The sequence below is a fragment of the Streptomyces sp. 7R007 genome (genome assembly GCF_054850255.1).
Map to the genome: position 1 here is coordinate 1 of NZ_JBTWMV010000014.1, position 56,243 is coordinate 56,243.

54 protein-coding genes (1 of these 54 running past the window's edge) are annotated in these 56,243 nt (G+C 72.5%); 20 read left to right on the top strand and 34 right to left on the bottom strand.

Annotated features, from left to right (window positions below; all coding sequences use genetic code 11):
* From ACYF6T_RS19655 to ACYF6T_RS19675, 5 genes are all read right to left on the bottom strand, one after another.
* Window positions 1-542: dioxygenase (locus tag ACYF6T_RS19655; protein ID WP_461698081.1), on the bottom strand; the 542-nt coding region annotated here is incomplete at its 3' end.
* Window positions 539-1,585 carry a maleylacetate reductase gene (locus tag ACYF6T_RS19660; protein ID WP_461698082.1) on the bottom strand — a complete coding sequence of 349 codons (1,047 nt, stop codon included), beginning with the start codon at window positions 1,583-1,585 and terminating at the stop codon, window positions 539-541. The genes ACYF6T_RS19660 and ACYF6T_RS19655, both read right to left, overlap by 4 nt.
* A gap of 2 nt (window positions 1,586-1,587) precedes the next feature.
* Entirely contained in the window at window positions 1,588-3,378 is a 1,791-nt protein-coding gene (locus tag ACYF6T_RS19665; protein WP_461698083.1) for an FAD-dependent oxidoreductase, read from the bottom strand.
* A gap of 124 nt (window positions 3,379-3,502) precedes the next feature.
* Window positions 3,503-4,459: a helix-turn-helix domain-containing protein gene (locus ACYF6T_RS19670; RefSeq protein WP_461698084.1), complete on the bottom strand. Its 957-nt coding sequence runs from the start codon at window positions 4,457-4,459 to the stop codon at window positions 3,503-3,505.
* A gap of 86 nt (window positions 4,460-4,545) precedes the next feature.
* Window positions 4,546-4,926 carry an acyl-CoA-like ligand-binding transcription factor gene (locus ACYF6T_RS19675; RefSeq protein ID WP_461698085.1) on the bottom strand — a complete coding sequence of 127 codons (381 nt, stop codon included), beginning with the start codon at window positions 4,924-4,926 and terminating at the stop codon, window positions 4,546-4,548.
* 152 nt (window positions 4,927-5,078) lie between these two features.
* Between ACYF6T_RS19675 and ACYF6T_RS19680 the strand changes: the two genes are divergently transcribed.
* Entirely contained in the window at window positions 5,079-5,312 is a 234-nt protein-coding gene (locus tag ACYF6T_RS19680; protein ID WP_461698086.1) for a DUF5302 domain-containing protein, read from the top strand.
* 133 nt (window positions 5,313-5,445) lie between these two features.
* Window positions 5,446-6,012, top strand: coding sequence for a dihydrofolate reductase family protein (locus tag ACYF6T_RS19685; protein WP_461698087.1), 567 nt, complete (start codon window positions 5,446-5,448; stop codon window positions 6,010-6,012).
* A 47-nt stretch (window positions 6,013-6,059) separates the two neighbouring features.
* Here the strand turns inward: ACYF6T_RS19685 and ACYF6T_RS19690 are convergent, their stop codons facing one another.
* The 3 genes from ACYF6T_RS19690 to ACYF6T_RS19700 all read right to left on the bottom strand — a co-directional run bounded on the left by ACYF6T_RS19690 (window position 6,060) and on the right by ACYF6T_RS19700 (window position 8,161).
* Window positions 6,060-6,800: a class I SAM-dependent DNA methyltransferase gene (locus ACYF6T_RS19690; protein WP_461698088.1), complete on the bottom strand. Its 741-nt coding sequence runs from the start codon at window positions 6,798-6,800 to the stop codon at window positions 6,060-6,062.
* A gap of 124 nt (window positions 6,801-6,924) precedes the next feature.
* Window positions 6,925-7,245, bottom strand: a complete 321-nt coding sequence (locus ACYF6T_RS19695) for a GatB/YqeY domain-containing protein (protein ID WP_461698265.1) — start codon at window positions 7,243-7,245, stop codon at window positions 6,925-6,927.
* A gap of 52 nt (window positions 7,246-7,297) precedes the next feature.
* On the bottom strand, window positions 7,298-8,161 hold the full coding sequence (locus ACYF6T_RS19700; protein WP_461698089.1) for a helix-turn-helix transcriptional regulator: 864 nt from the start codon (window positions 8,159-8,161) through the stop codon (window positions 7,298-7,300).
* Window positions 8,162-8,258: 97 nt separating this feature from the next.
* Here ACYF6T_RS19700 and ACYF6T_RS19705 point away from each other — a divergent pair, with 97 nt between their 5' ends.
* Window positions 8,259-9,014, top strand: a complete 756-nt coding sequence (locus ACYF6T_RS19705; RefSeq protein WP_461698090.1) for an SDR family oxidoreductase — start codon at window positions 8,259-8,261, stop codon at window positions 9,012-9,014.
* 46 nt (window positions 9,015-9,060) lie between these two features.
* On the top strand, window positions 9,061-9,267 hold the full coding sequence (locus tag ACYF6T_RS19710; protein ID WP_461698091.1) for a tautomerase family protein: 207 nt from the start codon (window positions 9,061-9,063) through the stop codon (window positions 9,265-9,267).
* Here the strand turns inward: ACYF6T_RS19710 and ACYF6T_RS19715 are convergent.
* The 5 genes from ACYF6T_RS19715 to mdlC form a co-directional block, all read right to left on the bottom strand.
* Entirely contained in the window at window positions 9,239-10,084 is an 846-nt protein-coding gene (locus ACYF6T_RS19715) for an aminoglycoside adenylyltransferase family protein (protein WP_461698092.1), read from the bottom strand. The two genes, ACYF6T_RS19710 and ACYF6T_RS19715, sit on opposite strands and share 29 nt — an antisense overlap.
* Before the next feature lie 206 nt (window positions 10,085-10,290).
* Complete coding sequence (locus tag ACYF6T_RS19720; RefSeq protein WP_461698093.1) at window positions 10,291-11,715, bottom strand: cytochrome P450; 1,425 nt, start codon at window positions 11,713-11,715, stop codon at window positions 10,291-10,293.
* Window positions 11,716-11,930: 215 nt separating this feature from the next.
* Window positions 11,931-13,214, bottom strand: a complete 1,284-nt coding sequence (locus ACYF6T_RS19725; protein WP_461698094.1) for an MFS transporter — start codon at window positions 13,212-13,214, stop codon at window positions 11,931-11,933.
* A gap of 63 nt (window positions 13,215-13,277) precedes the next feature.
* Window positions 13,278-14,732 (bottom strand): benzaldehyde dehydrogenase, encoded by a 1,455-nt coding sequence (locus ACYF6T_RS19730; protein WP_461698095.1) that lies wholly within the window; start codon window positions 14,730-14,732, stop codon window positions 13,278-13,280.
* A gap of 113 nt (window positions 14,733-14,845) precedes the next feature.
* Window positions 14,846-16,426: a benzoylformate decarboxylase gene (gene mdlC, locus ACYF6T_RS19735; protein ID WP_461698096.1), complete on the bottom strand. Its 1,581-nt coding sequence runs from the start codon at window positions 16,424-16,426 to the stop codon at window positions 14,846-14,848.
* Window positions 16,427-16,543: 117 nt separating this feature from the next.
* On the opposite strand from mdlC, the gene ACYF6T_RS19740 reads away from it, so the two are divergent.
* From ACYF6T_RS19740 to ACYF6T_RS19750, 3 genes are all read left to right on the top strand, one after another.
* Window positions 16,544-17,476 carry a LysR family transcriptional regulator gene (locus ACYF6T_RS19740; RefSeq protein WP_461698097.1) on the top strand — a complete coding sequence of 311 codons (933 nt, stop codon included), beginning with the start codon at window positions 16,544-16,546 and terminating at the stop codon, window positions 17,474-17,476.
* Window positions 17,477-17,948: 472 nt separating this feature from the next.
* Window positions 17,949-19,229, top strand: coding sequence for an MFS transporter (locus tag ACYF6T_RS19745; protein ID WP_461698098.1), 1,281 nt, complete (start codon window positions 17,949-17,951; stop codon window positions 19,227-19,229).
* Between the two features lie 83 nt (window positions 19,230-19,312).
* Window positions 19,313-21,229 (top strand): glycosyltransferase, encoded by a 1,917-nt coding sequence (locus tag ACYF6T_RS19750; RefSeq protein WP_461698099.1) that lies wholly within the window; start codon window positions 19,313-19,315, stop codon window positions 21,227-21,229.
* Between the two features lie 35 nt (window positions 21,230-21,264).
* On the opposite strand, the gene ACYF6T_RS19755 is transcribed toward ACYF6T_RS19750, so the two are convergent.
* From ACYF6T_RS19755 to ACYF6T_RS19790, 8 genes are read right to left on the bottom strand one after another with little or no spacing between them, the layout of a single operon-like run.
* Window positions 21,265-22,236, bottom strand: coding sequence for an isopenicillin N synthase family dioxygenase (locus ACYF6T_RS19755; protein ID WP_461698100.1), 972 nt, complete (start codon window positions 22,234-22,236; stop codon window positions 21,265-21,267).
* Entirely contained in the window at window positions 22,226-23,473 is a 1,248-nt protein-coding gene (locus ACYF6T_RS19760; RefSeq protein ID WP_461698101.1) for a glycosyltransferase family 2 protein, read from the bottom strand. Before ACYF6T_RS19760 ends, ACYF6T_RS19755 begins: the two co-directional genes overlap by 11 nt.
* 31 nt (window positions 23,474-23,504) lie before the next feature.
* Entirely contained in the window at window positions 23,505-24,611 is a 1,107-nt protein-coding gene (locus ACYF6T_RS19765) for a VOC family protein (protein WP_461698102.1), read from the bottom strand.
* The gene (locus ACYF6T_RS19770) at window positions 24,608-25,531 is read right to left on the bottom strand and encodes an SDR family oxidoreductase (protein ID WP_461698103.1); all 924 of its coding nucleotides are present in this window, start codon (window positions 25,529-25,531) and stop codon (window positions 24,608-24,610) included. The genes ACYF6T_RS19765 and ACYF6T_RS19770 overlap by 4 nt, the downstream gene beginning before the upstream one ends.
* A complete protein-coding gene (locus ACYF6T_RS19775) occupies window positions 25,528-26,592 on the bottom strand; it encodes an ROK family protein (protein ID WP_461698104.1) in 1,065 nt (354 codons plus the stop codon). The genes ACYF6T_RS19770 and ACYF6T_RS19775 overlap by 4 nt, the downstream gene beginning before the upstream one ends.
* Window positions 26,589-27,707, bottom strand: a complete 1,119-nt coding sequence (locus tag ACYF6T_RS19780) for a sugar phosphate nucleotidyltransferase (RefSeq protein ID WP_461698105.1) — start codon at window positions 27,705-27,707, stop codon at window positions 26,589-26,591. Before ACYF6T_RS19780 ends, ACYF6T_RS19775 begins: the two co-directional genes overlap by 4 nt.
* 1 nt (window position 27,708) lies before the next feature.
* The gene (locus ACYF6T_RS19785) at window positions 27,709-28,947 is read right to left on the bottom strand and encodes a sedoheptulose 7-phosphate cyclase (RefSeq protein ID WP_461698106.1); all 1,239 of its coding nucleotides are present in this window, start codon (window positions 28,945-28,947) and stop codon (window positions 27,709-27,711) included.
* 4 nt (window positions 28,948-28,951) lie between these two features.
* Window positions 28,952-29,299 carry a hypothetical protein gene (locus ACYF6T_RS19790; RefSeq protein ID WP_461698107.1) on the bottom strand — a complete coding sequence of 116 codons (348 nt, stop codon included), beginning with the start codon at window positions 29,297-29,299 and terminating at the stop codon, window positions 28,952-28,954.
* 161 nt (window positions 29,300-29,460) lie between these two features.
* On the opposite strand from ACYF6T_RS19790, the gene ACYF6T_RS19795 reads away from it, so the two are divergent.
* A complete protein-coding gene (locus ACYF6T_RS19795; protein ID WP_461698108.1) occupies window positions 29,461-30,117 on the top strand; it encodes an NUDIX domain-containing protein in 657 nt (218 codons plus the stop codon).
* 51 nt (window positions 30,118-30,168) lie between these two features.
* Here ACYF6T_RS19795 and ACYF6T_RS19800 read toward each other — a convergent pair whose 3' ends face one another.
* Both ACYF6T_RS19800 and ACYF6T_RS19805 read right to left on the bottom strand, forming a co-directional pair.
* On the bottom strand, window positions 30,169-31,356 hold the full coding sequence (locus ACYF6T_RS19800; RefSeq protein ID WP_461698109.1) for a phytanoyl-CoA dioxygenase family protein: 1,188 nt from the start codon (window positions 31,354-31,356) through the stop codon (window positions 30,169-30,171).
* Between the two features lie 93 nt (window positions 31,357-31,449).
* A complete protein-coding gene (locus ACYF6T_RS19805) occupies window positions 31,450-31,983 on the bottom strand; it encodes a flavin reductase family protein (RefSeq protein ID WP_461698110.1) in 534 nt (177 codons plus the stop codon).
* A 447-nt stretch (window positions 31,984-32,430) separates the two neighbouring features.
* Between ACYF6T_RS19805 and ACYF6T_RS19810 the strand changes: the two genes are divergently transcribed.
* Window positions 32,431-34,170 carry an AfsR/SARP family transcriptional regulator gene (locus ACYF6T_RS19810; RefSeq protein WP_461698111.1) on the top strand — a complete coding sequence of 580 codons (1,740 nt, stop codon included), beginning with the start codon at window positions 32,431-32,433 and terminating at the stop codon, window positions 34,168-34,170.
* Window positions 34,171-34,191: 21 nt separating this feature from the next.
* Window positions 34,192-35,418 (top strand): MFS transporter, encoded by a 1,227-nt coding sequence (locus ACYF6T_RS19815; protein ID WP_461698112.1) that lies wholly within the window; start codon window positions 34,192-34,194, stop codon window positions 35,416-35,418.
* 107 nt (window positions 35,419-35,525) lie between these two features.
* Here the strand turns inward: ACYF6T_RS19815 and ACYF6T_RS19820 are convergent, their stop codons facing one another.
* Genes ACYF6T_RS19820 through ACYF6T_RS19840 form a run of 5 tightly spaced genes read right to left on the bottom strand, consistent with a single transcriptional unit; the run spans window position 35,526 to window position 41,956 of the window.
* Complete coding sequence (locus ACYF6T_RS19820; protein WP_461698113.1) at window positions 35,526-36,425, bottom strand: hypothetical protein; 900 nt, start codon at window positions 36,423-36,425, stop codon at window positions 35,526-35,528.
* Complete coding sequence (locus tag ACYF6T_RS19825) at window positions 36,422-38,038, bottom strand: amino acid adenylation domain-containing protein (protein WP_461698114.1); 1,617 nt, start codon at window positions 38,036-38,038, stop codon at window positions 36,422-36,424. Before ACYF6T_RS19825 ends, ACYF6T_RS19820 begins: the two co-directional genes overlap by 4 nt.
* 55 nt (window positions 38,039-38,093) lie before the next feature.
* Window positions 38,094-39,521: a condensation domain-containing protein gene (locus ACYF6T_RS19830; RefSeq protein WP_461698115.1), complete on the bottom strand. Its 1,428-nt coding sequence runs from the start codon at window positions 39,519-39,521 to the stop codon at window positions 38,094-38,096.
* Between the two features lie 16 nt (window positions 39,522-39,537).
* Window positions 39,538-40,638 (bottom strand): glycosyltransferase family 2 protein, encoded by a 1,101-nt coding sequence (locus ACYF6T_RS19835; protein WP_461698116.1) that lies wholly within the window; start codon window positions 40,636-40,638, stop codon window positions 39,538-39,540.
* A gap of 1 nt (window position 40,639) precedes the next feature.
* The gene (locus tag ACYF6T_RS19840; RefSeq protein ID WP_461698117.1) at window positions 40,640-41,956 is read right to left on the bottom strand and encodes a DegT/DnrJ/EryC1/StrS family aminotransferase; all 1,317 of its coding nucleotides are present in this window, start codon (window positions 41,954-41,956) and stop codon (window positions 40,640-40,642) included.
* Between the two features lie 202 nt (window positions 41,957-42,158).
* Between ACYF6T_RS19840 and surE the strand changes: the two genes are divergently transcribed.
* The gene (gene surE, locus ACYF6T_RS19845) at window positions 42,159-42,968 is read left to right on the top strand and encodes a 5'/3'-nucleotidase SurE (protein WP_461698118.1); all 810 of its coding nucleotides are present in this window, start codon (window positions 42,159-42,161) and stop codon (window positions 42,966-42,968) included.
* A 26-nt stretch (window positions 42,969-42,994) separates the two neighbouring features.
* Window positions 42,995-43,642: a ribonuclease FAU-1 family protein gene (locus ACYF6T_RS19850; protein WP_461698119.1), complete on the top strand. Its 648-nt coding sequence runs from the start codon at window positions 42,995-42,997 to the stop codon at window positions 43,640-43,642.
* A gap of 57 nt (window positions 43,643-43,699) precedes the next feature.
* On the opposite strand, the gene ACYF6T_RS19855 is transcribed toward ACYF6T_RS19850, so the two are convergent.
* From ACYF6T_RS19855 to ACYF6T_RS19875, 5 genes are all read right to left on the bottom strand, one after another.
* Entirely contained in the window at window positions 43,700-44,617 is a 918-nt protein-coding gene (locus ACYF6T_RS19855) for a LysR family transcriptional regulator (RefSeq protein WP_461698120.1), read from the bottom strand.
* Window positions 44,618-44,761: 144 nt separating this feature from the next.
* Window positions 44,762-45,019 (bottom strand): acyl carrier protein, encoded by a 258-nt coding sequence (locus tag ACYF6T_RS19860; RefSeq protein WP_461698121.1) that lies wholly within the window; start codon window positions 45,017-45,019, stop codon window positions 44,762-44,764.
* Window positions 44,995-46,170, bottom strand: a complete 1,176-nt coding sequence (locus ACYF6T_RS19865) for a 3-dehydroquinate synthase family protein (RefSeq protein WP_461698122.1) — start codon at window positions 46,168-46,170, stop codon at window positions 44,995-44,997. Before ACYF6T_RS19865 ends, ACYF6T_RS19860 begins: the two co-directional genes overlap by 25 nt.
* Window positions 46,171-46,305: 135 nt before the next feature.
* Window positions 46,306-47,661, bottom strand: coding sequence for an AMP-binding protein (locus tag ACYF6T_RS19870; protein ID WP_461698123.1), 1,356 nt, complete (start codon window positions 47,659-47,661; stop codon window positions 46,306-46,308).
* On the bottom strand, window positions 47,658-48,629 hold the full coding sequence (locus ACYF6T_RS19875) for a hypothetical protein (protein WP_461698124.1): 972 nt from the start codon (window positions 48,627-48,629) through the stop codon (window positions 47,658-47,660). The genes ACYF6T_RS19870 and ACYF6T_RS19875 overlap by 4 nt, the downstream gene beginning before the upstream one ends.
* Before the next feature lie 242 nt (window positions 48,630-48,871).
* Here ACYF6T_RS19875 and ACYF6T_RS19880 point away from each other — a divergent pair, with 242 nt between their 5' ends.
* The 8 genes from ACYF6T_RS19880 (at window position 48,872) to ACYF6T_RS19915 (ending at window position 56,110) form a co-directional block, all read left to right on the top strand.
* Window positions 48,872-49,828, top strand: coding sequence for a hypothetical protein (locus ACYF6T_RS19880; RefSeq protein ID WP_461698125.1), 957 nt, complete (start codon window positions 48,872-48,874; stop codon window positions 49,826-49,828).
* Window positions 49,829-49,887: 59 nt separating this feature from the next.
* Window positions 49,888-50,151, top strand: coding sequence for an acyl carrier protein (locus ACYF6T_RS19885; RefSeq protein WP_461698126.1), 264 nt, complete (start codon window positions 49,888-49,890; stop codon window positions 50,149-50,151).
* 9 nt (window positions 50,152-50,160) lie between these two features.
* Entirely contained in the window at window positions 50,161-51,651 is a 1,491-nt protein-coding gene (locus tag ACYF6T_RS19890) for a class I adenylate-forming enzyme family protein (protein WP_461698127.1), read from the top strand.
* Entirely contained in the window at window positions 51,644-52,960 is a 1,317-nt protein-coding gene (locus tag ACYF6T_RS19895) for a type III PLP-dependent enzyme domain-containing protein (RefSeq protein ID WP_461698128.1), read from the top strand. The genes ACYF6T_RS19890 and ACYF6T_RS19895 overlap by 8 nt, the downstream gene beginning before the upstream one ends.
* Window positions 52,905-53,156 carry a phosphopantetheine-binding protein gene (locus tag ACYF6T_RS19900; RefSeq protein WP_461698129.1) on the top strand — a complete coding sequence of 84 codons (252 nt, stop codon included), beginning with the start codon at window positions 52,905-52,907 and terminating at the stop codon, window positions 53,154-53,156. The genes ACYF6T_RS19895 and ACYF6T_RS19900 overlap by 56 nt, the downstream gene beginning before the upstream one ends.
* Window positions 53,153-54,343 carry an acyl-CoA dehydrogenase family protein gene (locus ACYF6T_RS19905; RefSeq protein WP_461698130.1) on the top strand — a complete coding sequence of 397 codons (1,191 nt, stop codon included), beginning with the start codon at window positions 53,153-53,155 and terminating at the stop codon, window positions 54,341-54,343. The genes ACYF6T_RS19900 and ACYF6T_RS19905 overlap by 4 nt, the downstream gene beginning before the upstream one ends.
* Window positions 54,336-55,463, top strand: coding sequence for an acyl-CoA dehydrogenase family protein (locus ACYF6T_RS19910; RefSeq protein WP_461698131.1), 1,128 nt, complete (start codon window positions 54,336-54,338; stop codon window positions 55,461-55,463). The genes ACYF6T_RS19905 and ACYF6T_RS19910 overlap by 8 nt, the downstream gene beginning before the upstream one ends.
* Window positions 55,464-55,618: 155 nt before the next feature.
* Window positions 55,619-56,110 (top strand): 4'-phosphopantetheinyl transferase family protein, encoded by a 492-nt coding sequence (locus tag ACYF6T_RS19915; RefSeq protein ID WP_461698132.1) that lies wholly within the window; start codon window positions 55,619-55,621, stop codon window positions 56,108-56,110.
* Here the strand turns inward: ACYF6T_RS19915 and ACYF6T_RS19920 are convergent.
* A protein-coding gene (locus ACYF6T_RS19920; RefSeq protein ID WP_461698133.1) for a VOC family protein crosses the window boundary here: on the bottom strand, window positions 56,029-56,243 show its end. 217 nt of this gene lie beyond the right edge of the window; only the last 215 of its 432 coding nucleotides appear in the window; its start codon lies beyond the right edge, outside the window; its stop codon occupies window positions 56,029-56,031. The genes ACYF6T_RS19915 and ACYF6T_RS19920 overlap by 82 nt on opposite strands.

Genomic DNA, 56,243 nt, shown 5'->3' on the forward strand with positions numbered 1-56,243 from the left:
AACAGGTGGGCCCGGGCGGCCACCCGGTCGTCGTCGTACTGCACGTCGTAGAAGCCGTCCTCGTCGGCCTCCCAGACCTCGATCTTCGCCCCGCCGATCGGCGTGCCGACGATGTCGCGGACGGTTCCCTCGACCCAGCAGGGCTCGCCGGCGGCTCCGAAGGACATGTCCTCGCCCGCCTCGATCCTGGGAGACCCCTCGACGAAGAAGGGACCGAAGACGGTGGCCTCGGTGGCGTCACCGTAGGCCTCGTTGTTGATGGCGATGGTCTGCATGGACGCGCCCAGCGTGTCGGAGAGCAGGATGAACTCCTGGCGCTTGTCGTCGGTGAGGTGGCCGACGGCGGTGAGGAACTCGATGCCCTTGCTCCATTCCTCCTCCGTGAGGCGGACCTCGCGCAGGAAGGCGTGCAGGTGCTTGACGATCGCCTGCATCAGTTCCTTCAGCCGGGGGTTGTCGCAGGCGTCGAAGGAGCGTTGCACCCGTGCGATCAGGTCTTCCTCGCGGGCCGCCTGCTCCGGAGACACGTCGTGGAGGGTCATGCGGGCTCACTTCCTTCCCAGGCCGCGCGCAGCAGCGCGGTGAGGTTCTCCTCGGTGACGGGGGTGGGGTTGTCGGCGGGGATCGCGGCGAGGAGGGATGCCACCGCACGGGCGATGCCGTCCTCGGGCATGCCGTAGTCGCGCAGGGCGCGCGGGGCGTGGAGCGTGGCGCGCAGGGCGGCGAGTCCCGCGACCGCCGTGGGGGCGCCGAAGGCCTCGGCGATGCGCCGCTCGGCCTCCGGCACGGACGGCGCGTTGAAGGCCAGGACGTACGGGAGGACCACCGCGTGGGTCTGGGCGTGCGGCAGGTTGAACATGCCGCCCAGCACATGGCAGACCTTGTGGTGCATGCCCGAGCCGGCCGAGGCGAAGGCGACCGCGGCCAAGTAGGCACCGTAGAGGGTCTGTTCGCGTCCTTCCAGCCCGGTCGGGTCGGCGGCCACGGCGGGCAGGCCCCGGGCCAGACCGCGGATGCCCTCCCCCGCCAGCGCCCGGTCGATCGGGTCGGCGCGGGGAGCCCACATGGAGTCGACGCAGTGGGCGAGGGCGTTGAGGCCGCTGGCCACGGACAGTTTCACCGGCAGGCTCAGCAGCAGTGAGGCGTCGTAGACGATCGAGCGTGGCAGGACGCGTGCGTCGACGCCGGTCGTCTTCACCGCCCCCTCGGTCAGGCCCCAGACGTTGGTCGCCTCCGAGCCGGCGTACGTGGTGGGGACGGCCACGATTGGCAGGCCGGTGGTCAGCGCGACCGCCTTGGCGAGGCCGGTCGTCGAGCCGCCGCCGACGCACACCAGCGCGTCCACGCGGCCCTGCGTGGCGGCCTTGCGGGCGCGTTCGGCCACGTCGACCGGGACGTGCATGACGACCTCGTCGTGCCGGACCGCGACCGGCAGGTCCGTGCCGACGCGGTCGGCGAGGGCGGGGGTGGCGATCAGCATCACCTTCGACGCCTGCAGCGCGGACACCTCGGTGGCCACGGCGGCGGGCGCGTCGCCGGGGGCGAAGACGACCCGCTGCGGCAGGGTCTCGTGGAGGAAGCGCACGGTCACGCCTTTCCGAGGAGCCGGGCGAGGGCGCCGCGCAGGGCCGCCTCGGGGTCGTCGGCGAGGCTCATGGCGCGCCAGGCGACGTGCTTGTCGGGGCGTACCAGGATCGCGCCGGACTCCTCGACCTCGCGCAGCTTGGCCCAGTCGTAGTAGAGGTCGGTGACTTCGCGGCCGGGGCCGATGACCACTGTCTCCAGCGGGATGCCGAGGTCTTGTGCGACCTTCTCGGCGGCGCCTGCCCACTCCTCGCCGGCGATGCCGGTGATCAGGGTCCAGCGGGTGTACGGCGCCAGGTCCATCAGGGCGAGCTTGGTGACGCTGTCGCCGACCCAGGCGTGCGGGAGGTGCGCGCCGGGGCTGGTGGACATGACGTAGTAGAGGTCCTCGTCCCTGCTCGGGGCGGGGCGGGTGCCGTCGGAGACGACCGCGGCGGACTCGTAGAACTGGCCGAGCTCGACGCCGTGCGCGTTGAACTCGTAGTTCTTGGTCTCCATCGCCGCCACCAGCGCGGCCCGTTTGGCGGCGCCCTCGGGGGTGTTGGCCTTGCGCTCCTCGATGAGGGCCCGCATCTCGTCCTCGTCCCTGGCGTCGAGGACGCCGAGGGCCTGGAAGATGTCGGCGAACTCGCGGCTGGACTTGTTGGCGCGGGTGACGATCCGCTTGGCGACGGGCGCACGCTCCGCCGAGTACGTCTCCAGCAGCGACGGGTCGGCCTGCCCGCGCAGGACGGCGGCGAGCTTCCAGGCAAGGTTGTAGGAGTCCTGGACGCTGGTGTTGGAGCCCAGGCCGTTGCTCGGCGGGTGGCGGTGAACGGCGTCACCGGCGCAGAAGACGCGGCCCTTCTGGAGGTGGGTCGCGTACATCTCGTTGTTGCCCCAGAGGCTGGTGCCGGTGATCTCCACCTCCAGGTCCGGGATGCCGAGCAGCTGGCGCACGATGCGGATCGCCTCGGTCTCGTCGACGACGGGGGGCTCGGAGTCGATGTCGTAGCCCCACACGATGAGCCACTCGTTCCAGGGGCGGACCATCCGAACCAGTCCGGCGCCGATCCCGCCGACGTTGGCGCCCGGCTGGATCACCCAGTACAGGACCGAGGGCCGGTGGCCGACGTAGGAGGCGATGTCGGCCTTGAAGGTGATGTTCATCGAGCCGGCGATGTCCATCGCTCCCTCGTACGGCAGGCCGATGTCCTCGGCGACCCTGGAGCGGGCGCCGTCGGCGCCGATGAGGTACTTGGCGCGGATGTCGTACTCGTGGCCGGTGAGCCGGTCGCGGACGCGGACCGTGACGCCGGTGTCGTCCTGGGTGTGGGAGAGGTACTCGGTGGAGAAGCGGGTCTGTGTGCCGCGGACGGTGGCGTTCTTGATGAGGATCGGTTCGAGATGGGTCTGCGGGATGTCCACCGTGAGGCAGGGGGAGGCCAGCTGGTAGTCGGCCTCGCGGTCGGGGCGGGTGCCCCAGGTGTGGATGCGGCCGATCTCCTCGCCCGCGATGGAGGTGCAGAAGACGGTGTCCCCGACGAGATCGTGCGGGGTGGCGTCGGCCAGTACCTGGTCCTCGATGCCCATGTCGCGGAAGATCTCCATCGCCCGCTGGTTGGTGATGTGCGCGCGGGGGGTGTTCGCGGTCCACCGGTACTTGGTGATCACGATGTTGTCGATTCCCAGGGTTGACAGGAACAAGGCCGCCGAGGCACCGGCCGGGCCGGAGCCGACGACCAGGACATCGGTCTCCACCTGCGACGATGCCGGGAGTTCGGTCTCGCGCTGACCGTCGTTGAAGTCGGGCATGGGGCCGCTCACCTTCTGCTCGCGGGGTTCTGCTCGCGGGGCTCTGAAGGCAGCGTGCGCCCCGTCCCGGTCGGCCACTACGGGATGGCGCGGCGGACGGCCGAAATCCGTATGCCGCGGGTCGTCAGCGCCGCTTCGCGGCCGTACGGCGCAACTCGCCGGCGGTGACGCCGAAGCGGGCGTGAAAGGTCTGCGAGAAGTGGGCGACCGAACTGAAACCGCAGGTGGTCGCCACGGTCGCCGTGCGGGCCTCACCGGCACCGGGGCCGGTCAGCAGGCCGTGGGCGCGTTCGAGACGCCGTCCGAGCACGTAGCGCGGAAAGGTCGTGCCGGCGTCCGCGAAGACGCGGGTGAGCTGACGGACGCTGATGCCGATCGCGTCGGCGACCCCGGGGGCCGACAAACGGGGATCGTGCAGATGGTCCTCGACGTGGGCGCAGGCCAGCGCGCGGTGGACGACGGAAGGCCGGGTGGCGCCGTCGCCCACGAGTGCGGACGCGAGATCGACGATCGTCTGCTCGTCGGGCCGGGTGGGGGTCTCCACGCCGACGGCGCGTCCGACGAGGCGGGTGATCGCGCGACCGTACGGGTTGCCCTCGTCGCGCCGGACGATGAGCGGTTCCCCGGCTCGCGTGCCGTCCGGCAGCGCGCCGCGGTCCACGCGCACCGCCAGCTCGTCCAGCCCCTGGCCGAACCCGCGGACGAAACTGCCGTCCGCGTCGCAGACCAGCACGTCCCCGGGACGGATGATCTGCCGCCGGCCCGCCTGCTGGAACAGCGCCTCCCCGCGCAGGGAGACGTAGATCGCGACGGAGCCGGTGGGCCGCCGCTCGATGAGGTCGGCGGGGCGTTCGACGAGGTGTGCCGTGGCACGCACCCGGGCGAGATGGACGCGGCCGAGGTCGAGGTTGTCCTCGCGCGCCCGGAAGTCCTCGCCGCCGTGGGTGCGGCACTTGAGGGCGATCAGGGCGTCGGCGTTGTGCTGCTCCCAGGCCCGCAGCCGCTCCGCAGACGGGACCTGGCTCGTCGAGAAGGCGCGCGCCGGGCGGGGCGCCGCTGCGGCTGGGGGCGCGGAATGCATGGTTCTGAGAGTAAGACCGTTATCCCAGATTCCGGCACTCTCGGCTGAAGAAGGCGCTGAACCGCCCCGCGACCGGCTTCGGGCACTCAGGAGTCCCGGAGGGCCTGCGGAGTGAGCGTGGCCATCGTGCGATCGAGCAGCAGCGAGGCGGGCACCGCGGCCTCGCATGCCACCCAGGCGAGGGCCGCGTCGAGGCAGGCGAGCGCGGACCCGAACAGGGCGTCCGGCCGGAGGTCCGTGCGGGTGTCCGCGTCGGCGCTCTGCCGGCGGGCGATCTCCGGCAGGAGCGTCCCGTGCCAGCTGAGCTGCTTCTCCCAGTAACGGGCGCGCAGTGACGGCGCCTGCCTGATCATCCGCAGGTGGTGCAACGCTTGCTGCGGCGCCTCGTCCCACGTCTTGGTGGTGACGCGGAAGGTGTGCCGGAGCGCTTGCCAGCGTGTCTCGTTCTCGGGCCGGGAGGCGAGCACGGCAAGGCTCTCATGGCCTCGGTCCTTCAGCGGACGCATCGGAAAACGCGCCGCGCGGCACCGAACTCCGCTCGCCGTGCACGATCATGGTGTGGGTTCCGGTCGATGTGTGACAGGCTGGACCCTCCACTGTCCCAGCCCAGGAGGTCATCATGACTGGCGAGTCTTCGTCGGCCGAAGGTCCGCAGCCGGCCGACGCCGAGTCCTCCCCTCTCACACCCGACGAGGAGGGCACTTACGACCTCAAGCGCAAGTTCCGTGAGGCTCTTGCCCGCAAGCGGAGCGAGTCGGTGGACGGTGCCGCCCACGCGGACACCTCGAAGATCCGCGGCGCACACGGCCCGGCCGCGAGCCAGCGGTCGTTCCGGCGTAAGAGCGGCGGCTGATCCTCGCCCACCCTGACGGGTCTTCGACCAGCCCGAGGCCCGTGAAGCAGCGACGGCCGGCGCCTGCGCACCGATGACTTTCCCGCGCCACGCCGGTCTCTACGCCGGACACCCACGTACGGAAGGCTGGGCCATGCGGAAACTGATCTACGGCATGAACCTGACCCTGGACGGCTACATCGCCGCGGTCGGCGACGACATCGGCTGGAGCGGACCGCCGAGCGACGAGCTGTTCCAGTGGTGGCTCGATCAGGAGCAGGCGAGTGGCCTGTCGCTGTACGGGCGCAAGCTGTGGGAGACGATGAGCTCCTACTGGCCGACCGGCGACCAGCAGCCCGACGCCACCCCGGCGGAGACCGCGTTCGCGCGGAACTGGCGGGACACGCCGAAGGTGGTGTTCTCCTCGACGATCGACAAGGTCGACTGGAACACCCGCCTGGTCACCGGCGACGCGATCGCTGAGATCACCCGGCTCAAGGCCGAGGACGGCGGCCCCATGCACATCGGCGGCGCGACGCTCGCCGGAGCGGCCATGCGTGCCGGGCTGATCGACGAGTACGCGATCGCCACCCATCCGGTTCTGGTGGGCGGCGGCACGCCGTTCTTCACCGCGCTGGACAGCTGGGTGAACCTGAACCTCGTGGAGACGCGGACGTTTCCCGGTGGCGTGGTGCTGACCAGGTACGAGACGAGGCGCTGAGCGGCAGCCTCCCCGGCGCGACGCACTTGACGGCCCGGTGGCCGACCTCAGGCCGGCTTGCGCCACACGGAGACGTGCTTCGCCGAGTCCTGGGTGAACGGCGCCCCGTCCCAGTCCGCGACGCGGCGTTCCAGCTCAAGTCCGGCGATCCGAGCCATCAGGTCGAGCTCGGCCGGCCAGGCGTACCGGTGCCGGGAGCTGCCGCGGCGGTAGCGGCCGTCGTCGCCGTCGCGGGTGAAGTGGTGCGAGACGAGAACCTGCTCGACCAGGTCGAAGGTGTCGAAGCCGAGATGTCGCTCGGAGACGTCGAACGGCACCGCGACCTGGCCGGGCGGCAGCAACCGCAGCGGCGGCACGCCCAGCTCGATGACGAATCGGCCGCCGGGTGACAGGTGGCGTGCGGCGTTGCGGAAGCACTCGACCTGCTCGTCCTGCGTGAGCAGGTTCGAGATGGTGTTGTAGACGAGATAGACCAGGGTGAACTCGCCGGGCACGACGGTGGTGGCCATGTCCCCGATGGTCACCGGCAACATGTCCTCATCGATCTTGCGGCGCAGGACCGCTGCCATGTGTTCGGACAGTTCGACGCCCGCCACCGGAACGCCGCGTTCTCGGAGGGGGACGCCCACTCGTCCGGTTCCGATGGCGAACTCCAGTGCCCGGCCGTCTCCGGCGAGCTCTGCGAGGAAGTCGAGAGTCGGTCCGAGGACGGCGGGCGAGGACATCTCGCTCTCCTCGGCGTCGTAGCGGTCGGCGGTCGCACGGGTCCACAGCTCACTGCTCGTCACGGGCGGCCACTCTGCCGGGCGCCGGGGGGCACTGTCGACGCATTTACCTCGGCCGGAGCGGGTCAGTGGGCTGGGCGGAGTGACAGGTACGAGCGCAGCACCCGCTCCCCGTATTGCGTGCTTGCTACGCGCTGCTGGGACCGTCGAGGAAACCAAGCAGTACGGCGGCCTCCGCGCGCAGTCGCGCGGCCTGGTCGGCGTGCGCGGGCGCGGTCAGCTGTGCCGCGGCCGCCAGACGCTCGGTGGCCTCGGCGCGTACGACATCCGCCACCCTGCGCTCGCTCAGCTCGCGCCGCGCAGCTTCGGTGGCACCGGCACCGACCGGCGACTGTTCAAGGGCCATGCCGCGCCCCTCGGCGTCGTTGACGGGCACCGCCTCAGCGTTGTCCAGCGCGGCAAGTGTGGTGCGCAGGGCGCTCACCGCGGCCTTGTCACGGGCGCGCATGGCTTCCGGCAGTGCTTGACGCAGACGAAGACGCAGGGACATGCGGGTGACCCTACAGCGGCGCCGCCGAACTTGTGCGCTGTGTTCCTATGACCGCCAGCAGGTCGAGTTTGTCGGCGCTGTCCGTGCCGAGCGCGGGGGTGAACCACAGCAGCCGTTGCCGGCCGTCCTCGCTGAAGAGGTTGAGGCAGTTGACCTCCAGGGTGCCGAGTTGGGGGTGGTTGATGCGCTTGCGGTCGTTGCGGCGGACTCTGACCTCGTGCTGGGACCACAGGGCGGCGAATTCGGGTGAGGAGGCGTTCAGGTCGGCGATCAGGGTGTGGGCCTGGGAGTCCTTCGCGTCTCGGCGTGCCGCGGCGGCGCGCAGATCGGCGACGAACGAGCGGGACTGGGTGTCGTGGTCGGCCTCGGGATAGAGGCGGCGCGCGTCGGGGTCGGTGAACCAGCGGTAGACGAAGCTGGCGTTCTTGCCGCGGAAGCCCGACTGGTCGCCGAGCAGGGCGACGGCGAGGGGGTTCTGCACGAGTGTGACGTGCAGGTCGGTGATGACCTGTGCCGGGGTCGAGGTCAGCCGGGTGAGCAGGTCCATCATCCCGGGATGCACGTGTGACTGCGGGCCGCCGTGCGCGGGCAGGGGGCGGTCGGCGAGGCGGTAGAGGTAGTCGCGCTCGTCCCTTGTCAGGCGCAGCGCGCGGGCCAGGGCGGCGAGCATCTGCTCCGAGGGCTGCGATCCCGCGCCCCGCTCGATCTCGTTGTAGTAGTCGACGGAGGCGCCCGCGAGCTGCGCCACCTCGTCACGGCGCAGCCCCGGCACACGGCGGCGGGGGCCGGCGACGAGGCCGACGTCCTCGGGACGGATGCGCTCGCGCCGCGAGCGCAGGAATGCGCCGAGTTCGGTGTACTTCGGGTAAGCCACACACCCAGTCTGCGCGATGCCGGCCGTCCGGTGCGCCGCTGACGCAGGGGATGACATCCCCTGGTACGCGCTGCCGGAGGGTCGCATCGTGGCAGTCATGAACTCCACCGACACTGTTGCAGCGCCCCGTCGAGTCGCCCTCGTCACCGGTGGCTCGCGCGGCATCGGGCGGGCCGTCGCCGAGCGCCTGGCCCGCGAGGGCCTGAGCGTGGCCGTGAACTACGCGAGCGACTCCGCCTCCGCCCAGGAGACGGTGAAGGCGATCACCGCGGCCGGCGGTCAGGCGATCGCCTTGCAGGCCGACGTCGCCGACGAACACGCCGTCGCCTCCGTCTTCGATCAGGTGGAAGCCGAGTTCGGGGGCATCGACGTCGTGGTGAACAGCGCCGGGCGGGCGGCCCTGGCCCCGATCGCCGACCTCGACCTGAGCGTCCTCGACGCCCTGCACCGCACCAACATCCGCGGCACGTTCGTCGTGGCCCAGCAGGCCGCCCGCCGGCTGCGCCCGGGTGGTTCCTTCGTGGCCTTCTCGACTTCCGTGGTGGCCACCCAGTTCCCCGCGTACGGCGCCTACGCCGCCAGCAAGGGCGCCGTCGAGGCGATCACCCTGATCCTCGCGCGCGAACTGCGCGGCCGGAACGTCACCGTCAACACCGTCGCTCCCGGTCCCACGGCAACCGACCTGTTCCTGGACGGCAAGACGGACGAGCAGATCGAGGCGCTGGCGAAGACCCCACCGCTGGAGCGCTTGGGGACGCCGGACGACATCGCCCACGTGGTCGCCTTCCTCACCAGCGACGCAGGGCACTGGGTCAACGGCCAGATACTGCGGGCCAACGGAGGCATGGCCTGACGGCACGCTCCCCGACCCATCACCATCACCTGAGAGGAAAGATCTCATGCCCTTCGCCAACCTCAAGGTTCCCGCGGACACCCTCACGGCCGAGTCCAAGAAGAAGTTGCAGGACGCCGTCACCGACGCGTTCGTCGACGTCTACGGAGAACGCGCCCGCGCCAACACCCTCGTCGTGCTCGAAGAGATCGCCGACGGCGGCTGGAGCCTGGGCGGAAGGATCCTCAACGCCGAGATTCTCGGGCGCAGTTGAGCGAAGCGGGGAGGTGCTCGTCAGGAGCGGACCGGTCGGTCACCTCCCCGGCACGCGCGTCGAGGGCGCACAGTCGGTCGATCTCCGCGAGCACGTGGTCCACGTGCGGACGCACCCGCGCCCGCAACGCATCCCTCCAGTTCTCCTCAAAGTAGGGGCAGTCGAGATAGAGCTGCCTGGCGTGTTCGAGGACGGGACGGAGTTCCGGTGGGAGCCGGGCGAGGGCCCAGTCGGCTGCGGCGTCCTTCGACCTGATCTGACCGGTGGCGAGCGTGGTCCAGATGCGGGCGAAGGTCAGCAGGACGTTGCGGGTGTCGCTGTCCAGGTCGTTGAGCAGGCCGGGGATGCCCGCCACGCTCGCCCGGACCAGGTCGGCCTGGGGAACCGGGTCGAGGACCTCCGCGGGGCGCGGCCCGGTGAGGGGGTGGTCGCCGGACAGCGTCATGCTGATCAGCAGTGCCAGATCGGGCATCGGCTCCGGCCGGGGGACCATCCCGGCCTCGTACTCGGCGCGCAGCCACTCGCCGTAGAGGAAGTCGCCGGTCGGCGGGTACCGCCACGGGCGGACCTCGGACTGGACGACCACGGTGAGTTCGACCGGGCGTGCCTGGTTGGAGGGGCCGGAGATCTGGAGCAGTCCATCGAGGAGCGTGCGTCGATCCTGATCGTGCATGCGCCGTCTGGAGACGACCAGCACGTCCACGTCGCTGGCCGGCCTGAGTCCACCGAGTACGCAGGAGCCGTGGAGATAGGTGCCGATGACGTCGGGGCCCAGCACACCGTCGACCAGCCCCGGAATCTCCTGAACCTGATTCACCGCATCAGCCTCTCCTGAGGCTTCGGCCGGCCGCACCGCATTATCCGGAGAGGCGGGGCGTGGGAGAACCGCGAGGTTGGCCGTCTCGTCCCGACGCCGTGGCGCGGCACCGGGGTCGGGATGCGCTGGCGGCGGGGCCATGTGTGACCACGTCACCGCGCACCCCGGCTGGTGCCCGGCTGCGCCACGGCCGGTGGAGCGGCTGGTCAGGGGGTCGGGTGCGGATGGAACTCCATCGTCAGGGTGTCGGGTTTGACGGTGATGACGGCCTGGGGCCGCGGGGGAGGGGAGGTCAGCGTGAACCGGGGCCAGGTCTGGAGGAGGGTCGCGAGGATGATCTGGAGCTCGACCCAGGCGAAGTTCTCTCCGATGCACTTGCGGCGGCCGTCGCCGAAGGCGAGGAAGGACCCTCGGGTGCCCGCGGCGCGGTCCGCCTCCCAGCGGTCGGGGTCGAAGGTGTCGGGGTCGGGGAAGTGGGAGGGGTCGTGCTGGTGCAGATAGGGGCTCCATACGACGTCGGCGCCTTCGGGGATGAGGTGTCCGCCGAGGACGATGTCGCGGGCGGTGGTCCGGGTCACCATCCAGGACACCCCGTATTTCCTGAGGGCCTCCTGCAGAACCCTTCGGGCGTAGGGGAGTTGGTCGATGTCGTCGTAGCGCAGCGGGCGGTCCTCGCACACTGCGGCCAGTTCCTCGCGGAGGCGTCGTTCGACGGTGGGGTGGGTGGCGATCTCGTACAGCGCCCAGGCGAGGGTGGTGCCGGTGGTCTCGATCGCGCCGGCCAGGAGGGTGATGGCCTCGTCCTGGAGTTGCCGGCGGCCGAGTTGGTCTTCGGCCTCGAGCAGGGTCTCGAACAGGCCGCTGTGCTGTCGGCGTGCCTGGGACGCGTGCGGGCATGCCTGGGCGTCGGAGGCGGTGTCGGAGGCAGCGTCCGATGGGGTGTTGCCGGCTGCCGTGGCGTCCAGGTGGTGGTCGATGGCCTGGTCGATGAGGGTGCGCAGGCGGGCGACGCGGTCGGCGTGTGCGCGGTTGGCGGGCAGCGGCAGCCGCGTGAGCCAGGGCGGAAGCAGGACCTGCCGAATCGTTCCTCTCATGATTTCGGGCATGAGGGCGGTGAACTCGCCCTCCAGGTGGGCGGGCAGGTTGGCGCCGAAGACGGCGACGAGGAATGTGGCGAGGGTGATGTCGTTCATGCTGGCGAACACGTCGCGGGGCTCGGCGGCGGGCCAGGCACCGACCATGGCCCGCACCTGGTCGATCATGGCGTTGCCGCGCTCGGCGATGTGCGCCTTGCTGAACATGGGCTGCATCAGACGGCGGTGGCGCAGGTGAGTGTCGCCGTCGGCGACGGTCGCCACGCCGTCACCGAGGAAGACTCGCAGGGCCTCGTAGTACTGGCCGCCCTTGGGGAAGTGGGCGGCGTCGGTCACCAGGACACGGCGGGCCAGGGCGGGGTCGGTGACGACGTAGGCGGGTGTGGGGCCGATGCGTATGCGCACCACACTGCCGTGGTCGCGCAGTGAGGTGATGAACGGCAGGGGGTCGCGGACGAGGCGGAGACCGTGTCCGATCAGGGGCAGTGCGCCGGGGGCTGTGGGGGTGGGAAGGGGAGCCGTGGTGGGGGCGCTCATCAGGCGCTCACTCCTTGTGAGGGTGGGGTCACTCGCCCGGATGGATGCCCATGGCAGCTTCACTCGATGCACTCGGGTGACGATCTCTGCGTCACATACCGGCCTTTGCCGGGTCGCCAGACGGGTCCGCGATCTGTGACCGCAACCCTCCGGCCGGAGGGTGCTCGGCTGCGGCACGGGCCCCCTCCGGCCCCGTGCCGCAGCCGAGCGCCGCGTCAGACGGCGGGCTGGGCGGCCTCCGTGGTCGTGGTGGCCTGCGCGTGTGGTGCCGCGGCCCGGCCGGGCAGGGTGAGTACGGCCAGGAAGCCGGCGACCGCCACCGCGGCGAAGAAGTAGAAGCCCCAGGGGTGGCCGATGCCGGCCGCCACGAGAGCGCCGGTGATCGACGGGCCGACGATGGAGCCGATGCGGCCGATGCCGGAGGCCGAGCCGAGGGCGGTGCCGCGCACGGTGGCCGGGTAGAAGTTGGTCACGTAGGCGTAGACCAGCACCTGGGCCGAGAAGACGAACACGCCGGTGAGGAAGACGACGGTGTCCAGCAGCAGGTCGCTGTGCATCTTGATGCTGAGGCAGGCCAGCATGGCCACCGAGACGGCGAACCAGCCGAGCGTGGTGAGCTTGATGCCGCGCCGGTCGGCGACGAAGCCGCCCAGCACCAGACCGGCGACACCGCCGACGTTGAGGATCAGCAGCTGCGTGACGGCCGTGGGCACGGGGTAGCCGGCGTCGTTCATGAGTTTGGGCAGCCAGGTGTTGAGGCCGTAGACCAGGAGCAGGCCCATGAAGGAGGCGACCCAGATGCCGATGCCGGCGCGGAGGTAGGCCGGCTTGAGGAGTTCGGTGAACGGAACGCGCTGGGCCGCGGGTGCCTTCTTGGCGCGCACGAACGCCTCCGACTCCGGCAGGCGGAACCACTGGACGGCCGCGATGACGAGTCCGGCGACGCCGAGGACGTAGAAGAGGACCTGCCAGTTGTCGGTGACTTTCAGCGCCAGCAGTGACGTGATCACGGCACCGGTGTGGTAGCCGGTCATGGTCAGCGTGCTGGCCCGCGCCCGCCGTGCGGCGGGCATGTGCTCGGCCATCATCGTCAGTGACGCCGGCATGCAGGCCCCGAGACCGATACCGGCCACGAGCCTGAGTGCGGCGAACATTCCGACGGACGTGGCCAGGGGCACCAGGAGGGTGAGGACGGAGAACTCCACCACCGAGCCGATGAGCAGCAGGCGCCGTCCGAACCGGTCGGCGAGCGGGCCGACCAGGATGGCGCCGATGGCGACGCCGACGAGGGACAGCGTGGCGACGGTGGTGGCGTCCGCGGCCGTCATGCCCAGGTGGTGGGTCTTGAGCAGCGTGGGGATGATGGCGCCGAGGACGACGAGGTCGTACCCCTCCAGCATGACGGTGATCCAGCACAGGACCACGGTCCAGACGTTGAGGTCCTGGGTGCTTGTCTGCGAGGCGGCGCCGGTGGTGTTCGGCGGGGTGATGGGTGTCATGGTGTGCGTTCCCTCTGCAGCGGCTACGGGGGACGGAGTGGGGACGGGGACCGCGAGCGCGGATCAGAACGGGTAGTCGGCGATGTCCGGGCGGACGGTGACCCACTGGGTCTCGGTGAAGGCCTCGACGTTGGCGGCGGCTCCGCCGAACCGGGAGCCGGTGCCGGAGGCCTTGACGCCGCCGAAGGGGGCGTTGGGCTCGTCGCTGACGGTCTGCTCGTTGATGTGGACCTTGCCGGAGTCGATCCGGTCGGCGAGCCTCATCGCCGTGCCGACGTCGCCGAGGATGCCGACGGACAGGCCGTACTCGCAGTCGTTGACGATCCGCGCGGCCTCGTCGAGGCTGGAGAAGCCGATCACGGGTGCGACGGGGCCGAAGATCTCCTCGCGCCATGCCGGCATCTCGGTGGTGAGGCCGGTCAGGACGGTGGCGGGGTATCCGGCGCCGACGATCTCGCCGCCCGCGGCCAGCGTCGCGCCCGCCGCGACGCTGTCGGTGACGATGCCGTGGATCCGCTCCAGCTGCCGCCGGTCGATGATCGGGCCGAGCGCCACGTCCTCGCGGGCGGGGTCGCCGACGGGCAGCGCGCGTGCCTTGGCGGCCAGCGCGGCGCTGTAGGCGTCGAGCAGCGACTCGTGCACGATGTGGCGGCCGGTCGTCATGCAGATCTGTCCCTGGTGCAGATACGACCCGAACGCGCCGGCGGAGGCCGCCTTCTGCACGTCCGCGCCGGGCAGCACCACCAGGGCGTTGTTGCCGCCCAGTTCGAGGTGGGCGCGCTTAAGCAGCCGGCCGGCCTGCTCGCCGATCGCGCGGCCGACCGGAGTGGAGCCGGTGAAGGAGATGACGCGCACCTCGGGTGCCTCGACGACGGCCTGGCCGACCGAGCCGTCGCCCGGCAGCAGGTGCAGCAGTCCGGAGGGCAGCCCGGCCTCCTCGAAGACGCGGGCGGTGACCACGCCGCCGCCGACCGCGGTCCGCGGATCGGGCTTGAGCAGCACCGCGTTGCCCAGTGCCAGCGCGGGCGCCACCGAGCGCAGGCCGAGAAGGAGCGGGAAGTTGAAGGGGGCGATCACGCTGACGACGCCGGCGGGGCGGCGCCGGGCGAAGGACCAGCGGGCCTCCTCGGACGTCAGCACCTCTCCTTGAGGGTGCGTGGGCAGTGCCGCGCACTCGAAGCACTCGCCGATCGCCAGCTGCACCTCGAACGCCGCCTTGGACCGCACCGAGCCCGCCTCGCGGACCAGCCAGTCCTCGATCTCGGCGGCGTACTCGGTGAACAGCTCGCCCGCGCGGCGCAGTACGGCCGCCCGGTGCTGCGGAGGCGTGGCCGCCCAGGTGCGCTGCGCCTGGGCGGCCCGGGCGGCGGCGCGGCGCACGTCCTCGGGCGTGGCCAGGCCCACGGTGCCCAGCTGCGCGCCGGTCGCCGGTTCGGTGACCGGGTGTTCGCGGGTGGCGTCCTGCCAGCCGTCGCTGAGGAACTTCTTGCTCCAGACGGCGCTGTCCAGGAGTGTCATCGGTCTTCCTTCCGTCACCCGAGGGTGATGCGTTCTGCGGGGAGGAGTCGTGCGGTCGAGGGGTGGAGCAGCCGTGTGCTGCCGTGGTGTCGGGGGGCGCGGTGGGGCCGTGGTCAGGACGGCGTGGTGAGCACCGTGTCGACCTGGACCAGGCGGGGCCCGTCCGGCTGCCGGGACAGCACCGCCCGCAGTTCGTCCACGCTCTCGACGTGCTGGGCGGACACCCCGTAGCCCTCGGCGATGCGGGTGAAGTCCAGGCCGGGGATGTCCATGCCGGGCGCGTCCGGCACGCCCAGCAGGCCGCTGAACCAGCGCAGCGCGCCGTAGGTTCCGTTGCGCAGCAGCACCACGGTCAGCGGGAGGCGTTGCCGGGCGGCCGTCCACAGGGCGGTGATGCCGTAGTTCGCGGAGCCGTCGCCGATCACGCCGACGACCGGCCGGTCGGGGTGGGCCATGGCGACCCCGACGGCGCCGGGCAGACCGAAGCCGAGTCCGCCCGCTGCCGGGAAGTAGTAGGAGCCGGGCCGGCGCAGGTCCATCTGGCGCCACCACGAGGAGTTCGTCGAGGTCGACTCCACCACGTACGCCGTGTCGCCGGGGAGTTCGTCCCTGAGGGAGGCGAAGACCTCCTCCGGGTGCAGCCGCGGCCCCTGGCCGGTGGCCGGTGCCGGGACGGGCCGGTACGCGCCCGTGGACTCCCGCGGCGCGTCGAGCGCCTTGCACAGCAGGTCGATGACCGAGGCGGGGTCGGCGACCAGCGCCTCGCCCATCGGCGCGCGGGCGGCGGCGGAGGCGTCCTCCGTGACCTGGATCAGCCGGGTGCCCTCGGGCAGGTACCGGCCGGGCAGGTACTCGTGGTAGCGGAAGACCGGAGCCCCGAGGACCAGTACGAGGTCATGGCCCTCGAAGGCCCGCGAGACGGGTTCGATCCCGGCCGGCAGCACCCCCTGGAACTGCGGGTGGCGGTTGGGGAAGGGCAGCCGGAACTGCGACGGTGCCGCCCACACCGGACCGCCGAGCCGCTCGGCCAGCCGCACCGCGTCGTCGAAGAGCCCGGCGGAGTCGATGTCCCCGCCCAGCACGAGTGCGGGCCTGCGTGCGGCGGTGACCGCCTCGGCCAGCCGGCGCCCCTGTTCCGATGCGGGCACACCGGCGCGCTGCACCTGCCGGTCCAGCACGGCCGACGCGTTCTCGCCCGCGTCGGCCGCCCAGTCGTCGTAGGGGACGGAGAGGTAGGTCGGCCGGCGCTGGAGCCGTGCCTCGAACACGGCCTGGGCGAGGGCCCGGGGCACGTCCTGGGCGCAGGCCGGCTCCGCGGCCCAGCCGACGAGCGGCTTCATCAGCGCGGGGGCGTCGACGTTGGCGAGGTTGGCCTCCGGTCCGATGGCCGGCCGTACCTGCTGGCCGGCCACGACGACCAGCGGCGTGCGGGAGGCGACGGCGTTGGTGAGCGCGCCCATCGCGTTGCCGGAGCCGGAGGCGGCGTGCAGGTTGACGAGCACCGGACGGCCCGTGGCCTGCGCGTAGCCGTCGGCCATGCCCACCACGGCGCCCTCGTGCAGCCCCAGGACGTAGCGGAAGCCCTCCGGCAGGTCGGCGAGGAAGGGCAGCTCGTTGGAGCCGGGGTTGCCGAAGACGGTGGTCAGCTCATGGCGCTGCAGGAACTCATGGCAGACACGACGCACGGATGGCACAGACGTTCCTTTCGCTGCGACGTCGCAGTGACGCGGGCCACGCTAGGCAGCGCCCGACCTGCGCACCAATAAATGTTGGCGCGCCACGATATAGAGGCCATCGATATGCTGTCGGTTGTGAGCAGCTTCGATCTCAATCTCGCCCGGGTCTTCGTGCTGCTCTACGAGACGGGCAGTGTCACGGCGACGGCCGAAACGCTGCACGTCACCCAGCCCACGGTGAGCCACAGCCTGGCCAAACTGCGCCGGCACTTCGACGACGAGCTCTTCCGGCGCACCGGCCGTGGCCTGACCCCGACGGCCGGCGCCCAGCGCCTCTACGAGCCGTTGCAGCGGGCGCTGGCCGGCATGGACGCGGTGATCCGGCAGGAGGACGACTTCGATCCGGCGACCATGTCCGGCCGCTTCACGGTCGCCCTCTCCGACCTGGGCGAGGCCACCCTGCTGCCCCGGCTGGTGGCGGCGGCCCGCGAGCGGGCTCCCGATGTGTCCTTCACCGTCCGCCCGCTGGACGTGGACGCCGCCGAGAGCCAGTTGCGCCGCGGTGAACTGGACGCCTTCGTCGCCACCCCGGTCCTCACCTCCCACCGCACCGTCCGTATCCCGCTCTTCCACGAGCGCTACGTTGGTATGGTCGCCGCCGACCACCCCCGCATCCGCGGCGCGTCCGTCACGTTGGCGGACCTCGCGGCCGAACACCACGCCACGGTGTACGGCCCTCACGGCCACGTCGTGCCCCGGTCGATCCTTGCCACCCACGGCCTGCTGGAGCGGGTCGCGGTGGACGCCACGCGCTTTTCGATGCTGCCCTACCTGCTGGAACACACCGACCTCATCGCGATCGTCCCCGAGTACGTCGGCGAGGTGTTCACCGCCTCCCACCGCCTTCGCCTGGTGAGGCTCCCGTTCGAGACGGAGCAGATCGAGGTGGCGCTCTATGCCCGGCACGAGGCCTCCCGCAGTCCGTCCCAGCGATGGCTGGTCCAGTTCATGGCGGAGGTCCTGGGGGAGTTGGTCAGCCCGGCCCAACTGCCGCCCAGCGCCGGCTGACTTCCTTCTGGCGGTGGTGGAATGCCCGGTAACGAGGAGCGAATACCTGCCGGTCAGCAGGCCGTAATTGCGGGCGGTGTGTGGTTTCTCCGCGCCCACGGGAAATCAAACGATCGGCTTGAGGAGTGCTCAGCGGAAAGTTCACGCCAATTGCATGGACCACCCGACGTGAACGCACCTCGGTGCGGGGACCCCGCCAAAGGGGTTGTTGCCTGCTGTCGACGGCTCGAAATCACGCTGTGTGACCCCGCGTTGAGAGCGCTTCCAACGCAGAGTGAACAATTACGGCGATCACCGGCTCAAACATGGCCGGACCCAATCTCTTGCAGGGCTCCCGCCCTTCGGATATGCGAGCCGGAAGCCACCTTGACTCGGGTCTGAAGGCTGCCGTTGACTGCTGGGACGGCCCGGTCGGCGATGTCCGTAATTCGGAGGCGAAACGCCTGCGATCCGCCGAATCAGGAGGCATGACGTGAAAGCCGAACCGCACGACCGCCGCACCCTCGTGAGGGGCCGCACCGCGACGTCGTTGCTGTTCCTGCTGTTCGGCACCGCGCTGGGCACATGGACCAGCCGCATCCCCGCGGTGAAGGCCCACATCGACCTCAGCGACGGCCTGCTGAGCCTGGCGCTGCTGGCGTTCGCGGTGGGAGCGATCGTCGGCATGCTGCTCCTGGGCCGGCTCGCGGACCGCTTCGGCAGCACCCTGGTGATGGTGCCGACCGCCCTGCTGGAGGGCGTCCTGCTGGTCCCGCCCGCCTACGTGGGCTCGCTCGCCGGGCTGGTCGCCGCCCTGTTCCTGTTCGGCCTGACCCACGGCACCCTGAACATCGCCATGAACGCCAACGCCGTGCAGGTACAGGAAGCCTACGGGCGGCCGATCATGTCGTCCTTCCACGCCGTGTACAGCATCGGCGGCTTCCTCGGCGCCGCGGCCGGTGGCTTCCTCGCCCGTCAGGGCGTGGGCCCCGGCGCCACCTTCGTCACCGTGGGCCTGGTCGTGCTGGTGCTCGCCGGGTGGGCCGCGCTGTGGGCACTGCCCGAGACCCGGCCGGAGCGGCCCGACCCCGTCGGCGCCGGTCACACGAAGGAGCGCGCCAAGGGCTCCGTCGTCTCCCTCGACCTGGTCTTCCTCGGCGTGCTCGCCATGTGCGCGCTGGTCGGAGAGGGCACAGCGGCCGACTGGAGCGCGGTGTACATGCACGAGAGCCTCGGCAGCTCGGCCGGCACCGCGGCCGTCGCGTTCGCCGCGTTCTCGGTGGCGATGACGGCGGGCCGCCTGCTCGGCGACCGGCTGGTGGCCCGGTTCGGCCCCGTCCGGCTGGTGCGCGCGAGCGGCGTGCTGGCGTCCGTGGGCATGCTCGCGGCCCTGCTGATCGGGCACCCGGTCGCCGGGATCGCCGGCTTCGCCTGCCTGGGCGCGGGCATGGCCTGCATCGCCCCGCAGGTGTACTCGGCGGCCGGCCGGCGCGACCCGGCGCGGGCCGGTGCGGCACTGTCGCTGGTGGTCAGCCTCGGCTACACCGGCTTCCTGGTCGGGCCCATCGTGGTCGGCTCGGTGAGCACGATGACCGGTCTGCCCACGGCCCTGGGGGTGCCCGCGCTGCTGGTGCTGTGCGTGGCCCTCGGTGCCTCCGCGCTGCGCCCGCGCGAGGACCGTACGCCGGACGACGCCTCCGCGTCCCTTGCCCCACCGCCGTCCGGTGACCGCCCCGGAGCCCCTTCCACCTCCCGCCCCGGCACGGGCGACTGAACGGCCGCCTTCCTCCGGCGTCACCAGGAGCGACGTGCCCGTCCGCCCGCGCCCCCGCGCACACGACCGAACAGGGAAGACCCTTGCGCATCATCGAATGCCACGTGGAGTTCAGCGGCTTCGACGACCACCTCGTCAAGGCCGGCACATCCGTCTACCTGTGGAACCTCGTCCGGCAGTTCCGCGACGCGGGACACCGGACGGGGGCGTTGACCGCCGCCCACGGTCTGCTGCCGGTCATCGCGAAGCAGCACGAGGTCACCGACCTCGGCTGGGAGGCCCGTGAACGGATACCGGTCCCGCTCGACCCCCTCGAATGGCCCAGGTTCCCGCCCACGGTCACCCTCGACGTCACCGCCCGGGCCCACCGTCTCACCGTGGACGGCGTCGACATCGTCCTGCTCGGCGGCGGGGTGCTGGACGCCTTCCCCGACAGCTTCCACCCGCCGCGCGAACTCGCGGGCCGCAGCCTGGACTTCCTCAAGCCCCTGGTGTTCCAGGTCATGGCCGCGCGCTACCTGCGCGAGCAGGTCCCCGAGGGCACGGTGATCCACCTGCACGAGCCGATCCACCACTACCTGCTGCCCGGACTGCTCGCCGGGCACGGCTTCCACGTGGTCTCCACCGTGCAGACCAACCTGGCCGTCAACACCAAGGTGTACGGGCCCCAGGTGCGGGCCGTGCTGGAGCACATGGGCGCGGACCCCTCGGTCGCCCATGGGCTGGCGGACCCTCCGCTGGACTCGCGGATGGAGCGGGCCATGCGGGGCTTCCTGCCGCGCACTCTGCTCCACCGGGAGTACCCGGAGCGCGAAGGACACGACTACATCACCATGCTGGGCCTGGTGGCGCGGTCGGTGGCCGCCATGGACTTCCTGTCCGAGGGGCAGCTGGAGCACGCCCTGACCCAGGCGGAGACGCCCTTCGAGGAACTGTTCCAGCGGCTCACCGTCCGCCGCGAACTGCGCGCCCGGGAGGATCTGCTCGTGGTCGGCGGATGCGCGATCGGTGACGAATGGCTGGACGTGCGCCGGGACGACGAGGTCCGCGAACGGACGCTGACCGGGCTCGACTTGGATCCGGCGCTGCCCACGCTGTTCCACAACGCCCGCTACTCGGTGCAGCACAAGGGCCAGCGGGAACTGTTCCGGGGCATCCGAGCGCTGCTCGACGAAGGCCGGCGCTGCAACGTGCTGCTGCACTGCCTGGCGCCGCAGCCGCCGGACGACGAGGACCTCGCCGCCCTCGCCCGGGACCACGGCGACCTGGTACGCGTCGACACCGGCCCGATGAGCAACGCCGCCATCAAGGACTGGGCGGTCTCCAGCGACTTCTGCGTGTTCCCCTCCAAGTTCGAGATGGACACCTTCCTGATGGCGATGGGCGAGGCGATGGCCGCCGGAGCGGTTCCGGTGGCCACCGCCCAGCGCGGCATGCGGCACTTCGGGCACGCCGTCGACCTCGACGCGCCGGGCGCCACCGGACTGGCCCTGCCGCGTTCGTTCCGGGTGGACGACCCTCTGCTGACCGAGGCGGTCCGGGCCGGCCTGGAGCGGATGCTGCGGGTGTGGCACGAGGAGCCCGACCGGATGGCGACGCTGCGCGCCCGCTCGGTGGCGGTGGCGCGCGGTTTCACCTGGCAGGCGGTGGCGCGGCGGTTCCTGGCCGTGTTCGAGGCCTGCCGGGCCGGTACCCGTCCCGCCGACGCGGTGCCCTCGGTGCGCGACGCGCTGCGGACCGGGACCGGCCGTGCGAAACCGTTCGAGGCGGGCGACGGCCGGGCCGTCCGGGAGGACGACGGGGTACGGGTGCGCTGGACCGGGCGGGACGCGCTGCGCGTGGAGATCGTGCCGCCCCGGCCGGACCCCGACGTGATCGAGCTGGACCGGGAGGGTGACACCTTCACCGGGCGCGTCCCGATGCCCGAGGACGCCGTCCTGGTCGTCCTGGTGACCGGCGCGGACGGGCGCACGGCGTGGTCGGAACTGCCGGTGACGTGACGCCCGCCGAGGGGTGTGCCCGCCGGGCGCGGCCCTCAGCCGAGGGTGACGGTGGCGCCGACCTTCTCCAGGATGGACTCGCCGGCCACCACGGCGCTCATGCCCCGCCCGCCGCCGATCGGGGCGGCCAGGGGCACCACCTCGGTGTCGGGGTCGGTCTCGAAGAAGCAGACCAGTGAGACGAGTTCCTCGTCCGGGGCGCTCTCGCTGGGCGCGAGGACACGGTGCCGCAGCGAGCGCCAGCGGCCGTCCGTCCACAGGTTCATCAGATCCCCGAGGTTGACCACCAGGGTCCCGGCCTCGAACGGCGGCTTGAACCAGCCCTCCGCCTCGTTCCAGACCTCCAGGCCGCCGACGCCCTGCTGGCGGTCGAGCAGGCTCAGGGTGCCGAAGTCCGTGTGCGGCCCGACCCGCATCTGGCCCTCCCGGACGCCGCCGACGGCCCGCAAGGAGGGATACCAGTTGACGTTCTGGGTCCAGGTGGCGCGCTGTGACCTGCCGGTGAAGAAGTCCTCGGGAAGCTCCAGGACCCTGGCGAGGACCTCCAGCACCTCGAGCGCGACCCGGGTCATGTGCCCGGTGTACTCCAGCGCGGTCGCCCGCAGCGCGGGCTGCTCCTCGGGCCACTTGTTGGGCGGGTAGTAGGCGGCGTCGAAGGCGGCGTCGCCGGTGCGGTGGTCGGGGCCCACGTGGTACGCCTCGTGCAGGTCGTGGGTGCCGGCCATGCCGTCCACCGCGCCCACGTCGAGCGCGCCCAGGCCCCGCCAGCCGTTGTCGTAGGGGCGGGCGACGGCGTAGCGCCGTTTGGTCTCGGCGGGCAGCGCGAAGAAGGCGCGGCCCTCGGTGCGCATCCGGGCGGTCAGCTCCGGCGGCACACCGTGGCCGCGCAGCAGGAACAGGCCGGTCGTGCGCAGGGACGCGTCCAGCTCGCCCGCGATCGCCCTTCGCCGGCCGGCGTCGGCCGTGCGCCACTCGGTCAGGTCCAGAACGGGGATGTCACGAGACATGGGTGTCTGCCCTTCGTTCGTGCGGGTTGCCGGTCGGGGTCGCCTGCTCGAACCGGTGGACGTCACCGATGAGTGCCGCGGAAGGCCCCCAGCTCAGCGCCGGTATATGGGCGTTGACCAGTTCGCCGTCCGCGCGCAGCACCGCGGAGGACGGGTGGTACATGTGCAGCAGCGGATCGTGGTAGTGGTCGAACGCGGAATGGATGTCCATGCGGTAGGCGAAGTCGTTGTCCTCGCCGCCCCAGCCCTCGAAGCGCTCGTCCATGCCGCCGATGCGGTGGAAGGCACTGCTGCGGACCCAGACGCAGCAGCCCGGCGGCCGGCGCAGCACGAAGGCGCGCAGAGTCTCGGGATCGACCTGGCCGGCTTGCTGCCCCAGCCGCTGGTCGATGGCCCTGCGGGTCGACGTCTCGTCCAGGCACCACATGTCCCGGTAGCTGAGGTGCCCCATCACCCCCGGACGCTGGAAGCGGGCGGTGTTGCGGGCGACGAAGTCCCGGTCGACGAGGGCGTCGGCGTCCAGGATGCACACGATGTCGGCGCGGCCCGGTGCGTTGACGACGCCGACGTTGACCGCCCAGGACTTGTTGAACGTGCCCGGTTTACAGGCGAATTGGTAGTGGTCGGTGTACGCCGACAGGGCCTCGCGCCACCGTGGCGTGTCGTCGGTCTCGACGACCACGACGTGGTACAGGTCGCGCGGCGCGGACTGGTCGCGCAGCGCCTGCAGGCAGGCCAGCAGGTTGCGCAGGCGCCGGCCGGGGCCGCGGTCGCGGAACGGGACCACCACCAGGACCTCGGGTCGGTCGTCGTCCCGCAGCCGGGGACCGGGCGGACGGGCGCGCAGGTCCTCGTGGGTAAGGAGGTCCGGGGCGGCCGCGGTGTAGGCGCGGCCCAGGTGGTATCCGAGGCGGGAGTTGGCCTCGGCCTGCCAGCCCCGTTCGAACAGGGCGGCAAGGGCGGGGGAAGTGCCCTGTTCCGCGGTTTTGACGAGCTGCCGGATCAGGGCGTGGTGCGGCGTCGGGTCGGCGGGCCGCTGCCGCAGGTCGGCGACGAGCCGGCCGACGGCCTCGTCCCCCGTCCGCCCGGCCGCCTCCACCACGGCCCGGCGGTGGTCCCGGCCGCGTTCCCAGTAGAAGATGCTCGCCTCCCGGGCCTGGGGATCGGCGTCCACGGCGAGCGTGGTGACGACGGCCGAGGCCAGGGTCTGGAGATCAGTGGGGATCAGCGTGTGCACGGTCGTCCTTCCGTCGTACGGCCGGGTGCGGTCACCGGTCCCGCCACCACAGGCCGTGGGCGGCGCGGCGCCGGGCCGCGGTGCCGCGCTCGTAGGGGAGTTCGCCGTCGGGCATGCGGACCAGCTCGACGTACAGGCCGAGGGAGGTGCGCACGTACACCCAGCGGTCGCCGGTCAGCGGACCCTCGGCGATGGTCTCGGGAGCGCCGAGCACCACACAGCCCGGTACTGCGGCGAGGTGGTCCGCGGCGGCGTCGACGTCGTCGACGTACAGCGCGAGGTGGTTGCCGCCGACGTCGCTGTTGCGGGGGTGGCGGGCGCGGGCGCCGGGTGTGCCCCGGTAGCAGTCCAGTACGACGTTGTCGGTGGGGCCGGCGCGCAGCACCGAGCGGTGCAGGACGCCGCCGGGCGGCACGCCGAGGGCGGCGGCGAGAGCGGGGTCGGCGAGGTCGTGGACCGTGCGGCCCAGAGGCTCGGCGCCCAGCACCCGGACGAAGAAGTCCTCCGCCGCGTCCAGGTCGGGCACGCCGTAGGCGAGGTGGTCCAGTCCTCGGACGGTGGGCAGGGCGCCGGGCGTGGCGGTGCCGTCGTCCCGGTTGCTCCAGGGGCCCGCGGGGACATGACGTCCGGCGGCGGGGGCGTCCGGCGGTGCGGACCGCAGTTCGACAGGGACACCGAGGGGGGTGCGGAGGCGGACCCAGCGAACGCCGGACGCGGCGACGGTGCGGATGGGGCCGAGGGTTCGGCCGTGGCCGCGGGAGCGCAGCTCGGTCAGGGCCGCGTCGACGTCGTCGGCGTACAGCGCGAAGTGCAGGGTGCCGGGGTCGTGCGGGCGGGGCGGCCGGGCGACGTGGTCGGGGGCGGTGTACTCGAACAGTTCCAGGTTGGTGGTGGGGCCCAGGCGCACCAGGGCGATGTCGGCGCGCGCCCGGGGATGCACGTCGAGGTGCTCGCGCATCCAGCCGTCGTCGCGGGCGAGCGGGGGCAGACGGTAGACGAGTTCCCCGCCCAGCGCGTCGACGGCGTAGCGGACGGCGGTGTCCAGGCTGGGCACGGTGAGGGCGAAGTGGTCGATCCGGCGGGCGGTGGGCACGCCGGGCGCCGGACGGAGGGTGCGCGGGTCGGCGTCGGTCGTCATGCGGTGTTCCTCACCGTGGGGGGCAGGTGCCGGTCCAGCAGCAGACGGGTGGCCTCCCGGACCGGGCGGGGGCGCAGGGCCGCGGTGGCCGGGTGGAGGGCGAATCGCTCGCTGGACAGGCAGGTGGACGCGGGGCGGTGGGCGTAGCGGCCGCGGGCGCGGGGCTCGGCGACGACACGGTGGCGCGGCAGCCCGAGGCAGGCGGCGATCCCGGCCGCCCAGTCGGCGCGCGAGATGCGGTGTGGGCCGCCCAGGTGCAGCAGCCGCGGGGCGTCGTCGGCGGCGAGCAGGGCGCGGGTGGTCTCGGCGACGTCGTCGATCAGGACGGGGGTGGTCCACTGGTCGTAGGGGGCGGCCACGGTCTCGCCTGCCTGGAGGCGGTGCACGCAGGAAGCGAAGAAGTTCAGCCACTTGGGGGTGTCGGCGGCCTCCCAGCCGTAGACGAGGCTGACCCGCAGCAGGACGGCGCCGGGCAGGACGGAGACGATGTCCTCGGCCGCGCGTTTGGCGCGTCCGTAGGCGTTGGCGGGGTGGGTGGGGGTGGACTCGTAGCAGGTTTCGGCAGTGCCGTCGAAGACGTTGTCGGTGGAGATGAACACGACACGGCGGTCAGCGGCCGCCTCGGCGACCAGGCGTGCCGCGCCGGCGTGACCGGCCATGGCCTCCGCGGGGTGGCTCTCGCACCAGGTGACGTCGGAGGGGCCGTGCACCAGGACCACGCTGTCGGCCGCGGTGCGGTGCAGGGCCTCGGCGAAGGCGCCGGGTGCGACGACGTCCACGGGAATCCAGGGGGGTGTCACGGGGGCGCCGTCGGCGAAGGGCGGGGTGCGGGAGGCCAGTACGGCGTCGTGGTCCTGGGCGAGCAGATGGCGGGCGATGGCGCGGCCGACGAAGCCGCTGCCGATGACGAGGGTCTTCACCGGCGGCCTCCGGTGTCGGCCGGTGCCGGCAGGGTGTGGTCGATCATCCGGGCGATGCCGAGCAGGCTGTGGTCGTCGTCGGCGGCGCCCAGCGCGAGCATGCCGCGGATCTGCCGTTCGCCCAGGCCGAAACAGCCCAGGCGGGTCAGTTGGTCGCCGAGGAGGCGGATGAAGGGGGAGCCGACGGCCAGGGCGAATCCGCCGATGAACAGGTAGCGGCGGATGCCGATCGCGGTGAACAGGCAGTTGACGGCCTGGGCGAGGGGGAGCAGGCAGTCGCTGAGCACGGCGGTGGCGAACGGGTCGCCCGCGCGGACGGCGCGGGCGAGCGCGTGGTTGGTGATGCCGTCGGGGCGGTGCCCGGCGGGCGCGGCGAGCGTGGACTTGGCGAAGCCGGCCGGGTCGGCGGTGGCCGCGGCGCGGGCGGCGAGCAGCATCGCCCGGCCGGAGGAGAGGGCGCCGAGGTGGCCTCGGCCGCCGCACTCACAGGGCAGGGCGTCCGGACGCGGGTCGACACGCCAGTGGCCGATCTCCCCGCCGTGGCCGGCCTCGTCGACGAGGACTTCGCCGTGCCGGAAGACCTTGTGCCCGATGCCGGAGCTGACGGTGATGAGGCAGAAGGGGTCGGTCTCGGTGGCGGCGTAGCGCCAGGCCGCGGCGGTGATGTCGTTGGCGACGAGGACGGGGACGGGGAGCCGGGCCGTGAGGATGTCGGTGATCGGCAGGGGGGCCGCGGCGCCGCCCCACAGTGTGGGACCGGCGAGGACGGTGCCGTCCTTGCTGAGGGGGCCCGCGAAGGAGACGCCGACGGCGTCCGCGCCGGCACCGTGCGGGGAGCGCAGGTAGTCCTGCAGTTCCGCGGCGAGTTGTTCGACGACCTTGGCCTGGAGGGCCTGTGGGGGCAGCGTGCGGTGCCGGTCGAGGCCCTCGGTGGGGATGCGGCGCACGGAGGCGGCGTCCAGGACGTCGCCGACGACGCGGCCCAGGCGCAGTGTGGTGCCGCCGAGGTCGGCGACGACCGAGACGCGCGGGCCGCCCGCGCTCGGGGGCGCTGTGGTCATGGGGCGACACCTCCGGTGGCGGGTGCAAGCTCACCGGGCTGGACGGTGCCGTCCTCCAGCACGATGGCGGCGCGGAGTTCGGTGCCGGGGGGTATGCGGGTGCCGGGCAGCAGGACGCAGTCGCTGACCCGGGCGCCGGCTGCGATGCGCACGCCGGGATAGACCACGCTGTCTTCGACCAGACCTTCGTTGACCAGGTCGGCGGCGACGATGCTGCGGTGTATGCCGTCGGCGTGGGTGACGCGGCGGCGGGGGACGCCGGGGTCGACGGTGCGCGGCAGGTCGGCCAGGGCGAGGGTGGGCGGGTCGGTGAGCAGGCCCCGGTGGGCGCGGTGGTAGCGCTCGACCGTGCCGATGTCCTCCCAGTAGCCGGTGACCTCGTAGCCCCGGATGCGTTCGCCGCCGGCCAGCATCGCGGGGATCACGTCGCGGCTGATGTCGTGCTGCCAGTCCGTGCCGTCGAGGCGTTCGAGGTAGCGGTGCAGGACGGTGGCGTCGAAGACGCAGAACGCGGCGAAGACCAGGTCGCTGGTGGGGTGTGGGGGTTTTTCCACGAAGTCCGTCAGGTTGCCGTGGGCGTCGAAGTCGACCATGCCGAACAGGTGCACCCAGCGTCGTTCGATGCGCTGGTAGGAGACGGTCAGGGCGGCGCCGTCGGCGCGGTGCCGGCGGATCATGTCGCCGTAGTCGAACCGGTAGACGTGGTCGGCGTGGAGCACCATCACCTCGGAGGTGTCCGGGCCGAAGACGTGGGGCGCCTTGCGGATCAGGGCGTCGGCGGTGCCGCGCTCGCCCGGCCAGGTCCGCTTGGGCAGGGTGGGCGGGAGCGGTCCGGTGGCCGTGCGGTAGGCGGCGTCGTACGGCCCGAAGTGCACCCGGAAGCCGTGGCTGGTGCGGTTCCACACCGTGTGCAGGTCGTCCATGAGGCGGCGTTCTTCGTACTGGGACAGCAGCAGCACCTCGCGAAAGCCGGAGTCACGGGTGTTGGCGAGGCTGAAGTCGATGAGCCGGCTGGTGCCGCCGAAGGGCACCAGGGGCTTGAGCCGGCCGTGGCCGAGGGGGCCCATGCGGCGGCCTTCCCCGCCGGCCAGGAGCACCGCGCGTACGCCGTCCATGTCAGACCTCCCGGCCCGCCGGCACGGCCACGGGCACCGATGCCGCGCCGATGCCGCGCAGCGCCCGCAGCGCGGCGTCCAGTTCGTCGCGGGTGACGTCGTTGACGAAGCGGACGTGTCCGATGCCGTCGGGCAGGGTCAGCAGTTGCTGGCCGTCGCGGTGGCGCACGGTGTCGCCCAGGCCGCGCGAGATCAGCTCCGTGGTGCACACCGGATGCCAGGTGGGCAGGCCGAGGCCGGTCATGAGGCCGAGGACGCGGTGCAGTTCGCTCTCGTCGAGCAGCCCGCGCCGGTGGGCGAGGACGGAGCTGAGCGCCATGTCGATGCAGACGGCTTCGCCGTGCAGCAGTTCGGGCAGGGCCTTCATCTCGATCGCGGGCGAGAAGGAGTGGCCGAAGTCGACCAGGCGCCGCAGGTCGTGCTCCCAGAGGTTGGGCTCCAGCTCCTGGAGCATGCCGTGGATGGCCAGCCGCATCACCTCGGTGGCGACGTCGTCGCCGTCCGGCCCGGCACCGGCCCGCATCCGGTGCCTGGCCAGACGTGGGCCGTGGGCCGCCAGGTGCTCGAACAGCCCGGGATCCTTCACCATGGCCATCTTGAGGATCTCGGCCAGGCCGTTGCGCACGTGGCGGGTGCTGAGGGTGGCGAGGAACTCCCGGTCGATGAGGGTGACGGCGGAGGGGTGGTAGGTGCCCAGCCGGTTCTTGTGCTCGCGGAAGTTGACGCCGGTCTTGGCTCCGATGGCGGCGTCGACCATGCAGATCAGGGTGGTGGGGACCCGGATGTAGGGGGTGGAGCGGCGGTAGAGGCTGGCGGCGAGGCCGGCCAGGTCGGTCAGGACGCCGCCCCCGATGGCGATGACGGGTTCGCGGCGGCGGGAGACACCGAAGGCGTCCATGGAGGAGACGATCTCGAAGACGGTCTCCATGCTCTTGACGGACTCGTGGGCGTCGATGACGCACAGCCCGTACTCGATTCCCTGCTGCTCGAAGTACTCGCGGATGCGCGTGCCGTACAGGGTGTGCACGGTGGCGTCGACGACGACCAGCCGGCGGCCGGGCCGGGTCGTTGCGGGGAGGCCCGCCGTGGCCAGGGCCGGGTTGTCCGGATGGAGGAGGCCCGGGCTCAGGCGTACCTCGTAGGTGACTTCCTTGCTCGTGCTCACCCGCCACTGGTGCGCGGCGGGGGCCGCAGGGCCGGGCAGCATCGTCTGCACTGCGGATTCGGGCTGGGCTGTCATGTCGTCACGCCTCTCGTTTCCCCAGGGCATTCTGGTGCCGGACTGAGCGCCACCAGGTGAGCGAGACGCTCTCCGGATCCAGACAGGGCGGCTGCGCCATGGACCGCTGGGCCTCGCGGAACGTCGCGAGGGTCGCCGCGAAGTCGTCCGACTCGACGGTGAACAGGGCGAGGTGGGTGCCGTCCCCGGCGAACTCGGCATCCTCGCCGCTGGGCGGGGCGCACCGTTCGGCGGTGATGAATCCGGGGACGCGCAGTACCTCGTCAAGATGAAAATCGTCGTACCAACGGTGGTATTCGTCCTCCCGTCCCGGCAGGGGACGGGTGTGGACCAGCAGGAGGAATCTCGCCACTTCGCCTCTTTGGTGGATGACGGTCCCGCGAACTGTGCACGATCGGAACGTGAGTGAAGAGTCAGGAGCGGTACCGGCGCGCCTTTCCGCGTTGTCCTCGGAATCTCCATGTTTCGTGCGTCGAATGGCGACATCGAAAGTCGAAGCCGGAGGTGGCGAAAGTGCACGATGAGTACGAACCCCTCGGTCCGGGTGGCTGCGCCGACATCGCGGCCGGTGCCCCCGAAGTCCTGGGCTCCCGACGCGCCTACCGCAACCCGTGGATGACGGTCCGCGAGGACAGGCTGCGCCGCCCTGACGGCTCGGACGGCGTGTACGGGGTGGTGGAAAAGGCCGACTTCGTGCTGATCGTGCCCCGTGAACGGGACGGGTTCCACCTGGTGGAGCAGTACCGCTATCCGGTGGGCGGCCGGTTCTGGGAGTTCCCCCAGGGCTCGTGGCCCGAGCCGGTGAAGCCCTCGGCCGCGGGCCGCGCCGCGGACGCCGGGGGCCCGTCGGAGGACGCGGTGGCCCTCGCCCGGGCCGAACTGCGGGAGGAGACCGGGCTGGTGGCCGACTCCCTCACCTGGCTGGGCCGCATGCACGTGGCTCACGGGTACTCCTCGCAACGCTGTCAGGTCTTCCTCGCCGAGGGCCTGACCCGCGGCGAGCCGTGCCGGGAGGCCACCGAGGCCGACATGGTGCAGTGCTGGGTGGACGCCGCAACCCTGGACGGCATGGTGGCGGACGGCAGGTTCGTGGACGCGCCGTCGCTGGCGGCCCTCGCGCTCCTGCAGCGCCGACCGCGCGGCGACCGTCGCGCCGCCGGGCGTGGATGAGCCCGCCGGGAACGCACCGCTGGACGCCTCATCCGGCCGGCACCCGGGCCCTCATCGTCCGCCGCCGCCCCGGCGCAGCGCCCCCGCGCGCAGCTGTGCCGCCAGTTCCCGCGGGGACCGGCCCTCCTGCAGCGCCTGCCACACGGTCTCGGCCGGCGTGGGCGGTGCCAGGCCGCCGACCGGGGCGTCCAGATCGAGGTCGGTGGGGAACGAATAGCCCTCGGCGCAGCTGTCGACGACATTGCGCAGCCACTGTTCGCCCGCCCCCTCCGCCTTGCGCCGGCACAGCACCGGGAAGACCGCGTTCACCATGGACTCGCGGTCCACGCTCTCCATCGCCCGCCCGAAGGGGGAGGAGACCTGCAGCAGATTGCCCATGCGCCGCACGGTGGTGGTGCGGTTGTGCCCGGCCGCGTGGAAGAGCGCCGGATTGAAGAAGACCACGTCCCCCTTGTCCAGCGGCAACTGCACGTGGTGCTCCTCGAAGTAGGCACCGAACTCCGGCCGCCGCCAGGCCAGATAGCCCGGCTCGTACGTGTGGGAGTGCGGCAGGTACAGCGTCGGCCCGCTCTCCACCGGCATGTCGCAGTGCGCGACCGCGCCCTGCAAGGTCAGCGCCGGCGCCATCAGATGGGTGTGGCGGGGGAAGGCGGCGGCGCGTTCGTCGGAGAGGAACCCGAAGTGGTAGTCGCGGTGCACGCGCTGCGCGGCGGCGCCGGGATTGACCACGTTGACCTGGGAGGTGACCTGGTACCCGGGACCGAGCCAGGCGGCGCAGACCAGCGCGACGATGTCGTTGGCGTAGTAGTCGGCGAACACCTCGGGTGCCCGGCGGGCCAGTTTCTCCACCGCGTTCCACACCCGGTCGTTGGCGCCGGGCTTGGCGTAGTGGTCCCCGCGTGCGGTGCCCGTGGCACGTTCCTCCTCGATCAACGCCGTGAAGACCTCGGTGGCCCGGTCGACGACCGACAGATCGGCGAAGGCGCGCTTGAACACGGCCACACCCGGACCCGTCGACAGCACGCGGTTCAACTCCGCCTGGAGCTCGCGGCGGCCCTGCGCCGTGGCGGCGAGGGTCTCCAGCCGCCGGGCGTCGTAGAGGGGGATGTTCCGCTCGATGGTGTCGGCCGTGGGGCACAGACCGGGGTCGGTGGTCTGCTCGACGCATGCGCGGAAGTCCTCGATCCGGCAGTCGGCCGCACTGAGCCAGACCGGCGGCCTCGTATCCAGGAGAGTCATGGTGATCCTCATTCGTGAGTGGGTGTTCCCGCGCCGTCCTGGCGGGCGGCTGGGCTGGCTGACGGGCCCGCACGGACGGTGCGGACGGGATGGTCACGGCGTGCGCGAGACCCGCGTTCCGGACGCCTTGCCGGCCGAGGGCAGGCGGGGCAGGGGCGCGGGACGGGTGAAGCCGCGGTCGCAGTAGGACAGCGGAATCCGGTCGCTGACGTGCGTGCCTTCCACCAGGCCGACGATGATGCTGTGGTCGCCGCCGTCCAGCACGCTGTGCTTGCTGCACACCAGACGCGCGGTCGCCTCCGGTAGGCCCGGCAGACCGTTCTCGCTCGGGATGAACCCGCTCGTCGCCACCTTGCGCCGGTCGTGCGCGGCGAAGTGCAGCGCCACCGAGGCGTGCTCCGCGGCCAGCACGTTGACCAGGAACGTCTCGGTCAGGGTGAAGGCGGCGTGCGCGTGGGCGTCCCTGGCCAGGCAGATGAGGACCAGCGGTGGGTGGAGGGAGAGGGAGCAGAACGAACTGGCGGTGAAGCCCCAGGAACGGCCATCCGGTGTGATGGTCGTGACGACCGTGACGGGAGCGGGCACCCGGCTCATGGCACGGGTGAAGGACTCGGGGGAGACAGCCATCTGAAGATCGCCTTCGTCGAGGAGGCGGGACGCCGGAGTCTCCGGCGAAGCGGTGCGCCCGGTACCGCTCTCGGAGCGAGACTGCTCCAGGGCCGTACACGCCGCATACATACCGCGTACATCGACGGCCTTTGTGGCGGCTTCGGTGAACAGTGAAACAACACGGTTTCGAGCAGAGGATCATGGGCACACAGTGAGTTGCCTTGTGCGCAGCGAGGGGAAATCGGGAAAATGTCCCCTACGGGTGCGGTCGCAAGGCGATCACCAAGCCATGTTCTGCCGCCTGAGCACCACGTCGTTGTCTGCAGCTGCTCATAGGAGAACGCCCGTATGAAATTCGGCGTTTTAGGCCCGCTCGAAGCAGAGTCCGCGAACGCGCACTTACCCGTGCGAGGGAGGCGCAGAGGCGCCCTTCTCGCCGCGTTGCTCGTCAATCCGAACCGAGCCGTGTCGGTCGGCGGACTGACCGGGGCCATCTGGCCCGACGAACCCCCGAGTTCCGCCCTGGCCAACATCCGCACCTACGTCTACGAACTACGCCGTCAGTTGCAGCGGGCCGATGGCAGAGAAGGCAGACTGAGCAGCCACTCCGAGGGCTACCGGCTGACCGTGGACACCGACGAACTCGACCTGCTGCGCTTTCGGTCCCTCGCCGACGCCGGCAACCGCGCGGCCCGGTGCGGTGACCACCGCACCGCCGAGGAGTGCTTCACGGGTGCCCTGCGGATGTGGCGGGGGCGTCCGGTGGAAGGGCTGGAACTGGGGCAGTCGCTCGCGGCGAAGCTGACCGTGCTGGAGGAGGAGCGCTGGTCCGTCGCCTCCGCCCGGATCGACTCCCAACTGGCCCTGGGCCGGCACGCGCAGGCCGTCTCCGAGTTGTGGGACATGACGGCGGAGCGTCCGCTGTGCGAGCGGTCCTGGGCGCAGCTGATGATCGCGCTGTGCGGGGTCGGCCGCACCGCCGAGGCTTTGGCCGCCTACCGGCAGGCCCGCCAGATCCTGGTGGAGGAGATCGCCGTCGAACCGGGCGCCGAGCTCCAGCGGCTGCAGGCCGCCATCCTCCGCGGCGAGGCACCCGGCGCCGCCGTGCCGCCCGCCCCGGCCGGCGCACCGGAGCGGCCGCCGGTGGTACGGGCCTTCGAGGGCGCGTCCTGTGATCTGCCGCCCCGCCCGCCGATCCTCGTCGGACGCGACGACGTGCTGAGCCGACTGGACTCCGTCGCCGAGCTGTTCGGCACCGACCACGGCCGGCCCGACGCCGCCGTCGTCGCCCTCTCCGGTCCGCCGGGAATCGGCAAGACGGCCACGGCCCTCGCCGCCGCCTACCGCCTGCGCCACCGCTTTCCCCAAGCCCAGCTCTTCGCCACTCTCGAGGGAACGGGCGACAGGCCCCGGTCCGCCGGCGACGTGATCACGGAACTGCTCGGTGCCCTGGGGCTGCCCCCGTCGGCCATCCCCCCGGGGCAGTACGAACAAGAGGCGCTCTACCGGTCGATGATCGCCGAGCGGCGGACTCTCCTCGTCCTCGACGACGTCGCCGACACCGCCCAGATCCGCCCCCTGCTGCCCGGGGTCGGCCGCTGCCTGGTGCTGGTCACCAGCCGTCCTTCACTGGTCGACCTCGACGCCGACCTGCACCTGTCCCTGCCGCCCCTGACCCGCGCCGCCTCCGCCCAGCTCCTGGTCACCCTGGTCGGGGAGGCGCGCGCGGCCGCCGAGCCCCAGGAGACCGCCCGGGTCGCGAAGGCGTGTGAGGGGCTGCCCCTGGCCCTGCGTATCGCCGGGGCGCGGCTGGCCGCCCGGCCGACGTCGTCGCTGTCGGCGATGGCTCGCTCGCTGGCCGACGAACAGACCCGGCTGAACGAACTGGTGGTGGGCGATCTGTCCGTGCCGCAGCGGCTCGCGGAGAGTTTCCGCGCGCTGGCCCCGAGGACGCGGGAGGTCTTCCGCCGACTGGGCAGCGCCGACGCGGTGACCGTCACGGCGGGTTCGCTGCAGGACGAGCTGGGGCTGCCGGAGCCGGTGGCCGAGAGCGTCCTGGACGAGCTGACGCAGTACCACTTCCTGATCCCGGTCGCCGAACGGCCGGCGGAACACCGCATTCCCGGCCTCTACCGCGCGTTCGCCAAGGCCTCTCGGGTGCCGGCGGCCACGCCCGCTCCCGACGGCCGCCGACCTTGTCCGTGAGTGACCGAGGAACCCTGACCCATGAACTCTTCCGGTACCGGACCGGCGAACGACACCCTGGTCGCGTCGGTCCCCAGGGGCGTTGTACGGGCACGGCTGTCGGTCTGCCTGGTGTTCGTGATCATGGGAACGACGATGGGGAGCTGGTCGTCCCGCATCCCCGAGGTACGGCACTCGGTGGGACTGGACGACGCCGCCTGGGGGCTGGCCAACACCGCCTCGACCGCCGGAGACGTGGTGTCCCTGGGAGTGGTGGCCGCCCTGATCGGGCGGGTGAGCGTACGCCGCCTGAGTCTGGTCGGCGCGGCCCTGGTGCTGGCCAACGCCCCGCTGATGGCCTCGGCCACCACGCCGGTCGCCCTCATGGCGGGGCTGGCCACCTGGGGGTTCGCCGCGAACCTCCTGTCCACGCCGATGAACGCCCAGGCCGTCGAGGTCGAGCGCCGTTACGGGCGGCCCCTGCTGTCGACCTTCCACGCCTGCTTCTCCTTCGGCGTGCTGGGCGGCGGGGTGCTGGGCACGGCCGCCGCGTCGGCGGACGTGACGCCCGGTGCCCAGCTCGCCGTCAGCAGTGGAGTACTCGGCGCGCTGCTGCTGGTGTGGGGTCGCTGGCTGCCCGACGACGCCGAACTGCCCCGGCGCAAGGGCCCGTTGCGGGACCGGATGCGGCACCGGTTCACACCCCGGCTGCTCCTGCTGGGCTCGATCGCCTTCCTGATGTCGTTCGTCGAGGGCAGCACCAACCAGTGGAGCGCTCTGTACGCCGCCGACTTCCTGCACGCGGGCGGGGCCCTGGCCGCCGCGACGTACACCGGCTTCGCGGTGGCCACCGCCACGGCGCGGATGGTGGGTGACCGGGCCGTCGACCGGCTGGGCCACCGCACGTTCCTCCAGCTGTCGTCGCTGACGGCCGCGCTGGGCGCGGTGATCGTCGTCGCCTGGGCGCAGCCGGTGGCAGCGCTGGCCGGCTTCGTCGTCCTCGGCCTGGGCGTGGTGTGCGTGCTGCCCACCGTGTTCGGGCTGGCGGGCAAGCAGCCCGGGCTGACGGCCGGCGAGGGCGTCTCCGTCGTCGTCATGGGACAGTGGCCGGGCTTTCTGCTGGCCGCCCCGGCGATCGGCGCGCTGGCCGACCTGACGGACCTGCGGATCGCCCTGGCCACCCTGGTGCTGTCGACGCTGTGTGTGGCGCTGCTGTCGAGGTGGGCCGCGGACGGTGAGGACTCCGCGCGGGCGGGGGAGGACGACTGACGTTCCTGCCGGGGCCGCGACCCGGCCCCGGCGTCCGTGCCGTGCCCGGGACGACGGCCGAGGTCCCTGCCGGATGACGCTTCACGGCAGGGACCTGGGCGATGCGGTCAGCTCTGCGGTACGGCCTGCACCGGATCCATGGGCGGCCGCACCGGCTTCCAGGGGCGGCCCGCGGGCCTCTCGGGGACCGCGGGGCCCTGGCGCAGGGCGGCCTGCCACGCCTGGTCCGCGCGCCGCACCTGCGCGCGCAGTTCCGCCGCGCGCGCTCGCAGCCGGTCGTCACTCCACCCGCCCGCCTCCACGACGTCGAGGAAACCCGGCCGGTCGCTCGCGTAGAACTGCAGGCTCGCCTGGTTGCCGGGCTCGGACACGATCCGCCGGACGTTCTCGGGCACGGTCACGCCGTTGCTCAGCCGCTTCGGCGGCCGGTGGACGAAGTGCAGCCGCTCCGGCCCGACAGCCGGATTGCAGCGCAGGGCCGGAAGTTCGGTGCGGCCGAGCAGGACGTCCGGGTGGAAGTGCGTGCAGAACATGGTCACCCGGCCGGAGCAGAGCTGGGAGTACCGCAGCGACATCAGCTCCCACAGCCGCATCGGGAACTCCGGGTCCAGCCCGAGTGCCTCCCACTGCGCGGCGGACAGCCTGTTGAGCACGTCCATCTCGACGCCGCCCGGGGTGGTCCAGAAGGTGGTCATCGGATGCTCGGGGTGGTCACGGTTGTGGCGTTCGACCCAGGCCATGGCCACGTAGTGGCACTCCAACGACTGGTCGACCGGGTCCTGGTAGCCCCAGAAGACCGCGCCGTCGTGCGGTGAACCCACGTCGACGGACCCGGCTTTGCGCCACAGGTGGGCGCCCGGGGAGAGGCCCTCGGCCGCGGCCGCCTCCCGGACCTGCCGCTCCACCTCGGGCGAACCGCCGGGTGCCACGCTGAAACGGTCCTTGCCCAGTTCGCGGGCGCGGGCGAGCAGCGCGTCGTCCGGCACGTACGCAGGGCGGGCGGTCATCGCGACATCACTCCCGTGGTCGGCACGGCGGCTTCCGCGGCTTGTTCGGCCATACGGGTCAGTCGGCGGCGGTCCGTCTTGCCGCTGGCGTTCACCGGGAAGCCGGCGACCTGGGAGAAACGGCGTGGGACCATGTAGCGCGGCAGACGGCTGCCGACCCACTGGATCAGGTCCGGGACCCGGGCCGGCTCCTCGGCCCTCTCGGCGACGTAGAAGGCCTGCAGCCCGGCGGGGCCGGCGGTGGTCGGCAGCACCACCGCCTCGCGCACCAGCGGATGCCGCCTGAGCACCGCCTCGACTTCGCTGGGCTCGACGCGGTGACCCGCTATCTTCACCTGGTCGTCCAGTCGCCCCACGTGCACCAGTTCGCCGCTTTCGCGGCGCACCCGGTCCCCGGTGCGGTAGTAGCACCGCGGATCGGCGGGATCGCCCTCGGCGGCGGCGCCCTGCTCCGGGTGGCGGACGAAGGCGTGCCGGCCGTGCTCGGGATCGGCGTAGCCGTCGAAGCGCTGCGGCCCGCGCACGCACAGCTCGCCCTCGGCCGCCTCCTTGCCGTCTGCGTCCAGCACGACCGCCTCCAGCAGGGGGTGCGGGCCGCCGATCGGGACGGTGCCGTTGGAGGTGTCCGGCCAGGCGCGGGGGTCGGCCGGCAGCCGGTATCCGGTGCAGGTGATGGTCAGTTCGGTCGGCCCGTAGAGGTTGTCGACGCGACTGTTCGGTGCCGCCGCCGACCAGGCGGCCGCCTGGTCCAGGGTGAGCTGTTCGCCGGCGAAGACGCTGTGCCGCAGGCCGGGCATGCCGCCCGCGGGCAGCGCCCGGAACCTGCGGGCCAGCGATATCACGGACGGGACGGAGAACCAGTGGGTGAGGTGCCGTGCGTTGACGAACTCCACGGGCCGCAACACCTCGTCCGGCTCGGGCACCACCAGCGTCGCTCCCGCCGTCCAGGCGACGAACAGGTCGAAGACCGAGGGGTCGAAGGTCAGCTCGAAGGTCTGCGAGAGCCGGGCGCCCGGCCCCACCTCGTGGTGCTCGGCGCGGTCGGCGAGGTAGGCGCGCAGGTTGCGGTGGCGGATGGGCACGCCTTTGGGCTCGCCGGTGGAGCCGGAGGTGAAGAGCGTGTAGGCGATGTCGTCGGGTGTCGCGGGGCAGGGCTCTGTCCAGATCTCGGCCGGCAGGGCGGACGGCCAGTCGCCGCGGTCGGTGGCCACCAGCGGGACCAGCTCCGCCTCGCAGGCGGCGGCCACCTGCCCCGCGTGCGGCGCGCCGGCTTCGTCGCACACCACGGTGCGCACCCGGGCGGTCCGGGCCACGGCCGTGTTCCGGGCCGGGGGGAAGGCGGGATTCAGCGGTACGACGGCCGCGCCCAGCCGGAGCGCCGCCAGATAGCCCGCGTATCCGGCGAGACCCCGCGCGGCGAGCAGGCCGACGGTGGCCGGGCGGTGGCCGCCGCTGCGCACCAGGGCGGCGGCCACCCGGCCGGCCAGAGCGTCCAGTTCCTCGTAGCTCACCGCCCGTGTCGCGGTCTCCACGGCCGTCGCGCCCGGGTGGCGCAGGGCGGTGTCGTGGAACCACGTGTACAAGGTGCCGTTCTCGGTCAGGATCCGGGTCACGAGGGGTCTCCCTTCGGGTTGGCCGGTGGGTGCGCGGTGTCCGGCCCGGTCCGCGTCAGGCCCGGGGGGCCGCGCAGGCGTCCCGCAGCGCGCTCTGCGGTGCGGCGGTCAGGGCGGCCACGATCGCCTGGTACTCCGCCGCCAGGTCCTCGACCGTGGCGGGGTCGTAGAGGTCCCGGTTGTAGATCAGCACCCCGCCTTGACGGGCGTCGTCGACGACCACGATCGGCACGCCGCGCCGCGCCCACACGGCCAGGCGGTCCCCCGCCTCGGCCAGGTCGGCCGTCGGGGGCCCCTCGTCGAGGGCGCCCTCACCGCCCGGCGCCACCTGCCGGACGCGCAGCCCGGCCACCTCCAGATCGGCCTCGGCGGGCGCGGCCGACTGGAACCAGTAGTCGAACACCTCGATGAACGACCAGGGCCGCAGCCGGTCGAAGTCCGGGCACACCGCGCGGGCCAGACGGTTGAAGGACGACACGTGGGCCATGGCCTCGTTCGTCGTCGCGTGCAGCGACCGCACCACGTCCAGGAAGGAGTCGACGGGGCCGACGCGCAGCGCCGGATAGACGTTGTTGGTGAACTGGCCGATGACCCGCCGGGCCCGTGGGGTCGTCCGGCCCAGCGTCGTGGTCCCCGCGACCAGCCGGTCCCGGCCCAGCCGGCGGCACAGCAGGACGTGGTAGGCGGCCAGCAGCACCAGGAACGGCGTGCTGCGCGCCCGCCACGCCACGTCCCGTACCGCGGCGGCGACCTCGTCGCCGAAGGTGAACGGATGGGCCACCTCGGCCGTCAGGTCCCGGCCGCGGGGGGTGGCCAGGGGCGGGAACACCGGCTCGGAGGGCAGGGGCAGCAGCTGCCGTCGCCAGTACGCGTCCCGCGCGGGATCCCCGGCCAGGAGCGCGCGCTGCCACGCGGTGACGTCCCGGAACGTCACGTCGAGGTCCCCCGGCGGGGAGCCGTGGCCGAGCCGTGCCCCGTACGCCTGGATGAGGTCCTCCACGAACACCTGGCAGGACCAGCCGTCGGAGATGACGTGGAAGAACGAGGCCACCAGTAGGTGGTCGCCGGGCCCCACGCGCACCAGGCACACCCGCCACAACGGCCCCGCCAGCAGGTCGAAGGCAGGGAAGCGGGCGCCGTGCACCAGCGCGTCGATCCGCTGCCGCCGCTCGGCGGCGGGCAGCGCGGACAGGTCCAGGTAGGTGAAGGGGACGTCCGTCTCGGCCCGGGTGCGCAGCAGCGGCTCGTCCCCGAGACGGTCGAAGACCATGCGCAGCGCGTGGTGGCGGCGCTCCACGTCGCGCAGCGCCTGCTCGAAGGCCGGCCGGTCCACGGTCCCCTCGATACGGCGGAAGTCCACGACCGGCAGCCGCGCCGCCCCGGGATCGTCGGGGGCCAGGGCCCGCATGAACTCCCACAGCGTCTCCTGGGCCGGGGCCAGGGGCAGGCGGTCGCCGGAGGCGTCCGGCGTGGTACGGCTCATCCCCGCCGTCCTGGGGTCAGCTGTCGTCATCGGGCTCTGCCTTCCTGTCGCCGGCGCGGCGGTGGGCGCTGTCGTCCGGCATCTCGAATCCGGCGAACAGCAGGTCCGGGCGGCGGTGTTCGACCGCGCCGACGACGGCGCCCATGTCGAAGAAGCACTCCAGCAGCGCGCAGGCCACCGAGTCGGCCAGGGCGCGGGCGGACCGTTCGCCGTGCAGCAGGGGTTTGGTCCGGGCGGCCAGCAGGACGCCGGCGACCGCCGGTACGGCCAGCGCCCGGCGCACCCGGGCGGGGCGCGGACCGGTGAGCGAGGCGAGACCGGTCAGGGCGAGGACGCTGACGGGGTTGAGCCGGAAGCGTCGCCGCCGCGGGTGCACGAGACACAGCCACTGCTCGGACCGCCCGTAGTTCATCAACCGCCGGCACACCGCCCGCACGGAGTCGGTGCTGGTGGCGTCGTGCGTGACGACGGCCTCCGGGTCGCAGACGGTGATGCGGCCGCGCCCGGTCAGCCGGAGCCCGAAGTCGATGTCCTCGCCGCCCAGCGGGTGGGGGGAGTCCTCCGGGAAACCGCCGATCGCTTCGAACGCCTCCCGCCTGACCGCCAGGTTGGAGGTGCCCGCGCAGGTCATCCGCTCGTGGTGCAGCGGGTCCTCGTGATGGCCGTTGAGCAGCCAGGACCGCTCCATGATCCGCGAGATCGCGGTCTGCCCCTCCGCGGCCAGCAGCGCCGGTCCGGCGTTCGCGGCCACCTCGGACGGGGCGCCGCGCAGCGCCTGGACGTGACGGCTCAGCAGCTCGGGAGCGGCACGGCAGTCGGAGTCCACGAAGCAGAGCAGGTCGTGCCGGGCGAGACGGGCGCCGAGGTTGCGCTTGGCGCCGACATGGGCCGGACCGCCGACGTAGCGCGCGCCGTGACGGCGGCAGCTCTCCTGGTGTTCCGCGGCCTCGGGCGAGTTGCGGTCGTCCACCACGACGACCTCGGCCGGTTCGGGGCACCGTGCGGCGGACTTCTCCAGGCTCTCTAGGAGCCTGCGGGTCAGCTCCACCCGGCCCTTGACCGGTATCACGACGGTGATACCGGGCCGGATGCCGTCGGAGACTGCGTGGTCAGGCATGTCAGCCCACCTTCGTCTCGACGTCGTGCCGGGCGCCTGCGGTGTGGTCTGCCGGGCCGGTGACGACCTTGGCGACCGCCTCGGCGATGTCGTCCATGTCCGTCGCGGGACCGAGGAAGGCACTGTGATGCAGCACCACGGCGTGCCGGGCCAGGTACTCGGCACCCGGATAGCTGCGGTCCTGGTGGAGGGCGACGAAGCGGTCCGCCAGCGGGGCGATGGTCGGCTTCGTCCACGGTCGCAGGAGCGCACTGCGCGACAGGGGCGTGCGCGGTGTGTAGACATGGGTGCGCAGCTCCGCGCTGAGCGCGCGTGCCGCCCAGGTGTTGTCCCGGCCCTCGGGCAGCGGGTCGAGGATGATCGGCACCTCGTACAGCGACAGCCGGTCCTGCTCCGGCCGGCGGCGCAGCAGACGCACGCCGGGGATGGTGGACAGCAGCTCGGCCAGGCGCGTGTAGTTGGCGGTGCGGATGGCGTTCTGCTGCTCCAGCGCCCCGAGTTGGGCGCACAGCAGCGCTGCGGAGAACTCGCTCATGCAGAAGTTGGAGCCCATCGTGGAGGGGTCCTCCACCAGTTCCAGCGCGCCGGGCCGCCGGTCGGCGCCGTAACGGCGGGAGTCGGCGCGCAGCTCCTGCAGGACGGGCGCCAGGTCGTCGTCGTCCGTCACCACGGCACCGCCCTCCCCGGAGCTGAGGACCTTGGCGTGCTGCATGCTGAAGCACCCCAGGCGTCCCAGGGTGCCCGCCGAGCGTCCCTGCCACCGCGCGCCGTGCGCCTGGGCGGCGTCCTCGATGACGCTCATGCCGCGGGGCACCGCGACCTCCGACAGCGCCGGGACATCGGCCATCGAGCAGGCCCAGTGGACGGCGATCACCGCCTGGGCGCCCACGTCCAGGTCGAGCGTGTCCGGGGTCATGCAGCCGGTCCACGGGTCGACGTCGACCAGGACGGGCACGAGCCCGGCCCGCAGCACGGCCGTGGCGCTCGCCGTCCAGGTCAGTGCCGGCACGAGCACCAGGGCACCGCTGTGCAGTCCGAGGGACTCCAGGGCGATCACCAGGGCGCTGGAGCCGTGGTCGGTGGGGACGCAGTGCCGCGCCCCGGTGTACTGGGCGAACCGTGCCGCGAACCGGCGTTCGGCCAGCTCGCCCCGGTAGGGGCTGCTGATGGCCCACCGGCCGCTGTGCAGCACGGAGAGCAGTTCCGCCTCCGCGCCGTCCGCCGGCTGTGGCCACAGCGGCCAGCCCGCGTCTGGCCGGCGGACCGGCAGCCCGCCGTCGATGGCGAGGCGGAGAGTTCGAAGCTGCGCCGGGGCCATGGGCCCTCCTTCCGTCGGGCGTGCTCACAAGGCGTGCGCGGTCGTAAGAGGCCGGGACCGGCCGTGACCGCGCAGGCCCAACCGGTACGGTCGCTGGCTGCGATACACGCCGTGTACGGGCTCCATACATCTGCGCCCGGCCGGTGACCGGCGCCCGCCGAGCGGGGTTTATCCCCACCCGGCGCAGGCCAGGCGATGAGGCATGGAGACGACGCAACGAGTGCTGGTCACCAACGACGACGGGATCTTCGCCACCGGTCTGCGACGGCTCGCGCATGCGATGGCGGACTGCGGCCACGACGTGGTCGTCGCCGCTCCGGCCACCGAGATGAGCGGCAGCAGCGCCAGTCTGGGCGCGGTGCTGCACGAGGGCCGGGTCGCCGTCGAGCGGCACGAGCTGGAGGACCTCGCCGGCGTCCCCGCCCACGGTGTGGCGGCCTCACCGGCGTGCGTGGTCGTCCTCGCCGCCGCGGGTGCCTTCGGTCCGCCCCCGGACATCGTGCTCTCCGGTGTCAACCTCGGCACCAACGCGGGCCACGCGATCCTGCACTCGGGCACCGTCGGGGCCGCGGTGACCGCCGCGGACAACGGGCTGCGGGCCATCGCGGTGTCGCTGGACGCCCTGTCCGCGGTCGAGGCCACGGCGGGCCGCGGCACCCAGGAGACGGACGCGGCCTGGGAGGAGAGCCGGCACTGGGAGACGGCGACCGGCCTCGTCCGGCGGCTGATGACGGTGCTGCCCGCACTGCCTGAGCGGACTGTTCTCAACCTCAACGTTCCCGACCGTCCGGCCGAGGAGGTACGGGGGCTCAAGCGCGCCTCACTGGCGCCGTTCGGCACGACCCAGATGGTCGCCGCCGACGAGGAGGGAGGGTTCGTGCGGCTGACCGCCGAGGAGAACGGGGCACAGCCGGCGCCGGGGACCGACCTGGCCCTGCTCGGGGCGGGGTATGCCACGGTCACCCCGGTCCGGCCGGTCGGGGAGATGGCGGGAATCGAGCTGCCGCTGTGAGGCGGGAGGGTCTGCGGGAGGCCGACATGGGCACGCTCCGGCCCGGGCGGGTCGTCGTGCACCGCAATGTCCGCCGGGGCCGCATCGGCTGGATCCGCCCCGCGCGGGTGGTCGCGCACGACGCACGCGGCCTGCTGCTGTGGATCGCTCCGGGCACGACGGTCGCCTACGAGGTGGCCGCCGACGGGCGCGGGATGCGCTCCATGCCGTTCGAGGAATGGTCCGTCTGCTCCCACCGCCTGGCAGAGGGCACCTGGACCGGGGGAGGAACGCTGATGCTCCTGCCGGAGGGCGCCGCTCACTCGGTGTGGTGGCAGTTCGCCGAGGACGGCCGCTTCTCCGAGTGGTACGTCAACCTGGAGGAGCCGGCGGTGCGTTGGGAGCAGGACGGTCTGGCCGGCCTGGACATCGTGGACCAGGACCTCGACCTGGTCGTGCGCCCGGACCGCACCTGGGAGTGGAAGGACGAGGAGGAGCTGGCCGAGCGGCTGGCCCACCCCGGGCACTACTGGGTGGCGGACGAGGCGGCGGTGCGTGCCGAGGGGGAGCGCGTGCTGTCGCTGGTGCGACAGGGGCGCTTTCCGTTCGACGGGACGTGGTGCGACTTCCGGCCCGACCCCTCCTGGCCGGTACCCACCGGGCTGCCGCCGGGCTGCCGGCGACCGCCCGTATGACGGTGGCGGGCCCGGCGGACGTGACGCGTCCGCCGGGCCCGCACGGGCACCGTATCCTCAGGCCGGGGCCAGCGCCTGGTCACTGAGCTGCTCCTCCACCACCCGCACCGCGGCCTCCGTGAAGGCGTCGAGCGCCGGGTTCGCGGCGACGCCGCGCCGCCGTGCCAGCTGGGTGAAGGTCTCGAACGGCGGGGACCAGTCGACCCGGCACAACTCGCCGGCGGCGAGTTCCTCCGCGACGGCGATCCGCGGCATCAGTGCCACGCCGACGCCGTTGGCGACGCCCCGCTTGGCGGCGTCGACCGAGTTGAGGGTGAAGACGCGGGGCTGCCCGGCGCCGACGGTGTCCAGGACGTGCTGGAAGCGCAGGTGGTAGCCGGCGCTGCTGTCGGAGCGGACGAGGGTGGCACCGAGCAGGTCCGCGTGGCCGACGCCCTTGCGGCCGGCCAGCGGGTGACCGGGCCCGGCGACCAGGACCAGCGGTTCGGGGCACAGGACCCTCGTCTCCAGGTCCGTATGGCCCTCCTGGACGCAGTCCACGAAGAAGGCGCAGTCGAGCCGCCCGCCGCGGACATGGGAGAGCGCGTCCCCTTCCGCCGGTGACCGCATGGAGATCTCCACCGACGGATAGCGCAGGTACACGTACTCGATCAGGGGCAGCAGCCGATGGTTGGTCAGGCTCTCGATCGTGCCGACGTCCACGCGTCCGCGCAGTCGGCCGGCCGAGCTGAGGGCCAGGTGGGCATGGGCGTTGAGGGAGACGATCTGACGGGCGTAGGGGACCAGTTCGCCGCCGGCCGGAGTCGGAGCGGCACCTTGCGGGAGCCGCTCCAGCAGGGTGACCCCCAGGGCCTGCTCGAGTGCCTTGATGCGATTGGTGACGGTTGGCTGGGACAGGCGCAGTCTCGCCGCCGCCCGGGTGAAGCTGCCGGCTTCGACGACGGTGATGAACGCCTCCAGCTGCGGAGTCTCCATGAGTTCGCCCTTCCGCCGCCACGGTGGCAACGCGCGGCACCGAACACGGGGCGCCCGAGCGGCGCCCTCTCCCGGTCCTCAGCCTCGCCCGGGCGGATACATCCGCCGTACGCCGGCCATACACGGACCCGGAGGAGGCGTCCTCTAGGTCAGGGCCCGCCTCCTGGGCAGGGAGCGCAGGTGCTCGCTGAACTCACGGACCGTCAGGGGCTGTGTCTCCAGCGCGTCGGGGCCCAGCTCCGCGCCGAGGGCCTCCTCGACGCCGAGCAGCAGCGAGACGGCCTTGAGGGAGTCCAGGCCGTACTCCACCAAGTCCGCGTCCGCGTCGATGTCCTCGGCCCGGAGCCCGTTGCCGAGCACCTCGGCCAGTACGGTCCTCACCGCGCGCTCGACGTCGTCCACCGCCGGCCGCCTCCTTCCAGCCGGTGGGCCCCCGCCATGACCGTGTCCAGGGCCGACACCACCGCTTCCTGGTCGACGGCCACCAGCGGATACCCGTGCGGGCCGGTCAGGGCGGAGCCGAGGGACTCCAGCAGCACCATCGCCGCCTCGTCCGGGCCGCAGGGCACGTAGCCGCGCTTGTTGTCGGTGCCGAGCTTCGCGCGCAGTTCCGCGCGGTCCACGAAGGCGAGCCGCTCCCCGGCGTCCGGCAGCCCGAGCCAGTCGACGACGCGGTAGTGGCGTTCGAGGTCCTCGGGGCCGAGGATGCCCAGGTTCCGGCTCACCTCGGCCGCGACCAGCATGCCCCAGGCCACGGCCTCACCGTGCTTCATCGCGCCGTTCGACATGAACTCCAGCGCGTGTCCCGTGGTGTGGCCGTACTCGAAGACCAGGGCCTCCTTGCGTTCGCGCGGGTCCCTGCCGAGGAAGGGGATCTTCGAGTCCAGCCCGATGCCGAACAGCTGGTGCAGTGCGGCGGTCCGGTCCTGGGGCAGGATCTGTAACGCGTCGTGCAGGGTCTCTTCCATGTGGGGCATGATCGCGAGGACGTTCTTGGCCATCTCGGCGAGCCCGGTGAGCAGTTCCGAGTGCGGGACCGTCGCCAGCCAGCGCAGGTCGCAGGCGATCAGCGACGGGGTGTAGTAGGTGCCGCAGAGGTTCTTGCCGCCGCGCAGGTTGACCGCCTGCTTGACGGAGACCACCGAGTCGAAGGCGGCCACCGGTGTGGTGGGCAGGTGCACCAGGCGGGTGCCGCGGAACAGCAGCGCCGCGGTGAGACCGGCGACGTTGCCCACCAGCCCACCGCCCATGCCCACCACGAGGGAACTGCGGTTCACCCCGCGTGCGACGGCGCGCTCGGCGATGTCCTGGACGAGGGGCATCGTCTTGTTCGACTCCGCCGCCTCGATCTCGTACGTCTCCGTCCTGAGGTGGCTCGACAACCGCCTGATGACGGGGAGGGCGTGGGGGGTGACCCTGCGGTCCACCACGAAGAGCACGGACTCCGCCGGGCCCGCCGTGCGGGCCAGCGCGTCGGCCAGTTCCTGGGCGCAGTCGGTGCCGTAGAGATAGGGAATGTCGTGACCGTCCAGTGGTACGCGTCGTTCGAGCAAGATGTACACCTCTCCGGGTTCGGCCGGCCCGCGGTCGGTGCGGGGCAGTCGGCCTGTTGGGTCGGTGGCGGGCAACTCGCCGACCACCTCGGTCGTCGACGGGGCGGGTGGCGCGGCGGCACGGGCCGCGCGGACTCAACCGGACACCGTCTGCCTGCTGTCACCGCGGTGCGGCCACCGCCGCTCCCGCGGCAAGCGGTGCTCGCCGGGGGAGCGGCCGTGGAGATAGAGCCGCCCGTCCTCCCCGAGCCAGGCGAGGTCGCCGGTGCGCAGCACGGTCTGACCGGAGCGGCGGTTCACCGGGTCCGGGACCAGGGCCTCGCTGGTCGCCTCGGGATCGCCCCAGTAGGCCGTGAAGAGCATCGGGCTGCGCACGTACAGTTCTCCGACGACACCGCAGTCCTCGATGGGCTGCTCGTCCTCGTCCACGACCATCATCTCGACGCCGGGCCGCACGGTCCCCACCGGCAGCCTCCGCGGATCGTCGGGCAGCGGCCGGGGGATGTCGGTCAAGGCGCAGACGGGTGACTCGGCGTGGCCGTAACAGTGGACGACGCGGGCCCGGGTGATCATGGTCCGCAGTCGGTGCAGCTCCGGCAGGGGGAGCTCCCGGTCGCGCAGCAGCACGGTACGCAGCCGGTCGAGGCGGGCCGGCCGGCGCACCTGGCACAGGACCCGCTGCCAGACAGACGCCGGTCCGCTCGCGACGGTGGCACCTGCGGTCTCCACAAAGCGCAGGAGGCTGCCCGGCCAGTGCAGGAGGGCGGGCGGTACCGGCACGATCGCCGCGCCGCCGCCCAGCGCCAGGCAGAGGTCCGCAAGGCAGTCGGCGGACCCGAACCGCGCGGTGGTGACGACCCGGTCGCCGCCGCCCACGAGGTCGCACGCCGTCAGGCTGTCCTGCAGCGCGCCCAGACTGCGGTGGCTCATCACCACTCCCGCGGCGCGGCCCAGAGCGCCGGAGGTGAAGACGAGACAGGCCGGGTCGCATTCCAGACTGCTGCGCCGGCCGGTCCATCCCGGCGGACGGCGGGGAGGCCGCTCGACGACGACACCGGCGGGACCGAACCGTCCCGTGCCGGCCGGAGGCGCGATGGGCCGCAGCGCCACGCCACCGGCCCGCAGGTACAGGTCGGGCTGGACGGCGTCGACCATGTCCGCGAGCCGGTGCGGGGCGGTGCCCACCGTCACCGGCACGCACAGCAGCCCCAGCTTGGAGCAGGCCAGGAACAGCGCGACGGCCGGTGCCGAGGTGTCCGACTCCACCATCACCCGGTCACCGACGCCGAGCCCGGCCCTCGTGAGCGCCTGTGCGGTGTCGTCGACGAACCGCCGCAACCGCCCGTAGGTGACCAGGCGTACGACCCCCTCCCCGGCGTACTCGACGACGGCCGGGGCGTCGGGCGAGGTCCGCCCGGCCTCTGCCAGGCAGTCGTACATCCGCGCCGCCTTCCCAGGCATCCGGACCGTGCCCGACGGCCCCCCGCTCATCGGGAGCTCCGCGCGGCCAGGGACGCCGTGGTGGCCATCGGCTGCCGTGGCCGTTCCAGGTCCGACATGGCCCGGATGACGTCGTCGAAGGCCCGGACCACCAACTCCGGCCTGGGGCGGCCTCGTTGCGCCGACATGGCGGCGAAGCGCAGGGTCTGCGGGAGCTTCGACCAGCGCTCGGCGGCCGCACCGGCGGCGGGCTCCGGCAGCAGGCCCCGGCCGGCCAGCACGGTGATGCGGTGGCAGTGGTGCCGGGCCGCGGCCCACAGATCGTCGGCGTGGTCCACCAGGGTCGGCACGTCCGCCGCCACCCGGCCGGCCAGGAAGTCCAGGACCGCCCGCGGCTCGTCCAGCCAGGAACCGGGCAGCGGCCGCGGCACCGTGTGCGGTTGCCGCACGAGCCAGCGGTACTCCCCGGGGGGCGGTACCGGCACCGGTTCGCCCAGCGCGAGCGCGTCCCGCACGGCTGCGGGACCGCGGTCGCCGACCGGTGTGAGCAGGGCCCGCAGTTCGTTGTCGGTCAACTCCCCCGAGTGGGGGCGGTGTTCGCCCCGGGGAAGCAGGGCCGCGAAATGGTCCGTCACGTGCCAACGGCCGTGCGCCCGCGCCCGCAGCAGAATCCAGTGCGGCACGCCGACCGTGCCGGACTGTGAGGACCAGGGCATGTGGCGGGTGTTTCCGCTCGCCAGCACGGCGCCGTTGGCGGACGCCTCCCGTCGTAGTCCAGCGCGGGCCCTCTCCCAGTCGGCGGCGCCCCGGTAACCGAGTTCCCAGCCGGCCCCGGTGCGGTCGATCCGGTGGTGCTGGCTGAACGCGAGGCCGCCGCCGGGCAGGTCGGTGCGCACGGCCAGCCGGACGGCATGCGCGAGGCGGTACGCGGCGCCGGGTTCGTCCCTGTCGAGGTAGGCGACGAGGTTGGTGGTGTAGCAGCTGAGTTCGGAAATTCGGCCGCCTTCGGGCAGGGGCATTCCGGACTCCTTCCGGTTGCGGTCGTGGCGTCGGGAGCGGCACGGATCTCGGTGCCTTTCCATCGTATTTCCGCCGTGAATACCAGAGTCAAGGGAAGGCGCGCCGCACCCTATAGCGAGGCTTTATGGGGGAATAGAGCGGGCCGTGCGCTTTCGAATTCCAGAATGTTAGCTTCGGTTCCGCAAGCTCGGATTGCCGAAAAGCCCGAAGCGCATGCATCGACCGGAGGGCAGGTGGCCCCATGCCTCAGGACACGAAGACCGGCTCGCCGGCCGATGTCGTCGGCGCCCTCGACACCTCGGCCATGGACTGCGTGCAGGCGAACCTGGCCCTCGTGGCCGATCACCTGATCGGCTCGGGCAGCCACGCCGCACTCGGCGCTCCCTTGCGGTTCGCCCCGCGCGAGGGCCCCGGGGACCTGCCGACCGTCGAGCCGACCGTCACGGAGCACGTCCACGTCCTGCGCGAGCTCGTGGGCGTGGACATCGCCGAGCCGGCGGACGGCCTTCGCGCCGGGACGGCCCTGGAAGCGCTGCACCGCGGCGCACGACTGCTGTTCGTGGTCGCCGACGCTCACGACCTGCCCTGGTGCCCCTACTTCGGTCGCCGGCACATGTCCCACACGTTCGTGCTGACTCCCCACGAACGGCGCGAGGACCGGCTGCGGGTGTGGGACGCCTACGACAACGACACGCCCTTCGGCCGTGCACGCCCCGGAGGATGGACGATGACCCCGCACGAGGTCGCCCGGATTCTCGACGGTACCGGGCCCGTGCGGGTCGGCACGGCGGCGGTCGTCCCCGGCCACGTCGCCCCCGACCCGGCGGATGTCCTGCGGCGCAACGCGGACGCGTGGACCCGGACCGGGGCGAGCGCCGTCGAGGCGTACGTGTCCGCCTACCGTGACCACCCCGACCGCCTCCGGGCCGCGGAGGCCCTGCTGCTGGAGACCTGGCTGCTGGCCCGGTCCCGGCGGTTGCACCACACCTGGCTGACCACCCTCGCGGCCGGGAGGGCAGGGGCGGCCGGCACCAGGGCTCAGGCCGAACAGGCCGACGCCTGGCGGGAGTTCGCCGGCCACTGCTACCTCGCGGCACGCCGGGTGCGCCGGGGCCGCCCCGAACCGGCGCGACTGCACGAGCGGTTCGCGCACCTGCTGACCCGCGACGCGGAACTCGCCCGCCGGCTGGCGGCCTGAGGCGGCCACCGGACCCGACGCCGCTCACCTCGCACCGCAGCCGATCACGAAGGACCCCCATGACCTCGGAGAACGTGTTCATCACAGTGACCCGGCTCGCGGCCGGCGTGCTGGGAGAGACGCCGGAACGGATCGCCGCACAGCCGCAGCTGGACCGCTACCCGGCCTTCAGTTCCTTCGTGATGGCCGACCTCGTCGAGCAGTTGGAGGAGCGGTACGGGATCGTCTGCGACCCCGAAGAGCTGACCCCGGCCAACCTGCGCAACGCCCACCGGCTCAGCGCCCTCGTCGAGGGCGCCCTCGTCACCAGCGGAAGGCGGTGACCCGACGACGTGGCACCACACCTGCTGCACGACCTCCTCGACGACCGCATCCGGCGCCCCACCGCGCCCGCGGTCACCCGCGGCGACCGGACCCTGCGCTACGGCGAGCTGCGTGACGCCAGTCTCCGGCTGGCGGGGGTCCTCCACTCCTGCGGACTGCGGCGCGGGGACCGTCTGTTCGTGACCGACTGCGCCCACCCGTACCTGCCGGCCCTGCTGTTCGCCGCCTCCCGCCTGGGTGCGGTGTTCACGGTCGTCCACGAGGAGGTCACCGGACCGGTCCTGCGCCACATCCTCGCCGACTGCGCACCGCGCCTGGTCGTCACCGGCATCGAGGAGACCGGGCGGGCCGCCCGCGACGCGCGCATCCGGCACCTCACCCTCGACGAGCTGTACGACCTCCCCGCCGGGCCGGTCCCGACGACGTCGCAACTGCCGCTGTCCGTCGACCCGGTGTGCCTCGTCTACACCTCCGGCACCACGGCGCTGCCCAAGGCCGTGGTCTGCACGCACGCCCAGGTGGTCTTCGCCGCCACCGCCATCGGCCGACGGCTTCGCTACACCGCCGATGACGTCGTGCACTGCTTCCTCCCCCTCTCCTTCGACTACGGCCTCTACCAGGTGTTCCTGTGCGCGGCGGCGGGCGCCCACCTGCATCTGGGAACCCGCGCCGAGGCCGGTCCCGGTCTGCTCGGCGCCCTCGTACGCACCGGCACCACCGTGCTGCCGGCCGTCCCGCCGGTCGCCGCGGCGCTGCTCACCCTGTTGCGCCGCAGGCCCGGACCCAGGCCGCCGCTGCGTCTGCTGACCAACACCGGCGCTGCCATGCCGGACGCGACGCTGGCCGGGCTGCGCGCGGAACTGCCGGACGTGCGCGTGCAGTTGATGTACGGACTCACCGAGTGCAAACGCGTGTCGATCATGGAACCGGACGAGGACCTGAGCAGGCCCGGGACGGTCGGCCGCCCGCTCGACGGGACCGAGGTGTTCACCGTCGACGCCGACGGCAACCGTCAGCCGCCGGGTGCGGTCGGCGAGATCACGGTGCGCGGCCCGCACGTCATGGCCGGCTACTGGCGGCGCCCCGAGCTGACCTCGGAACGCTTCGTCCGACGGGAGGGCCTCTTCCCCGAACTGCGCACCGGCGACTACGGATCGGTCGACGAGGACGGATACCTGCGCTTCGCCGGACGGCGTGACGACATCTACAAGCAGGACGGCTTCCGGGTCAGCGCGATCGAGGTCGAAGCGGCGGCCCGGCGGGTGCCGGGCGTGACGGCCGCCGCGGTGCTGGTGCCCGACGCCGACCACCCGCAGGCCGTGCTCGTCGTCTCCGGCGACGCCGCCCCCGACACGGTCCTGCCGCAGCTCAGGCAGTGGATCGAGAACTACAAGGTGCCGCCGCGGTGCGTGTCGGTCGCCCGGCTCCCGGCCAGCGCGAACGGCAAGACCGACAAGAAGACGCTGACCCGCTGGATCACGGAGGGAAGCCGTGTCTGACACCGCCGCCTACCACGGGCCGACCCCCGCCTACGTCTACGACCTGGCCACCGTGCGGGCCGCACACGACCGGCTGCGCTCCTGCCTGCCGGCGCCCAGCGAGCTGTACTACTCCGTCAAGGCCAATCCGCACCCGGACGTGGTCACCACCCTGCTCCGGCAGGGCTGCCACGCCGAGGTCAGCTCCGCCGGAGAGCTGCGCACGGCCCTGGCCGCCGGTGTGCGCCCGCAGGACGTCCTGTACACCGGCCCCGGCAAGAGCGACGCGGAGGTGGACGCCGCACTCGCGGCAGGCGTACGGCTGTTCTCGCTGGATTCCGCGCACGCCGTCCGGCAACTGGCCGCAGCGGCGGCCCGGCGCGGCACCACGGCCGGGTACCTGCTGCGCGTCAACCCGGACCGGGCCGCCACGGCCACCGGTCTGACCATGACGGGCCTGCCCTCCCCGTTCGGTGCCGACCTGGACTCCATCCGGCGGGAGCTGTCGGAGTTCACGCGCCATCCGCGGGCCGTGTGCCGGGGACTTCACCTGTACCTGGCGACGAACCTCGCCGACGAACAGGCGCTGACCGAGCAGTTCCTCATCGCGGTGGAGACCGCGGTCCGGGTCCAGGACATCCTGGGCGTACGGCTGGAGACGCTCGATCTGGGAGGCGGCTTCGCCGCTCCCTACGCCCGCGCGGGGGAGCTGCCCGACTACCCGTTGCTCGCCGGACGACTCGCCGCCGCGCTGGACGGGGCCTTCCCCGGGTGGCGGGAGGGCCGGCCCGCCGTCGCGTTCGAGGCCGGCCGCTATCTCACCGCCACGTGCGGCCGCCTCTACGGCCGGGTGCTCGACGTCAAGCACTCCCACGGCCGCCGCGTCATGGTCCTGGACACCGGCATCCACCACCTCGGCGGCATGGCCGGCCTCAAACGGGTGCCGCCCATCCGCCCGGAGATCGTGACCGCCGCGAACACCGCGCCGGCCGCCGCGGAGGGCGAGGCCACCATGGTCTGCGGTCCGCTGTGCACACCCCTGGACACCTGGGCCAACGGGGCCCACATGGCGGCCGCCAAGCCCGGCGACCTCGTCCATGTCCCCAACGTGGGGGCGTACGGGCTGTCCGCCAGTCTCGCCCTGTTCCTCGGCCACCCCCTGCCCCTGGAAGTCGTCACCGACGGTCGTCGACACCTGGGCACCACCCGTCTCACCCTGCACCGCACCGCCATCACAGGGCCGGAGACGACCACCCCGGAGAAGGGAACCGACGATGGAGACCACGTTCACCGCACTGCTCCGTCCGCACCTGCGCTTCCTGCCCGGTGACGAACCGGTGACCGAGGAGACGCCGCTGCCGACGATGGGCCTGACCTCGATGCAGGCCATCGAGTTGATGTTCGACATCGAGGACGCGTACGGCGTCACCCTGGACGACGAGTACCTCAACGACGCCACCTTCGCGACCGCGGGAAGCCTGTGGCAGGCGGTCGAAGCCACCCGCGGCCGGTCGGAGGCGGCATGACCTCGGCCACCGTCCCCGCCCACACGACGGCCGCCCCGGCAGCGGAAGCCGACTTGGAGGCCCTCGCCGAGACCGTCCGACGGCACGCGGCCGACTGCGACGAACACGCGAGGTTCCCCCACGAGGCCCTGGCTCTGATGCGCAGCTCCGGCCTGCTCGGTCTCCTCGTGCCTGCCAGCCACGGCGGAATGGGCGGGAGCCTGTCCGACATGCTCCGCATCAGTGCCCTGCTGGCCCGGGACTGCCTGTCCACCGCCATGATCTTCGCCATGCACTGCCAGCAGGTCGCCGCCGTACGCGACCACGCCGCCCCGGAGCTGCGCGACCGCCTCCTGCGCCGGATCGCCGCGGGGGAGGTGTACCTGGCCTCGGTGACGACCGGTGCCGCGACCGGCGGTCACCTCCTCACCGCGGACCCCGCGCTGCGGACGGCCGGCGACCACCTGGTCCTGGACCGGGTCGCGCCGGTGGTGACCGGCGGCCGGTATGCCGACGCCTTCCTCGTCACCACCCAGGCACCCGACGCGGTGTCACCGCACGAGGTCTCCCTCGTGTACGCCGAACGCGGCCGACTGGAGGCGGAGGTCACCGGCGAGTGGAACTCCCTCGGCATGCGCGCCACGGACAGCGTGCCGATGCGGCTGCGCGGCCCGGTGCCGGTGGACCAGGTCATCGGCGGGCACGGGAACTTCCGCCACGTCACCGTCACCACCTTCGCGCCCCTCGCCCACCTCGGCTGGGCCGCGTGCTGGCTGGGCACCGCGACGGGCGCCCTGTCGCGCACGGTCGGCTGGTTGCGCGGCCCGGGGGAGCGCAAGCGCCGGGACCTGAGCGGTGAACTGCTCCTCACCCGGCTGTCGAAGGCTCGGCAGCGGCTGGAGACCGTGCACGCCCTCCTGCGGCACGCGACGCAGGTGTACGCCGACGGGGTGCGCGAGGTGAGCACACCCTCCGTGCAGTCGCTGCTGAACACGGTGAAGATCACAGCGTCCGAGCAGTGCCTGGCCGCCGTCGACGACCTGGTCGAACTCGCGGGACTGGCCCAGGGCTACCTGCGGGGCACACCGCTCGCCTTGGAGCGGGCCCTGCGCGACCTGCGCTCGGCTTCCCTGAACTACAGCAACGACCGGCTGCACACGGCCAACGGAGCGCTGACTCTCCAGGACCGGGCGGTGCGCTTTGCCTAGCGCGCACCGCATCCGCCCGCACAGCCCGCCGGCCGACGAGGCGCCCGTGCCCGGCAGGGCCGCGCAGGTGTGGCGGGACCTGGGGCGCGATGGGACGATCGCGAGTCTCTTCCACGGACCGGGTGTCGACGAGCGTTACGGCCTGGCCCCCTTCCGGCTCGCCGCGCTCCTCACCGACCTGGACGCACAGCACGACCTGGGCACCACGCTGAGTGTCTGCGTCCAGCTCGCCGCGGCGCTGCCTCTGCTGCGCGACCTCCCGGGGGAGCCGGCCCGCAGCGTACGGCGCAGAGCCGAGCGGGGCGAGACCACCGTCGCCCTGGCGGCCACGGACGACGGCGCGCCGGGGTCCGACCTGACCGCGATGACCACACGCATGGAGCACGACCCCGGCACCGGGCAGTGGACGCTCGACGGCGGCAAGCGGTGGATCACCAACGCCACGACCGCCGAGTACGCGCTCGTCCTCGCCCGCCATCGCCCAGGCCCGCACTTCACCAACTTCTCCCTGGTCCTGCTGCCCCTGGACACGCCGGGCGTACGGGTCGAGGCCGAACCCACCGACTGCTTCACCGGCTCCGGCGTGGGCTCGCTGCGCTTCGACGCCGTCCGCCTGAACCCGGAGCGCCTGGTGGGGCCGCCCGGCAGGGGACTTGCCGCCTTCACCCGCCGCATCGGCACCGACCGGCTCGCCAGCGGGCTGTGGGCGAACGCCCTGTCCCGAAGGGTGCTGGCCCAGACACGCGCCCGGCTGGACGAGCGGACCTATCTGGGGCACACGCAGTCCCAGGACCCCGGCGTGCGCCAGGAGTTCGCCGCCGCGGTGATCCGGCAGCAGCAACTGCAGGCCCTGTGCGCCCGTGCCTGCGCACCCGGCACCCCGGGCACTCCTGCGGTGGCCGCGCTGACGGCACTGCTGAAGGCGGTCGGTGCGGCCACCGTCGACCACGTCATCCGTATCTGCGCCCGCCTCCAGGGAGCCGACGCCTTCCACACGGGGGGCCTGTACCGCCTGGCGGCCGAGGCGGCGATGTTCGGCGTCGCCGGAGGCACCACCCGGGTGCTGCGGGACGTCGTGGCCGACCACGCCGACACCCTGCTGGACGACGTCCCATGGTGACCCTCGCCGAGCCGGCGCCCGGCCGACGGCTTGCCTGGGCGGAGATCGGCGAACTGTGCGCGCCCGCTGACAGGGGTCGGCCCGGACCTGCCCCGCACCCGGCCCCTGAGCACGGGCGTGAGCATCACGCGGGCCGTCTGCTCCTGCGGCGCCTGTTGCACGAAGCCGGGCTCCCGCCCGACGCCGCCGTCGCCACCCGCCCCGAGGGCCGCCCTTACTTGCCGGGCCACCCCGGGCTCTGGCTCAGCGTCAGCCACAGCGGCACCATGGTCGCCGCCGCGCTCGCCGACCACCCCGTCGGCGTGGACCTCCAGGAGCCGCTGCCGCCCAGCTCCGCGCTGATCCGACGGTGCTGCGCCCCCGGCGACGCCGCGCGCCTGCGCGCCCTGCCCGAGCGGCAGCGGGCGGTGCAGTTCGCCTACATCTGGACCGCCCAGGAAGCCTGCGTCAAGGCCACCGGCCGCGGCTTCGCGGACGCGCCCTGGAACATCCCCGTACCGCTGGGCGCCCGGACCGGCCGCTGGCGGGACTGGGCCTGGCACCATCTCACGCACCCCGCCTGCCCCTACCCCCTGTGCCTGGCCGGACCCGCCCCGGAAGCCCGGTCGGACTCGTCCGACGAGCGGACGTACAGGCAGAAGGGGTGACCCACCGGGTCCAGCATGACCCGAACGTCGTCCTGCGGCTGGACCTCGGCCAGCCGCGCGCCCATGTCCCGGGCATGCGCGACAGCGCTGTCCAGGTCCTCCACCCCGATGTCGAGATGCAGCATCATCTGCT

Excerpts from the sequence above, each read along its gene's own strand:
- ACYF6T_RS19665 (WP_461698083.1), bottom strand. The coding sequence starts at position 3,378 with ATGCCCGACTTCAACGACGGTCAGCGCGAGACCGAACTCCCGGCATCG.
- ACYF6T_RS19670 (WP_461698084.1), bottom strand. The coding sequence starts at position 4,459 with ATGCATTCCGCGCCCCCAGCCGCAGCGGCGCCCCGCCCGGCGCGCGCC.
- ACYF6T_RS19680 (WP_461698086.1), top strand. The coding sequence starts at position 5,079 with ATGACTGGCGAGTCTTCGTCGGCCGAAGGTCCGCAGCCGGCCGACGCC.
- ACYF6T_RS19685 (WP_461698087.1), top strand. The coding sequence starts at position 5,446 with ATGCGGAAACTGATCTACGGCATGAACCTGACCCTGGACGGCTACATC.
- ACYF6T_RS19695 (WP_461698265.1), bottom strand. The coding sequence starts at position 7,245 with ATGCGCGCCCGTGACAAGGCCGCGGTGAGCGCCCTGCGCACCACACTT.
- ACYF6T_RS19705 (WP_461698090.1), top strand. The coding sequence starts at position 8,259 with ATGAACTCCACCGACACTGTTGCAGCGCCCCGTCGAGTCGCCCTCGTC.
- ACYF6T_RS19710 (WP_461698091.1), top strand. The coding sequence starts at position 9,061 with ATGCCCTTCGCCAACCTCAAGGTTCCCGCGGACACCCTCACGGCCGAG.
- ACYF6T_RS19720 (WP_461698093.1), bottom strand. The coding sequence starts at position 11,715 with ATGAGCGCCCCCACCACGGCTCCCCTTCCCACCCCCACAGCCCCCGGC.
- ACYF6T_RS19725 (WP_461698094.1), bottom strand. The coding sequence starts at position 13,214 with ATGACACCCATCACCCCGCCGAACACCACCGGCGCCGCCTCGCAGACA.
- ACYF6T_RS19730 (WP_461698095.1), bottom strand. The coding sequence starts at position 14,732 with ATGACACTCCTGGACAGCGCCGTCTGGAGCAAGAAGTTCCTCAGCGAC.
- ACYF6T_RS19755 (WP_461698100.1), bottom strand. The coding sequence starts at position 22,236 with ATGTCTCGTGACATCCCCGTTCTGGACCTGACCGAGTGGCGCACGGCC.
- ACYF6T_RS19765 (WP_461698102.1), bottom strand. The coding sequence starts at position 24,611 with ATGACGACCGACGCCGACCCGCGCACCCTCCGTCCGGCGCCCGGCGTG.
- ACYF6T_RS19775 (WP_461698104.1), bottom strand. The coding sequence starts at position 26,592 with ATGACCACAGCGCCCCCGAGCGCGGGCGGCCCGCGCGTCTCGGTCGTC.
- ACYF6T_RS19780 (WP_461698105.1), bottom strand. The coding sequence starts at position 27,707 with ATGGACGGCGTACGCGCGGTGCTCCTGGCCGGCGGGGAAGGCCGCCGC.
- ACYF6T_RS19785 (WP_461698106.1), bottom strand. The coding sequence starts at position 28,947 with ATGACAGCCCAGCCCGAATCCGCAGTGCAGACGATGCTGCCCGGCCCT.
- ACYF6T_RS19800 (WP_461698109.1), bottom strand. The coding sequence starts at position 31,356 with ATGACTCTCCTGGATACGAGGCCGCCGGTCTGGCTCAGTGCGGCCGAC.
- ACYF6T_RS19805 (WP_461698110.1), bottom strand. The coding sequence starts at position 31,983 with ATGGCTGTCTCCCCCGAGTCCTTCACCCGTGCCATGAGCCGGGTGCCC.
- ACYF6T_RS19815 (WP_461698112.1), top strand. The coding sequence starts at position 34,192 with ATGAACTCTTCCGGTACCGGACCGGCGAACGACACCCTGGTCGCGTCG.
- ACYF6T_RS19820 (WP_461698113.1), bottom strand. The coding sequence starts at position 36,425 with ATGACCGCCCGCCCTGCGTACGTGCCGGACGACGCGCTGCTCGCCCGC.
- ACYF6T_RS19830 (WP_461698115.1), bottom strand. The coding sequence starts at position 39,521 with ATGAGCCGTACCACGCCGGACGCCTCCGGCGACCGCCTGCCCCTGGCC.
- ACYF6T_RS19835 (WP_461698116.1), bottom strand. The coding sequence starts at position 40,638 with ATGCCTGACCACGCAGTCTCCGACGGCATCCGGCCCGGTATCACCGTC.
- ACYF6T_RS19840 (WP_461698117.1), bottom strand. The coding sequence starts at position 41,956 with ATGGCCCCGGCGCAGCTTCGAACTCTCCGCCTCGCCATCGACGGCGGG.
- surE (WP_461698118.1), top strand. The coding sequence starts at position 42,159 with ATGGAGACGACGCAACGAGTGCTGGTCACCAACGACGACGGGATCTTC.
- ACYF6T_RS19850 (WP_461698119.1), top strand. The coding sequence starts at position 42,995 with ATGGGCACGCTCCGGCCCGGGCGGGTCGTCGTGCACCGCAATGTCCGC.
- ACYF6T_RS19855 (WP_461698120.1), bottom strand. The coding sequence starts at position 44,617 with ATGGAGACTCCGCAGCTGGAGGCGTTCATCACCGTCGTCGAAGCCGGC.
- ACYF6T_RS19870 (WP_461698123.1), bottom strand. The coding sequence starts at position 47,661 with ATGAGCGGGGGGCCGTCGGGCACGGTCCGGATGCCTGGGAAGGCGGCG.
- ACYF6T_RS19875 (WP_461698124.1), bottom strand. The coding sequence starts at position 48,629 with ATGCCCCTGCCCGAAGGCGGCCGAATTTCCGAACTCAGCTGCTACACC.
- ACYF6T_RS19880 (WP_461698125.1), top strand. The coding sequence starts at position 48,872 with ATGCCTCAGGACACGAAGACCGGCTCGCCGGCCGATGTCGTCGGCGCC.
- ACYF6T_RS19885 (WP_461698126.1), top strand. The coding sequence starts at position 49,888 with ATGACCTCGGAGAACGTGTTCATCACAGTGACCCGGCTCGCGGCCGGC.
- ACYF6T_RS19900 (WP_461698129.1), top strand. The coding sequence starts at position 52,905 with ATGGAGACCACGTTCACCGCACTGCTCCGTCCGCACCTGCGCTTCCTG.
- ACYF6T_RS19905 (WP_461698130.1), top strand. The coding sequence starts at position 53,153 with ATGACCTCGGCCACCGTCCCCGCCCACACGACGGCCGCCCCGGCAGCG.